Source organism: Enterobacter sp. DSM 30060 (genome assembly GCF_013375955.1).
GTDB classification, from domain to species: domain Bacteria; phylum Pseudomonadota; class Gammaproteobacteria; order Enterobacterales; family Enterobacteriaceae; genus Enterobacter; species Enterobacter intestinihominis.
In genome coordinates, this window is sequence record NZ_CP056118.1 from 972,593 (window position 1) to 1,029,198 (window position 56,606).

52 protein-coding genes, 1 tRNA gene and 1 riboswitch (2 of these 54 running past the window's edge) are annotated in these 56,606 nt (G+C 57.3%); of the genes, 32 read left to right on the forward strand and 21 right to left on the reverse strand.

The window, feature by feature from the left end:
- Window positions 1-149: the 3' portion of a molecular chaperone gene (locus HWQ15_RS04590; protein ID WP_022649433.1), read on the forward strand. It extends 613 nt beyond the left edge of the window; the window shows 149 of its 762 coding nt (coding positions 614-762); the start codon falls outside the window, past its left edge; the stop codon is at window positions 147-149.
- On the forward strand, window positions 133-1,194 hold the full coding sequence (locus HWQ15_RS04595) for a type 1 fimbrial protein (protein ID WP_063149088.1): 1,062 nt from the start codon (window positions 133-135) through the stop codon (window positions 1,192-1,194). The genes HWQ15_RS04590 and HWQ15_RS04595 overlap by 17 nt, the downstream gene beginning before the upstream one ends.
- 44 nt (window positions 1,195-1,238) lie before the next feature.
- On the opposite strand, the gene ribB is transcribed toward HWQ15_RS04595, so the two are convergent.
- The gene (gene ribB / locus HWQ15_RS04600; protein WP_003862538.1) at window positions 1,239-1,892 is read right to left on the reverse strand and encodes a 3,4-dihydroxy-2-butanone-4-phosphate synthase; all 654 of its coding nucleotides are present in this window, start codon (window positions 1,890-1,892) and stop codon (window positions 1,239-1,241) included.
- A gap of 105 nt (window positions 1,893-1,997) precedes the next feature.
- Window positions 1,998-2,148: riboswitch (FMN riboswitch) on the reverse strand.
- Between the two features lie 120 nt (window positions 2,149-2,268).
- Between ribB and ubiK the strand changes: the two genes are divergently transcribed.
- Window positions 2,269-2,565 (forward strand): ubiquinone biosynthesis accessory factor UbiK, encoded by a 297-nt coding sequence (gene ubiK, locus HWQ15_RS04605; RefSeq protein ID WP_000566823.1) that lies wholly within the window; start codon window positions 2,269-2,271, stop codon window positions 2,563-2,565.
- 114 nt (window positions 2,566-2,679) lie between these two features.
- Here the strand turns inward: ubiK and hldE are convergent, their stop codons facing one another.
- From hldE to HWQ15_RS04620, 3 genes are read right to left on the reverse strand one after another with little or no spacing between them, the layout of a single operon-like run.
- Window positions 2,680-4,110, reverse strand: a complete 1,431-nt coding sequence (hldE, locus tag HWQ15_RS04610) for a bifunctional D-glycero-beta-D-manno-heptose-7-phosphate kinase/D-glycero-beta-D-manno-heptose 1-phosphate adenylyltransferase HldE (RefSeq protein WP_063149087.1) — start codon at window positions 4,108-4,110, stop codon at window positions 2,680-2,682.
- Between the two features lie 40 nt (window positions 4,111-4,150).
- Window positions 4,151-7,006, reverse strand: a complete 2,856-nt coding sequence (gene glnE, locus HWQ15_RS04615; protein WP_063149086.1) for a bifunctional [glutamate--ammonia ligase]-adenylyl-L-tyrosine phosphorylase/[glutamate--ammonia-ligase] adenylyltransferase — start codon at window positions 7,004-7,006, stop codon at window positions 4,151-4,153.
- A gap of 21 nt (window positions 7,007-7,027) precedes the next feature.
- Window positions 7,028-8,329, reverse strand: coding sequence for an inorganic triphosphatase (locus HWQ15_RS04620; RefSeq protein ID WP_058646836.1), 1,302 nt, complete (start codon window positions 8,327-8,329; stop codon window positions 7,028-7,030).
- 237 nt (window positions 8,330-8,566) lie between these two features.
- Between HWQ15_RS04620 and HWQ15_RS04625 the strand changes: the two genes are divergently transcribed.
- Both HWQ15_RS04625 and HWQ15_RS04630 read left to right on the forward strand, forming a co-directional pair.
- Complete coding sequence (locus tag HWQ15_RS04625) at window positions 8,567-9,187, forward strand: TIGR04211 family SH3 domain-containing protein (protein ID WP_001303390.1); 621 nt, start codon at window positions 8,567-8,569, stop codon at window positions 9,185-9,187.
- Window positions 9,188-9,247: 60 nt separating this feature from the next.
- Window positions 9,248-10,489, forward strand: a complete 1,242-nt coding sequence (locus HWQ15_RS04630) for a multifunctional CCA addition/repair protein (RefSeq protein ID WP_023298627.1) — start codon at window positions 9,248-9,250, stop codon at window positions 10,487-10,489.
- Between the two features lie 13 nt (window positions 10,490-10,502).
- Here the strand turns inward: HWQ15_RS04630 and bacA are convergent, their stop codons facing one another.
- A complete protein-coding gene (gene bacA / locus HWQ15_RS04635; RefSeq protein WP_003862545.1) occupies window positions 10,503-11,324 on the reverse strand; it encodes an undecaprenyl-diphosphate phosphatase in 822 nt (273 codons plus the stop codon).
- A 106-nt stretch (window positions 11,325-11,430) separates the two neighbouring features.
- Window positions 11,431-11,799 (reverse strand): bifunctional dihydroneopterin aldolase/7,8-dihydroneopterin epimerase, encoded by a 369-nt coding sequence (gene folB / locus HWQ15_RS04640; protein WP_063149085.1) that lies wholly within the window; start codon window positions 11,797-11,799, stop codon window positions 11,431-11,433.
- Window positions 11,800-11,906: 107 nt separating this feature from the next.
- Here folB and plsY point away from each other — a divergent pair, with 107 nt between their 5' ends.
- From plsY to ureG, 10 genes are all read left to right on the forward strand, one after another.
- Window positions 11,907-12,521: a glycerol-3-phosphate 1-O-acyltransferase PlsY gene (gene plsY / locus HWQ15_RS04645; protein ID WP_022649440.1), complete on the forward strand. Its 615-nt coding sequence runs from the start codon at window positions 11,907-11,909 to the stop codon at window positions 12,519-12,521.
- Window positions 12,522-12,612: 91 nt separating this feature from the next.
- Window positions 12,613-14,079 carry an MFS transporter gene (locus tag HWQ15_RS04650; protein ID WP_023306976.1) on the forward strand — a complete coding sequence of 489 codons (1,467 nt, stop codon included), beginning with the start codon at window positions 12,613-12,615 and terminating at the stop codon, window positions 14,077-14,079.
- Window positions 14,080-14,234: 155 nt separating this feature from the next.
- Entirely contained in the window at window positions 14,235-15,062 is an 828-nt protein-coding gene (locus tag HWQ15_RS04655) for an urease accessory protein UreD (protein ID WP_063149084.1), read from the forward strand.
- 10 nt (window positions 15,063-15,072) lie between these two features.
- Window positions 15,073-15,375, forward strand: a complete 303-nt coding sequence (locus tag HWQ15_RS04660; protein ID WP_003862556.1) for an urease subunit gamma — start codon at window positions 15,073-15,075, stop codon at window positions 15,373-15,375.
- Window positions 15,376-15,385: 10 nt separating this feature from the next.
- Entirely contained in the window at window positions 15,386-15,700 is a 315-nt protein-coding gene (locus tag HWQ15_RS04665) for an urease subunit beta (protein ID WP_022649443.1), read from the forward strand.
- Window positions 15,693-17,396 carry an urease subunit alpha gene (ureC, locus tag HWQ15_RS04670; RefSeq protein ID WP_023306978.1) on the forward strand — a complete coding sequence of 568 codons (1,704 nt, stop codon included), beginning with the start codon at window positions 15,693-15,695 and terminating at the stop codon, window positions 17,394-17,396. The genes HWQ15_RS04665 and ureC overlap by 8 nt, the downstream gene beginning before the upstream one ends.
- Before the next feature lie 9 nt (window positions 17,397-17,405).
- A complete protein-coding gene (gene ureE / locus HWQ15_RS04675) occupies window positions 17,406-17,870 on the forward strand; it encodes an urease accessory protein UreE (protein ID WP_023306979.1) in 465 nt (154 codons plus the stop codon).
- Window positions 17,871-17,879: 9 nt separating this feature from the next.
- Complete coding sequence (locus tag HWQ15_RS04680; RefSeq protein WP_003862561.1) at window positions 17,880-18,419, forward strand: HupE/UreJ family protein; 540 nt, start codon at window positions 17,880-17,882, stop codon at window positions 18,417-18,419.
- Entirely contained in the window at window positions 18,419-19,093 is a 675-nt protein-coding gene (locus tag HWQ15_RS04685) for an urease accessory protein UreF (RefSeq protein ID WP_046620811.1), read from the forward strand. The genes HWQ15_RS04680 and HWQ15_RS04685 overlap by 1 nt, the downstream gene beginning before the upstream one ends.
- A gap of 9 nt (window positions 19,094-19,102) precedes the next feature.
- The gene (gene ureG, locus HWQ15_RS04690; RefSeq protein ID WP_023298635.1) at window positions 19,103-19,720 is read left to right on the forward strand and encodes an urease accessory protein UreG; all 618 of its coding nucleotides are present in this window, start codon (window positions 19,103-19,105) and stop codon (window positions 19,718-19,720) included.
- An 87-nt stretch (window positions 19,721-19,807) separates the two neighbouring features.
- Here the strand turns inward: ureG and tsaD are convergent, their stop codons facing one another.
- Window positions 19,808-20,821 (reverse strand): tRNA (adenosine(37)-N6)-threonylcarbamoyltransferase complex transferase subunit TsaD, encoded by a 1,014-nt coding sequence (gene tsaD / locus HWQ15_RS04695; RefSeq protein ID WP_048966111.1) that lies wholly within the window; start codon window positions 20,819-20,821, stop codon window positions 19,808-19,810.
- 236 nt (window positions 20,822-21,057) lie between these two features.
- Here tsaD and rpsU point away from each other — a divergent pair, with 236 nt between their 5' ends.
- The 3 genes from rpsU to rpoD all read left to right on the forward strand — a co-directional run bounded on the left by rpsU (window position 21,058) and on the right by rpoD (window position 25,131).
- Window positions 21,058-21,273 (forward strand): 30S ribosomal protein S21, encoded by a 216-nt coding sequence (gene rpsU, locus HWQ15_RS04700; RefSeq protein ID WP_001144069.1) that lies wholly within the window; start codon window positions 21,058-21,060, stop codon window positions 21,271-21,273.
- Window positions 21,274-21,388: 115 nt separating this feature from the next.
- Window positions 21,389-23,134 carry a DNA primase gene (gene dnaG / locus HWQ15_RS04705; RefSeq protein WP_003862574.1) on the forward strand — a complete coding sequence of 582 codons (1,746 nt, stop codon included), beginning with the start codon at window positions 21,389-21,391 and terminating at the stop codon, window positions 23,132-23,134.
- Between the two features lie 152 nt (window positions 23,135-23,286).
- Entirely contained in the window at window positions 23,287-25,131 is a 1,845-nt protein-coding gene (gene rpoD / locus HWQ15_RS04710; RefSeq protein ID WP_006812010.1) for an RNA polymerase sigma factor RpoD, read from the forward strand.
- Between the two features lie 102 nt (window positions 25,132-25,233).
- On the opposite strand, the gene mug is transcribed toward rpoD, so the two are convergent.
- Entirely contained in the window at window positions 25,234-25,740 is a 507-nt protein-coding gene (mug, locus tag HWQ15_RS04715) for a G/U mismatch-specific DNA glycosylase (RefSeq protein ID WP_023298636.1), read from the reverse strand.
- A gap of 124 nt (window positions 25,741-25,864) precedes the next feature.
- Between mug and HWQ15_RS04720 the strand changes: the two genes are divergently transcribed.
- From HWQ15_RS04720 to HWQ15_RS04730, 3 genes are all read left to right on the forward strand, one after another.
- Window positions 25,865-25,940 (forward strand) — tRNA-Ile (locus tag HWQ15_RS04720).
- Between the two features lie 628 nt (window positions 25,941-26,568).
- Window positions 26,569-27,375 (forward strand): hypothetical protein, encoded by an 807-nt coding sequence (locus HWQ15_RS04725; RefSeq protein WP_063215995.1) that lies wholly within the window; start codon window positions 26,569-26,571, stop codon window positions 27,373-27,375.
- A gap of 103 nt (window positions 27,376-27,478) precedes the next feature.
- The gene (locus HWQ15_RS04730; RefSeq protein WP_023298673.1) at window positions 27,479-27,874 is read left to right on the forward strand and encodes a hypothetical protein; all 396 of its coding nucleotides are present in this window, start codon (window positions 27,479-27,481) and stop codon (window positions 27,872-27,874) included.
- A gap of 50 nt (window positions 27,875-27,924) precedes the next feature.
- On the opposite strand, the gene HWQ15_RS04735 is transcribed toward HWQ15_RS04730, so the two are convergent.
- The gene (locus HWQ15_RS04735) at window positions 27,925-28,086 is read right to left on the reverse strand and encodes a hypothetical protein (RefSeq protein WP_154815981.1); all 162 of its coding nucleotides are present in this window, start codon (window positions 28,084-28,086) and stop codon (window positions 27,925-27,927) included.
- A 481-nt stretch (window positions 28,087-28,567) separates the two neighbouring features.
- Here HWQ15_RS04735 and HWQ15_RS04740 point away from each other — a divergent pair, with 481 nt between their 5' ends.
- Together HWQ15_RS04740 and HWQ15_RS04745 are read left to right on the forward strand one after the other, a co-directional pair.
- Entirely contained in the window at window positions 28,568-29,518 is a 951-nt protein-coding gene (locus tag HWQ15_RS04740) for a hypothetical protein (protein ID WP_063149082.1), read from the forward strand.
- A 112-nt stretch (window positions 29,519-29,630) separates the two neighbouring features.
- Window positions 29,631-30,800 carry a DNA repair protein gene (locus HWQ15_RS04745; protein ID WP_063215993.1) on the forward strand — a complete coding sequence of 390 codons (1,170 nt, stop codon included), beginning with the start codon at window positions 29,631-29,633 and terminating at the stop codon, window positions 30,798-30,800.
- Here HWQ15_RS04745 and HWQ15_RS04750 read toward each other — a convergent pair whose 3' ends face one another.
- Window positions 30,801-31,565, reverse strand: a complete 765-nt coding sequence (locus HWQ15_RS04750; protein ID WP_063149080.1) for a siderophore-interacting protein — start codon at window positions 31,563-31,565, stop codon at window positions 30,801-30,803.
- A 145-nt stretch (window positions 31,566-31,710) separates the two neighbouring features.
- Between HWQ15_RS04750 and HWQ15_RS04755 the strand changes: the two genes are divergently transcribed.
- Window positions 31,711-32,205: a PadR family transcriptional regulator gene (locus tag HWQ15_RS04755; RefSeq protein ID WP_017382401.1), complete on the forward strand. Its 495-nt coding sequence runs from the start codon at window positions 31,711-31,713 to the stop codon at window positions 32,203-32,205.
- Here the strand turns inward: HWQ15_RS04755 and HWQ15_RS04760 are convergent.
- Complete coding sequence (locus tag HWQ15_RS04760) at window positions 32,202-33,761, reverse strand: methyl-accepting chemotaxis protein (RefSeq protein WP_032626345.1); 1,560 nt, start codon at window positions 33,759-33,761, stop codon at window positions 32,202-32,204. The two genes, HWQ15_RS04755 and HWQ15_RS04760, sit on opposite strands and share 4 nt — an antisense overlap.
- Before the next feature lie 239 nt (window positions 33,762-34,000).
- Window positions 34,001-35,521: a PAS domain-containing methyl-accepting chemotaxis protein gene (locus HWQ15_RS04765; protein WP_063149079.1), complete on the reverse strand. Its 1,521-nt coding sequence runs from the start codon at window positions 35,519-35,521 to the stop codon at window positions 34,001-34,003.
- 422 nt (window positions 35,522-35,943) lie between these two features.
- On the opposite strand from HWQ15_RS04765, the gene ygjG reads away from it, so the two are divergent.
- Window positions 35,944-37,323, forward strand: a complete 1,380-nt coding sequence (ygjG, locus tag HWQ15_RS04770) for a putrescine aminotransferase (RefSeq protein WP_022649457.1) — start codon at window positions 35,944-35,946, stop codon at window positions 37,321-37,323.
- A 186-nt stretch (window positions 37,324-37,509) separates the two neighbouring features.
- Here ygjG and lsrG read toward each other — a convergent pair whose 3' ends face one another.
- From lsrG to lsrA, 6 genes are read right to left on the reverse strand one after another with little or no spacing between them, the layout of a single operon-like run.
- Window positions 37,510-37,803, reverse strand: coding sequence for a (4S)-4-hydroxy-5-phosphonooxypentane-2,3-dione isomerase (gene lsrG / locus HWQ15_RS04775; RefSeq protein WP_022649458.1), 294 nt, complete (start codon window positions 37,801-37,803; stop codon window positions 37,510-37,512).
- Window positions 37,800-38,687 (reverse strand): 3-hydroxy-5-phosphonooxypentane-2,4-dione thiolase, encoded by an 888-nt coding sequence (lsrF, locus tag HWQ15_RS04780; protein ID WP_022649459.1) that lies wholly within the window; start codon window positions 38,685-38,687, stop codon window positions 37,800-37,802. Before lsrF ends, lsrG begins: the two co-directional genes overlap by 4 nt.
- A gap of 11 nt (window positions 38,688-38,698) precedes the next feature.
- A complete protein-coding gene (gene lsrB, locus HWQ15_RS04785; RefSeq protein ID WP_032626349.1) occupies window positions 38,699-39,700 on the reverse strand; it encodes an autoinducer 2 ABC transporter substrate-binding protein LsrB in 1,002 nt (333 codons plus the stop codon).
- 1 nt (window position 39,701) lies between these two features.
- Window positions 39,702-40,679: an autoinducer 2 ABC transporter permease LsrD gene (lsrD, locus tag HWQ15_RS04790; protein ID WP_058646848.1), complete on the reverse strand. Its 978-nt coding sequence runs from the start codon at window positions 40,677-40,679 to the stop codon at window positions 39,702-39,704.
- Window positions 40,680-41,711, reverse strand: a complete 1,032-nt coding sequence (lsrC, locus tag HWQ15_RS04795) for an autoinducer 2 ABC transporter permease LsrC (protein WP_058646849.1) — start codon at window positions 41,709-41,711, stop codon at window positions 40,680-40,682.
- Window positions 41,708-43,195: an autoinducer 2 ABC transporter ATP-binding protein LsrA gene (gene lsrA / locus HWQ15_RS04800; RefSeq protein WP_058646850.1), complete on the reverse strand. Its 1,488-nt coding sequence runs from the start codon at window positions 43,193-43,195 to the stop codon at window positions 41,708-41,710. Before lsrA ends, lsrC begins: the two co-directional genes overlap by 4 nt.
- A gap of 215 nt (window positions 43,196-43,410) precedes the next feature.
- Between lsrA and lsrR the strand changes: the two genes are divergently transcribed.
- The 3 genes from lsrR to HWQ15_RS04815 all read left to right on the forward strand — a co-directional run bounded on the left by lsrR (window position 43,411) and on the right by HWQ15_RS04815 (window position 48,221).
- Window positions 43,411-44,382, forward strand: a complete 972-nt coding sequence (gene lsrR / locus HWQ15_RS04805) for a transcriptional regulator LsrR (protein ID WP_022649464.1) — start codon at window positions 43,411-43,413, stop codon at window positions 44,380-44,382.
- A gap of 33 nt (window positions 44,383-44,415) precedes the next feature.
- Entirely contained in the window at window positions 44,416-46,002 is a 1,587-nt protein-coding gene (gene lsrK, locus HWQ15_RS04810; protein ID WP_058646851.1) for an autoinducer-2 kinase, read from the forward strand.
- Window positions 46,003-46,199: 197 nt separating this feature from the next.
- Complete coding sequence (locus HWQ15_RS04815) at window positions 46,200-48,221, forward strand: NADPH-dependent 2,4-dienoyl-CoA reductase (protein WP_063149078.1); 2,022 nt, start codon at window positions 46,200-46,202, stop codon at window positions 48,219-48,221.
- Window positions 48,222-48,353: 132 nt separating this feature from the next.
- On the opposite strand, the gene rlmG is transcribed toward HWQ15_RS04815, so the two are convergent.
- Complete coding sequence (rlmG, locus tag HWQ15_RS04820) at window positions 48,354-49,490, reverse strand: 23S rRNA (guanine(1835)-N(2))-methyltransferase RlmG (RefSeq protein ID WP_023298689.1); 1,137 nt, start codon at window positions 49,488-49,490, stop codon at window positions 48,354-48,356.
- Between the two features lie 83 nt (window positions 49,491-49,573).
- Between rlmG and HWQ15_RS04825 the strand changes: the two genes are divergently transcribed.
- From HWQ15_RS04825 to sstT, 4 genes are all read left to right on the forward strand, one after another.
- Window positions 49,574-50,077: a M48 family metallopeptidase gene (locus tag HWQ15_RS04825; protein WP_023298690.1), complete on the forward strand. Its 504-nt coding sequence runs from the start codon at window positions 49,574-49,576 to the stop codon at window positions 50,075-50,077.
- A 70-nt stretch (window positions 50,078-50,147) separates the two neighbouring features.
- Window positions 50,148-51,146 (forward strand): Gfo/Idh/MocA family protein, encoded by a 999-nt coding sequence (locus tag HWQ15_RS04830; RefSeq protein ID WP_022649469.1) that lies wholly within the window; start codon window positions 50,148-50,150, stop codon window positions 51,144-51,146.
- Between the two features lie 252 nt (window positions 51,147-51,398).
- On the forward strand, window positions 51,399-52,364 hold the full coding sequence (locus tag HWQ15_RS04835) for a TerC family protein (RefSeq protein WP_022649470.1): 966 nt from the start codon (window positions 51,399-51,401) through the stop codon (window positions 52,362-52,364).
- A 275-nt stretch (window positions 52,365-52,639) separates the two neighbouring features.
- Complete coding sequence (gene sstT, locus HWQ15_RS04840) at window positions 52,640-53,881, forward strand: serine/threonine transporter SstT (protein WP_023298692.1); 1,242 nt, start codon at window positions 52,640-52,642, stop codon at window positions 53,879-53,881.
- 139 nt (window positions 53,882-54,020) lie between these two features.
- Here sstT and HWQ15_RS04845 read toward each other — a convergent pair whose 3' ends face one another.
- Window positions 54,021-55,508 (reverse strand): UxaA family hydrolase, encoded by a 1,488-nt coding sequence (locus tag HWQ15_RS04845; RefSeq protein WP_063149076.1) that lies wholly within the window; start codon window positions 55,506-55,508, stop codon window positions 54,021-54,023.
- A 17-nt stretch (window positions 55,509-55,525) separates the two neighbouring features.
- Window positions 55,526-56,606, reverse strand: the 3' portion of a protein-coding gene (gene uxaC, locus HWQ15_RS04850; protein WP_063146532.1) for a glucuronate isomerase. Its footprint extends 332 nt past the window's final position; the window shows 1,081 of its 1,413 coding nt (coding positions 333-1,413); its start codon lies off the right edge, out of view — the gene reads right to left on this strand; its stop codon occupies window positions 55,526-55,528.

Here is a 56,606-nt window from a genome sequence, read left to right on the forward strand (position 1 = left end):
CGTCTACCGGCGATTACCACGGTAGTTATTACAGCATCGGCTATATCGACGATTACGGTGCCCTGAAAAAAGTCGACGTGCAGTGCACCGGAACGGCGCAATGTAAACTTACCGAACGGAAAATCGATAAAGATGCGAAAGCTCGCTAGTGTCCTGCTTACATTGCTGCTTTCAGCGCTACCTTTGGAAGATGCGATGGCGCTTAACTGTTATCTGGGTGGCTCTGGCGGTTCCGTCGAGGAGACAAAAACGATCTCCCCCTTTGCCATACCCAGCAACGCCCAAATTGGCCAAAAAATATGGGAGTCTGATGACATTAAGATTCCGGTGACGTGTGATAACAACGTCTCGAGCAATTTTAAGCCGGAAGATGTCTTTGCCTGGGTAAATCCTTATCCTGCCGCAACCGATCCCTATTATGAGCTGGGCGTCACCTATGAAGGTATAGATTACGATGCTACAGGTCAGCCCAACGGCGTGGATACCCGCCAGTGTCTGGACAACAATAACATCACTATTTACACCCCTGCTCAAATCCGCCAGATGGGGTGGGAGAATCGCATTTGCTCTGGTAATCCGGATGATATCCATATTTCGCGCACGTTCGTCGCCCGATTACGACTTTTCGTGAGAATAAAGGCTGTGCCGCCGCATGGCTATGTCAGTTCGCTCAGCGATTACATCGTTGTGCAATTTGACGGTAAGGGTGGCGTTAATCAGATGGCCGACGCGAAGAACCTGAAGTATCACATCAACGGGCTGCAAAACATTACGGTCCTTGATTGCGGGGCGACGTTTAGCATTTACCCTGAGAATCAGGAGATCGACTTCGGCACCTTCAGTGCGCGCGACATTGTGAATCAGCAGAAGCGTATTCGCACGTTTTCAATTCGAACCACCAAAGTGCAGGATGCCCAGTGCTCGGACGGATTTAAGATGGACTCGTCATTTTACACAACCGAAACGCTCAGCGCAGACGACACCGCGGTACTGATAGGGAATGGGTTAAAGCTGCGTATTCTTAACGGAACGGAGCCTTACACATTCAACCAGTACAAGGAATACGCCGATTTTACGGGCGATATGATGAATCTTGAGCAAAACTACACGGCTGAACTTTCGCGGGATGAAGGAAAAGCGATTCAGTCCGGGCCGTTTGAAACCGTGGTACTGTTCAAAATTAACTACCACTAGAAACAAAAAAGCCGGGTTTCCCCGGCTTTTTCACATCAGCATGTTCAGCTGGCTTTACGCTCATGCGCCCGGCGGTATTCAACCAGGTCTTCAATCGTCACCACTGGCATATTGTGCAGACGCGCAAAGGTGATGCACTCCGGCGCGCGCGCCATGGTGCCATCATCGTTGGTCAGTTCGCACAGCACGCCTGCGGGTTTGAAGCCAGCCAGCGTCACCAGATCGATGGTCGCTTCGGTATGACCACCACGGGTCAGCACGCCGCCCGGCTGCGCGCGCAGCGGGAAGACATGACCAGGGCGGTGCAGATCGGAGGGTTTTGCACCATCAGCAATCGCTGCACGCACGGTAGTCAGGCGGTCAGCCGCCGACACCCCGGTGGTGACGCCATGTGCCGCTTCAATGGTCACGGTGAAGCCGGTACCAAAGGCGCTAGTGTTGTTTTCAACCATCATCGGCAGATCAAGCTGCTGGCGACGGTCTTCGGTGATGCACAGGCATACGATGCCGCTACCGTGACGGATGGTCAGCGCCATCTGCTCAACGGTCATGTTCTCGGCGGCAAAAATCATGTCGCCTTCGTTTTCACGGTTTTCATCGTCAAGCACCATCACACCGCGGCCTTCGCGCAGTGCATCCAGTGCATGTTCAACACGTTGAGTTGAAGTGCCAAAAGAGGAAAGTAGCGTCTGATTCATGGTAAAAAAACCTCATTAACTTTATGGTTACCAGAATCAGGGCAGTCTTAGGAGCGCCGTACAAGCGGCAAAAAAATAACGTGAGCGGGCCTTGCCCGACTGGATCGTTACTCTCTCCCATCCGGACTCTAACCGTCGGCCCCGGAATTACACCGGATCTGCTGACCTTTGAGAATTCACCCAAAGCGCTCGCGGGCTTTCAGCGTTAAGCTGATTTACCGCCGGTGGGGAATTTCGCCCCGCCCTGAGAATAAGCGAGATAACTATAACGCTATTGATTACCCTGGGCAATGCATAAGCTTCAAACAATTTTGTTTAACCCGCGGCATGACGCGCTACAATAGGCACTAACACCTTTTCATCAAGGGAAACGACAATGATTGACCCAAAAAAAATTGAGCAGATCGCGCGTCAGGTTCATGAGTCCATGCCGAAAGGTATTCGTGAGTTTGGTGATGACGTTGAGAAGAAAATCCGCCAGACGTTGCAGGCACAGTTGGTTCGCCTTGATTTAGTCAGCCGCGAAGAGTTTGACGTGCAGACGCAGGTGCTGCTGCGCACCCGCGAGAAGCTGGCGCTGCTGGAACAGCGTCTGAGCGAGCTGGAGAGCCGCAATGCGCCGGAAGAGGTGAAGCCAGCGCCAGCTATTCCACCGGTGGATGACCAGGCATAGTGCGGCCTGTTGTGCCCGGTGGCGGCTACGCCTTACCGGGCCTACATGAACGCGTAGGTCGGGTAAGGCGCAGCCGCCACCCGACATAAAAAAACGGGCCAACTGGCCCGTTTTTTACTGACTGTCTTTCTGGATCTTCTTAATGATGTTAGTGGTTGAACACCCGTCCTCAAAGTTGAGCACCATCACTTCACCGCCATTCGCCCAGACCTCTTCGCTACCTGCGATTTGCTCTGGCTTGTAATCACCGCCCTTCACCAGCAGGTCAGGCAGAATTCCGGCAATCAGGCGCTGCGGGGTGTCTTCTTCAAATGAGACCACCCAGTCCACCGCTTCCAGCGCGCCGAGCACTATCATGCGCTGCTCCAGCGGGTTCACCGGACGCGTTTCACCCTTCAGACGTTTGGTTGAGGCATCGCTGTTGACCGCCACAATCAGGCGGTCGCCCAGCTTGCGCGCATTCGCCAGATACGAGACATGACCCGCATGCAGGATGTCGAACACGCCGTTCGTCATCACCACTTTTTCACCGCGTTTGCGCGCGGCGGCAACGGCCACTTTCAGCTCGTCTTCGGTCATGACGCCAAAGCCGGTATCCGCACGCCCACGCACCGCATTTTCCAGCTCGATTGGCGAAACGGTGGAGGTTCCGAGTTTACCGACGACCACGCCCGCCGCGGCGTTCGCGAAGTAGCACGCTTCTTCCAGAGTGTTACCCGCCGCCAGCGTCGCCGCCAGCACGCCGATCACCGTATCACCGGCACCGGTCACGTCGTACACTTCCTGCGCCTGGGTTGGCATATGCAGCGGCGCCTTGCCCGGTTGCAGCAGCGTCATGCCCTGTTCTGAACGGGTCACCAGCAGCGCAGACAGCTCGAAATCAGCGATGATTTTCATGCCGCGCTCAACCAGCTCTTCTTCAGTTTTGCACTTGCCCGCCACCGCTTCAAACTCAGAGAGGTTGGGCGTCAGGAGGGTTGCGCCGCGATAGCGCTCAAAATCGGTGCCTTTCGGGTCGATCAGCACCGGAACGCTGGCTTTGCGCGCCAGCTGGATCATGGTCTGCACGCTCGCCAGCGCACCTTTGGCATAATCAGACAGCACCAGCGCGCCGATATTGCCCAGCGCCTGGCTAATGCGCTCGTGCAGCGGCTCAGGATCAACGCCTTCGAACCCTTCCTCAAAGTCGAGGCGGATCAGCTGCTGGTTACGCGACAGCACGCGCAGCTTGGTGATGGTTGGGTGGGTCGGAACAGAAACGAAGTCGCACTTCACGTTCACGTCCGCCAGCGACTGGCTCAGCGCACGCGCCGCATCGTCAATGCCGGTCAGGCCCACCAGACGCGAATGCGCGCCCAGCGAGGCTATGTTCATCGCCACGTTTGCCGCGCCGCCTGGACGTTCTTCAATGGTGTCGACCTTAACTACCGGCACCGGCGCTTCCGGAGAGATACGGCTGGTCGGCCCATACCAGTAGCGATCCAGCATCACATCCCCGACAACCATAACTCCAGCACGTTCAAACTCTGGCAGTGTTACTTTCATTCCTGACTCCAGAAAGATTCACAATTTGCGCGCGATAATATCACACTTGTTTTGTTACGCACGGTTCCACCAGCCACTTCTGCCAGCTTGCGGTCACCTGCGCGCGTTCATCGGTGAAACCGTCCTGCGCCACATGGCCCGGCTGTTCCTGTAAGGCCAGATGGTGCAACTCATCACGCAGCGTGGTGTAGGCGCGGGTTAATGCCTGCGCCTCCTGCTCATCCATAATGTCGTTCTGCGCCAGCAGTTCCAGTATGCGCACGTTATCCGACCAGCGGGTCAGCTTCGGCTTATCGTGCGCGTGCAGCAGCACCAGGTACTGAGTGATAAACTCGATATCGGTAATGCCGCCTTCATCGGCTTTAATATCAAAGCGATCGCGATGTTTGTTGCCAAGGTGCGCGCGCATCTTCTCCCGCATTTCCCGCACTTCGGTTTGCAGCGTACTGCCCTCGCGCGGGGTCGTCATGACCGCCTTGCGGATCGCATCGAACTGCGTTTTGAGCTGCGGATCGCCGTATACCACGCGGGCGCGCACCAGCGCCTGATGCTCCCACGTCCAGGCTTCGTTCTTCTGATAGTCGGCGAAAGCCTCCGTCGAGGTAACCAGCATGCCTGCCGCGCCGGACGGGCGCAGACGCGCATCCACTTCATACAGAATGCCGGATGAGGTGCGAGTGCTGAACAGGTGCATGATGCGCTGGGCCAGGCGCAGGTAGAACTGCCGCCCGTCGATTTCGCGCTCGCCGTCGGTCATCACGTCAACCGGACAGTCGTGGAGGAAAATCAGATCCAGATCGGAGCTGTAGCCCAGCTCCCAGCCGCCCAGCTTGCCGTAACCCACCACCGCAAAACCGCGGCCTTCACGGTCAGCAAGGTGCTTCGGCTGCCCGTAGCGGGCCACCATCTGCACCCACGCCTGGTGGACCACCGCGTCGATGATCGCTTCCGCCAGCCAGGTTAAGTGATCGCTCACTTTCATTACCGGCAGGGTACCGGCGATATCTGCCGCCGCCACGCGCAACATCTGTGCCTGCTTAAACTGACGCAGCGCCTCAAGCTGTTGCTCTTCGTCCTCTTCCGGCACGCGCAGCAGATACTGACGCAGCTCGTCGCGGTAAGCATCCGTCGCCGTCGGCTGATAGAGCGTATTCGGGTCGAGCAGTTCGTCGAGCAGCAGCGGATAACGCGCCAGCTTGTTCGCCACCATCGGGGAGGCGGCGCAAAGGGAAATCAGATGCTTCAGCGCGCCGGGAAACTCACTTAACAGTTCAAGGTAGGTGGTACGCGTGACGATCCCGCTCAGGAGCGGCATCATGCGCGACAGCGGCACCGGCGCATCCTCGCGGGAGCAGACATCGCTCAGCAGATGCGGCATCAGATGATCCAGCACCTGACGACCGCGCGGGCCAATGGCGCGTTTGTTCAGTTCGAGGCGGAAGTCGGCGATTAACGCCACCACGCGATGGCGGGCATCGTCGCTTAAGTGCGCCAGCACCGGCGTGGTGTCATCTTCCTGAAGCGCGTCCTGCCACAGTTCGCGCCAGTGCTCGGAGAGCGCATCGTCCTGCGATTCACTTTCGTCGTCGCCGATCAGATCGTTAAAGATGCGGCGCACGCCCGCCATATGCGCTTCCAGCCGTTCCGTCAGCGCCGCCCAGTCATCCACCCGCATCCCCCAGGCCAGACGCGCCCGGTTCAGCTCATCGCCCGGTAACGTCTGGGTCTGTTCGTCGTTGATACTTTGCAGCAGATTTTCCAGACGACGCAGGAAGAGATAAGCGTCACGCAGCGTTTGCGCGTCGCCTTCCGGCAGCAGATGCAGCTGATCGATAGCGCTGAGCGTCGGCAACAGCGAGCGGGATTGCAGAGAAGGTTCACGCCCGCCGCGTATCAGCTGGAAGACCTGGACGATAAATTCGATCTCACGAATACCGCCCGCGCCGAGCTTGATGTTGTCCTTCAGGCCACGGCGACGCACCTCGCGGGCAATCATCCCTTTCATATTTCGCAGGGACTGGATCACGCTGAAGTCAATGTAGCGGCGGAACACGAACGGGCGCAGCATGGCGCGCAGCTCGTTGGCGTAGGCATCGTCACTGTCGCCCATGATCCGCGCTTTGACCATCGCGTAACGCTCCCAGTCGCGACCCTGCTCCTGGTAATAATCTTCCAGCGCAGCAAAGCTCAGCACCAGTGGCCCGCTGTCGCCAAACGGACGCAGACGCATATCCACGCGGTAGACAAAACCATCCTGGGTGGGCTGATCCAGCGCCTTAATCAGCCGTTGCCCCAGGCGGGTAAAGAACTGGGCGTTGTCCAGCTCGCGACGACCGCCGCGCGTGGAGCCGTTTTCCGGCCAGGCAAAAATCAGATCGATGTCTGAGGAGAAATTGAGCTCGCAGCCGCCCAGCTTGCCCATCCCCAGTATCAACAGCGGTTGCGGAACCCCGTCTTCGCTGCACGGCGTGCCCCACTCTTTACAGCAGGCGGCGTAGAGCCAGTCCCGAGCGGCGACGATCAGCGTCTGCGCCAGCTCGCTCAACTGCTGCAAGGTGCTCTCTTCACTCACCAGCTCCAGCGCCTGCGCCCAGGCAATGCGTACCATCACCCGGCGGCGGAACTGACGCAGAACGCGCATCAGCGTGGGTTCATCTGCCACCTCTGCCAGCGCGGTTTGCAGCCAGCCAGCATAATGCCGCCACTCGTCAGCCTGCGGCGGCGCGCTTTCCAGCGCTGCCAGCCAGTCCGGGTTAGCGCTGACGCTCTCCTGCACAAAATCACTGAACGTGAGCACGCTTTTCGCCTGCTCGCTTAACGATGACGCGGGTAACGACTCAGGCAGGCGTTCACAAACGGTCTGCCAGTGCTGCTGTAACTGCGAAGAAAGCGGCATATCAGGGGTTCCTTGCCAGAATTAACGTTTTCCGCTGTGCAGCCAGTACGGATCCTGCGAAATGGCCTCGTTGCGGAAATGCTCGATCTCAATCTGCTGACGGGTCTCGATGGCATGCTTAAGCCCCTGCCAGTTCTCCAGCCAGGCCTGCGCCTTCACGCCCTCATACGCACCTGACAGCAGCAACATGCTGTCGATGTTACGCGCCAGGCGGGGAAGCTGATCGCCATACTGGTCGCCCAGCGGATGCGCGAAGGTGGTTCGCAGCTCGGCCGCGTGACGGGAGAGGTGGATATCCGCAAAACGTTTGAAGTTTTCCGCGATTTTAGTCTGCCCTTTCGCATCGAGGAAAATGCGCCAGCCGCGCGTCACCAGAAATTCGGTCAACGCCAGTTTCGCGCTGGCGTTTTGCGGGCTGTAGATCGCCGTTTGTGCCGACACGTCAGAAAGCATCAGCGTTTCGGTTTGAGTGAGCAGATCACGTAAGTGAGCGCTGGCTTTACGCGGTACAATACCGCCGAACAACGCCAGGGTGTGACGCACCAGACCCATAGCAGCGAGCACCTGTTTTTTGGCATTTTTCACGTTACGCGCCCACAGCTCCTCGTGGTACTGCCACTGAGAGAGCGCCAGCTCCAGCGCCGCTTCCATGCCCTGCTCAACGGAGGCTTTCGGCACAACGCGCAGAATCGGGGTTTCTCGCAGCACGCGTGGCGCATTCCCGGCGGCCAGGTGATAGCCGCGCGCCGCTTTACTCAGGCTGCCCTGACGCAGGCCAGGCTGGTTCACCAGCTTGTGCGCCAGCTTCAGCACGTCGCTCGCGTCGCCTTCCAGCAGTTCAAGCTCCAGCTCGCAGATCGGCTCCTGCTCTTCACCAGCCTTAATTTCACCCCGATCAAACGCGATCTCAATACGGCTCTTGCCTTCCGTCACCAGCCATTTCTCGCGCCAGAAATCGGTGCTGAACAGCGGTTGCGCCTCTGCCGACAGCGTTGCGGGCAGCGTCCCTTCCGGCCACACTTCCGCCGGAAAACGATCCAGCTCAAGTTCTGGCTTACTGATGTCGATATTGTATTCCGGACGCTGGTGCAAACCGCCCACCACGCGACCGGCGATTTTCATCGTCATCTCGTAGCGCCCGTTCGCACCACGGATGCGCAGGCCCATATCGTGGTTGCGCAGCCAGTTGTCCGGCGTTTCGTAATAGATGTTGAGCAGCTGTACGGGTTCATGGTGCTCGCCGGACAGCGTATTCAGATGCTGGCGGAGCGCGTCAGCGCTGTCTTTTTCGACGATAAACTTTAATTCGATCTCTTGTGCCATAGCCTTGTACTTTTGCGTGCGTCACAGACGCGTCGATGAAGGCGAACTTCCTCGCCATTTGTTTGTCAGTACATAGTATTTTGCGCCAAATTGCCACGCAATGAGCAATTTGACGGGCGTAAAAGTTTAAAGCGGTGGAAATCATGACACAGATGATTCCGATTGATGATGAATCCTTTGCGTAGCGACACTGATACCACTACTATCGTTCCACTTTTTATGAAAATAACGACTGATATGCTTAAATTACGCCTGATTGGACTTACTTTACTCGCTTTTAGCGCCGCAACCGCGGTCCACGCTGAAGAGAAACGTTACGTTTCTGATGAACTGAATACCTGGGTACGCAGCGGCCCTGGAGACAATTATCGCCTCGTGGGTACGGTAAATGCCGGCGAGGAAGTGACTCTGCTGCAAACTAACGCAGACACCAATTACGGTCAGGTTCGTGACAGCTCTGGCCGCACCTCATGGATCCCGCTGAAAGAGCTAAGCACAGTGCCAAGCCTGCGCACCCGCGTGCCGGATCTGGAAAATCAGGTGAAAACCCTGACCGATAAGCTGAACAACATTGACGGTACCTGGAACCAGCGCACCGCAGAGATGCAGCAGAAAGTGGCGCAAAGCGACAGCGTGATCGCCGGTCTGAAAGACGAAAATCAGAAGCTGAAAAACGAGCTGATCGTCGCACAGAAGAAAGTAAACGCCGCTAATCTACAGCTGGATGACAAACAACGCACCATCATCATGCAGTGGTTTATGTATGGCGGCGGCGTACTGGGCGTCGGTCTGGTGCTGGGTCTGGTGCTTCCTCACCTTATCCCAAGCCGTAAACGTAAAGACCGCTGGATGAACTAACTCGTCTTCTCTGCCACACTTACGTATCATCTTGCGAAAAGAGAAAACGGGAGTGTTGGCGTGAAGAGTTATCTGGTCGGTGGTGCGGTACGTGATGCGTTATTAGGTCTGCCGGTCAAAGATAAAGATTGGGTCGTGGTCGGTGCCACGCCCGAAGCGATGATTGACGCGGGCTACCAGCAGGTAGGCCGCGATTTTCCTGTGTTCCTCCATCCGAAAAGCCGCGAAGAGTACGCCCTGGCGCGTACCGAACGGAAATCGGGTTCCGGTTATACCGGCTTCACCTGCTATGCCGCGCCGGATGTCACGCTGGAGCAGGACTTACTGCGCCGCGATCTCACCATTAACGCCCTGGCGCAGGACGAAAACGGACATATCATCGACGCCTACGGCGGCCAGAACGATCTGCGCGATCGTCTTTTACGCCATATTTCCCCCGCCTTTTCTGAAGATCCGCTTCGCGTACTGCGCGTGGCGCGTTTTGCCGCCCGTTATGCCCATCTGAGCTTCCGTATCGCCGACGAGACGATGGCGCTGATGACGGCCATGACCGACGCGGGCGAGCTGGAACACCTGACGCCAGAACGCGTCTGGAAAGAGACCGAAAACGCCCTGACCACCCGCAACCCACAGGTCTTTTTCCAGGTTCTGCGCGACTGCGGGGCGCTGAAAGTGCTGTTCCCGGAAATAGACGCGCTGTTTGGCGTGCCCGCCCCGGCGAAATGGCACCCGGAAATTGATACCGGCATTCACACCCTGATGACGCTGAGCATGGCCGCTATGCTCAGCCCTGAAGTGGACGTGCGCTTTTCCACCCTCTGCCATGACCTCGGCAAGGGGTTAACGCCAAAGGAGTTGTGGCCACGCCACCACGGGCACGGTCCGGCTGGCGTAAAGCTGGTTGAAGGGCTTTGCCAGCGCCTGCGCGTGCCGAATGACATTCGCGATCTGGCAAAACTGGTCGCCGAGTTCCACGACCTGATCCACACCTTCCCGATCCTGAAACCCGCCACCATCGTCAGGCTGTTCGATAACATCGACGCCTGGCGCAAGCCGCAGCGCGTGGAGCAAATTGCGCTGACCAGCGAAGCGGACGTGCGCGGCCGTACCGGGTTTGAAGCGTCCGATTATCCGCAGGGTCGTTTGCTGCGCGAGGCGTGGGAAATCGCAAAAGCGGTGCCAACGAAAGAGGTGGTGGAGGCAGGGTTTAAAGGCCCGGAGATCCGCGAAGAGCTGACGAAACGGCGGATTGATGCGGTTGCGGCGTGGAAGGAAAAACGTTGCCCTCAGCCGAAAGACTGAGGGCGGTCGGTCATCAGAAGAAGACCACGTACACGGCAGCCGCGACGATAAAGCGGTAGATCGCGAACGGAATAAACGAGATACGCTTAATCAGTTGCAGGAAGGTTTTGATGGCAATCAGCGCCACGATAAAGGCGGTGATAAAGCCCACGGCGAACATCGGAATGTCGCCTACGGTCAGGAAGCCGATGCTTTTGTAGAGATCCAGTGCGGTGGCGCCCATCATCATCGGTACCGCCAGCAGGAACGAGAACTCAGACGCCGCGTAACGGCTCACGCCCATCAGCATCCCGCCGGAAATGGTTGCCCCTGAACGGGAGAAGCCCGGCCACAGCGCCAGACACTGGAAGCAGCCAATCATAAACGCCTGGCGATACGTCATATCGTCCAGACCTTCTGCACGCGGGGTTTTTGGCTTCAGCACTTCGGCGGCAATCAGCAGGAAGCCGCCGACAACCAGCGCGTACATCACGTTAATCGGGTTGAAAAGCGATTTTATGGTGTCGTGGAACACCAGCCCCAGCACCACCGCCGGGATCATCCCCAGCAGAATATGAATCAGCGTCAGGCGCCCCTTGCCCTCTCCTTCACGCTGCGGTAAACGCCCGAAGTGGATGCCGATCAGACCAAACAGACGACGCCAGAACATGACGACCACCGCCAGAATAGAGCCCAGCTGAATCACCACCTCAAACGTCTTTGCGGTATCGCCTTCAAAGCCCAGGAGATGGCCAACGATAATCATATGGCCCGTACTGGACACCGGCAAAAACTCCGTCAATCCTTCGACCACACCCAGAATTGCCGCCACCAGCAGCGAGTGCATATCGCTCATCTATAAACCCCTAAAAAGATATAAAAAAACGGTGTCCCACGCGGACAACCGTGAAAGATACAGCTTTAAGACCGATATAACCTAAAATGGTTTAGCAATTATGACGTTAAATCTTTCCTTTCAGATTTGTGCCACGCTCGATAATCACGCCCACATTGGCGGCGCGCGCCACCGCTCCCGGCTTGCTTAGTTTGATGCGCACCCACGGGGAGTTAAATTTGCTCAGTAGCAGGTCCGCTACCTCTTCCGCCACGCGTTCCACCAGCGCAAAACGTTGTCCTTCCACGTGGCCGATGACCGCTTCACTGATGTCGGCGTAGCTCAGACAGTCATTCACATCATCGCTTTTTGCTGACTTGCGGTTATCCCAGCCCATTTCGATATCGAACACCAGTTTCTGCTCGATGGTCTGTTCCCAGTCGTAAACACCAATTGTGGTGATTACCGAAAGTTGCTCTATAAATACAATATCCATCACGACCTGCCTGCTTTTTGGCTAAACCGGATACCACTTCCGGCGAATTATGCGTATTATCCACAGATGCTGAGAATACAGATACATTTTCAAAACGGAACAGCGTTATGAGTGCAATCGCGCCTGGAATGATTATCCTCGCCTACCTTTGCGGCTCAATCTCCAGCGCCATTCTGGTCTGCCGCATCGCCGGGTTGCCTGACCCGCGTGAAAGTGGTTCCGGGAATCCGGGGGCGACCAATGTACTACGAATTGGCGGCAAGGGAGCAGCCGTAGCGGTTTTGATTTTTGATGTTCTGAAAGGAATGCTCCCCGTCTGGGGTGCGTATGCGCTGGGCGTCACACCCTTCTGGCTGGGTCTGATTGCTATCGCCGCCTGCGTCGGCCATATCTGGCCCGTTTTCTTTGGTTTTAAAGGCGGTAAAGGCGTTGCAACCGCGTTTGGCGCGATTGCGCCGATCGGCTGGGATCTCACTGGCGTGATGGCGGGCACCTGGCTGCTGACCATCCTGCTGAGCGGCTATTCATCGCTGGGCGCCATCGTCAGCGCGCTGATCGCTCCGTTTTATGTCTGGTGGTTCAAACCGCAGTTTACCTTCCCGGTATCGATGCTCTCGTGCCTGATCCTGCTGCGTCATCATGACAACATTCAGCGCCTGTGGCGTCGCCAGGAAACCAAAATCTGGACGAAGCTCAAGCGTAAAAAGAAAGACGCTCAGTAAACCGTTCGTTATGCCTTATAACCAAATGTGATTTTTGTCCCCTTCTGCCTGTGGTAACTGTTAGGTACACAACACAACCACATAAAAGAAAATGGCAGAAATCACAGACACAACTCCCCTCCCAACGGCAGGAAACACCCCGGATGGCGACATCAAGTGGGTACGCAGCGCATCGGACGTTTCACGTCTCGTTAATGACGGCTCTCAGGGCCGGGCCAATGCCCGCATCGTGGTCGGTATCGCGCTCGGGGGAATTTTTCTCGATGCCTACGATCTCGGCGCGCTGGCATTCGGCATCAAAGACATCACCCGCGAATTTAACCTGACGCCCGCTGGTACCGGCATGGTGGCTTCAGCCATTACCTTTGGTGCCATTGTCGGGGCGCTGCTCGGCGGCTATCTTACGGATAAAATCGGGCGCTACCGCGTCTTTATGGCCGACATGGTGTTCTTTGTCGTCGCCGCCATCGCCTGTGCGCTGGCTCCGAACGAATATGTGCTGGCGGGCGCACGCTTTGTGATGGGTCTTGGCGTCGGGATCGACCTTCCCGTGGCGATGGCGTTTCTCAGCGAGTTCGCCAGGCTGAAAGGCCCGGGGAATAAAGCCTCCAGCGTGGCAATGTGGTGCCCCACCTGGTATGCGGCCATCAGCATCTCTTATCTTCTGGTGCTCTTCTTCTACGCCGTGCTGCCGGAAGGCCACAGCGACTGGCTCTGGCGTCTGATCCTTGGCTTCGGCGCGGTGCCCGCGCTGGTGATTATCGCCATCCGCAGCCGCTATATGAGCGAATCCCCGGTCTGGGCGGCGAATCAGGGCAATCTGAAGGAGGCGGCGTCCATCCTGCGGCAGTCGTACAACATTAATGCCCACGTGCCGCAGGATGCGCTTGACCAGCCCGCGCCGGTGGTCAATAAGGCAAAATGGTCGAACTACCTGAATCTGTTCCGCGGTATCTACCTGCGGCGTACCACGCTCGCCACGCTGCTGTCGGTTGTCTCCTCGTTCGCCTATAACGCCGTAGCCTTTGGCCTGCCGGTGATCATTTCCAGCTTCTTTGTGCAGTCGATGCTGACCACCATTCTGATCTCGCTGGCGCTTAACCTGCTGTTTGCGTTTGTCGGCGGGCTGCTGGCAGTGCGCTATGTTCCGCGCTTCGGCGCGTGGCGAATGTCACTGGCGGGTTACGCCTGCCAGCTGGTGGCGCTGCTCGGTCTGGCGCTGATTGGCCGCCCTGACGGGGCCACGGAAGGCGTGGTCGCCGTCGCGATGCTGGCGCTGTTCCTGTTTGGCCAGGGTTTTGGTCCGGGTGCGCATACCATGACGTTTGCCTCCTTGAGCTACCCGACCTCGCTGCGCGGCGTGGGCGTGGGGCTTAACCAGACGCTGATGCGCAGCAGTTCAACGCTGTCACTGTTTCTGTTCCCGCTACTGGTCGCGTCGCTGGATACCGCCGTGTTCTGGGTGATTGCGCTGGCGCCGTTTATCGGCCTGGTATCGCTGCTGGCGATCCGCTGGGAGCCGTCGGGGTATGATGTGGATGCAGAGGATTATCGCTAGCCTTTCTTGCCGGGTGACGCTGCGCTTACCCGGCCTACATTACTGAAACCGGCTCACATGAGCCGGTTTTTTATCCATAAGCGACTCATATGACAGCCTTCATTTCCGCCAGGGCATACTGAAACGTACCCCGATAGTGTGGAAATGGAAGCACCATGTTAGCAACTCAGGTCACTGATAATTCATACAAAGGCTGGCAGGCCACGCTTGCCCTCCAGTTTTGTTATACCCCTGAGAAAACCCTCCTCCATTCCGCGCGTCACACCGGGCCGCTCACCGTTCAGCGCCCGTTTTATCCCGAAGGGGAAACCTGTCACCTTTACCTGCTGCATCCACCAGGCGGGATTGTGGGCGGGGATACGCTGGATATTTCCGTGCGGCTCGACGCCAAAAGCCATGCCCTCATCACCATGCCCGGCGCCAGCAAGTTCTATCGCAGCAGCGGCCCGCTGGCCTGTCTGAATCAGCATTTTTACCTCGACGAAGAGGCCACGCTGGAGTGGCTGCCGCAGGACACCATAATTTTCCCCGGCGCTAACGCCGCGCTGCGTTCCGTCTTCCACCTTAAGGCCACCAGCACGCTGCTGGCGTGGGAGCTGTACTGTCTGGGCCGTCCGGTGATAAACGAAACCTTCAGCCACGGCACGCTGGAGAGCCGCCTTGAGGTGTGGGTGGATGGCGAGCCGCGTTTGATTGAGCGACTGCATCTTAACGATGGCGATCTGTCGCCCGTCGCAGGCCATCCGTGGGTCGGCACGCTGCTGTTCTACCCGGCCCGGGAAGCTCATCTTGATACAGTGCGCGAGCGGCTCGCCCCGCTGGAAAACTTTGGCGGGGCGACGCTCACCGACGACCTGCTGTCGGTGCGTTTTCTCTCCCACGACAACCTCATTTGCCAGCGGGTGATGCGCGATATCTGGCAGTCGCTTCGCCCGCTTTTAACCCCCAAAACCGCCTGTTCGCCGCGTATCTGGCAGACATAAGAGAAACGCTATGGAACTGACTCCCAGAGAAAAAGACAAGCTGTTGCTGTTCACCGCCGCGCTGGTTGCCGAACGCCGCCTCGCGCGCGGGGTAAAGCTCAACTACCCGGAATCGGTCGCGCTGATCAGCGCCTTTATTATGGAAGGCGCGCGCGATGGCGAAACCGTCGCCTCGCTGATGGAAGCCGGCCGCCACGTCCTGACGCGCGATCAGGTGATGGAGGGCGTGCCGGAGATGATCCCGGATATCCAGGTGGAAGCCACCTTCCCGGACGGATCCAAGCTCGTCACCGTCCACAATCCGATCGTGTAAGGAGCGCGTGATGATCCCAGGCGAATACCGGATCCAGTCCGGCAACATTGCACTCAACGTCGGGCGCGAAACCCGAAGTGTGATCGTGGAAAACCACGGCGACAGGCCGATCCAGGTCGGCTCGCATTACCACTTTTACGAGGTCAACCCGGCGTTGAAATTCGATCGCGAAGCCACCCGAGGCTACCGACTCAACATCCCTGCCGGCACTGCCGTGCGCTTCGAGCCCGGCCAGAAGCGGGAAGTGGCGCTGGTGCAGGTGACGGGCGCGCAGCGCATTTTTGGTTTTCGCGGCGAGGTCATGGGCGAGGTGAAACATGGCTGAGATTTCACGCCAGGCGTATGCCGATATGTTCGGCCCCACTACCGGGGATAAAGTGCGGCTGGCCGACAGCGAGCTGTGGATCGAAGTGGAAGACGATCTCACGATCTACGGCGAAGAGGTTAAATTCGGCGGCGGAAAAGTGATCCGCGACGGCATGGGACAGGGGCAGATGACCGCCGACGACTGCGTGGATCTGGTGCTCACCAACGCGCTGATTGTCGATCACTGGGGGATTGTGAAAGCGGATATCGGCATAAAAGATGGGCGGATCTTCGCCGTCGGCAAAGCCGGAAACCCGGACATTCAGCCCGGCGTGACGATCCCGATTGGCGCGGCAACGGAAGTGATCGCCGCCGAAGGGAAGATCGTCACCCCTGGCGGGATCGACACCCACATCCACTGGATCTGTCCGCAGCAGGCGGAAGAGGCGCTGGTCTCTGGCGTCACCACCATGATCGGCGGCGGCACCGGCCCTGCGGCAGGTACAAACGCCACCACCTGCACGCCGGGGCCGTGGTATATCGCCCGCATGTTGCAGGCCGCCGATACGCTGCCGGTGAATATTGGCCTGCTGGGCAAAGGGAACGGTTCAAACCCGGACGCGCTGCGCGAGCAGATCGCGGCTGGCGCCATCGGGCTTAAGATCCACGAAGACTGGGGCGCGACGCCTGCGGCAATCAACTGCTCGCTGGAGGTCGCTGAAGAGATGGATATTCAGGTGGCGCTGCACAGCGACACACTGAACGAGTCCGGTTTTGTCGAAGACACGCTGGCTGCCATCGCCGGGCGCACCATCCACACCTTCCACACCGAAGGGGCGGGCGGCGGCCATGCGCCGGATATCATCACCGCCTGCGCGCACCCGAATATTTTGCCCTCCTCCACCAACCCGACGCTGCCCTACACGGTGAATACCATCGACGAGCACCTGGACATGCTGATGGTCTGTCACCATCTCGACCCGGATATCGCCGAGGACGTGGCGTTTGCAGAATCCCGTATTCGTCGGGAAACCATCGCCGCCGAAGACGTGCTGCACGATATCGGCGCGTTCTCGCTCACCTCGTCAGATTCACAGGCCATGGGCCGCGTGGGGGAAGTGATTATCCGCACCTGGCAGGTGGCGCACCGCATGAAGGTGCAGCGCGGCGCACTGCCGGAAGAGACAGGCGAGAACGACAACTTCCGCGTGAAGCGCTATGTCGCCAAATACACCATTAATCCGGCTCTTACCCACGGCATCGCCCATGAGGTCGGTTCTATTGAGGCGGGCAAGCTGGCGGATCTGGTGGTCTGGTCCCCCGCTTTCTTTGGCGTCAAACCGGCCACCATCGTCAAAGGCGGGATGATCGCCTGCGCGCCGATGGGCGACATCAACGCCTCGATCCCCACGCCGCAGCCGGTGCATTACCGCCCGATGTTTGGTGCACTTGGTGCCGCACGCCACGCCACGCGGCTGACGTTTGTCTCGCAGGCCGCTGATGCCAGCGGCATTCCGCAGCGGCTCGGATTGCAAAGCGCCACTGCGGTGGTGAAAGGCTGCCGGACGGTGAAAAAGGCCGACATGATCCACAACGATTTACAGCCGAATATCACCGTTGACTCGCAAACCTATGAGGTTCGCGTCGACGGCGAATTGATCACCAGCGAACCGGCAGAAGTTTTGCCGATGGCGCAACGCTATTTTCTGTTTTGAGGAGTGATGATGATTTATTTAACCCAACGCCTGGACCACGCGCACCCGATTACCGCCAGCGTCACGCTGCCGATTGACGTGCGGGTGAAAAGCCGCGCCCGCGTGGCGCTGAACGACGGTCGCGAAGCCGGGCTAATGCTGCCGCGCGGCCTGTTGCTGCGCGGGGGCGACCTGCTGACTACCGACGACGGCAGCGAAGTGATCGAAGTGATCGCCGCCCCGGAGTCGGTTTCCGTGGTGCGCTGCGCCGACCCTTTCCTGCTCGCCCGCGCCTGTTATCACCTGGGCAACCGCCACGTACCGCTGCAAATCATGCCCGGCGAACTGCGCTACCACCACGATCACGTTCTCGACGACATGCTACGTCAGTTCGGGCTGGAGGTGACCTTCGCCAGCCTGCCCTTTGAACCGGAAGCGGGCGCTTACACCAGCGATGCCCACAGCCATGGCCACTCCCACGCTCATTCACATTAAGGACTCATCATGCGTAAGTATTTACCGCTGTTTCTGCTGGCCTTTTCCGTTCCGGCGCTTGCCCATCCCGGGCACGGAACCGACAGCTTTCAGGCAGGTTTTCTCCATCCGCTGACCGGGCTGGATCACCTGCTGATGCTGACGGGGGCTGGCGTGCTGTCCGCCCTGAGCGGCCGCAAGCTGCTGCTGCCGTTAGCAACGCTCGGCATGATGCTTGCTGGCGCCGTTGCGGGCAGCCTGCTCGGCGGCTTTAGCGGCATGGAGATGCTGATTATCGCCTCGCTGGCGGTCTGCGGCGTGATGATGTTTAAGACTGAAAATCGCCTGCTGCTGGCGGTTCCAGCCCTGGCGATGTTCCATGGCTGGGCGCACGGCGTGGAGATGTCCGGCCACAGCTTCTGGCTCTTTACCAGCGGATTTATGTTAGCCAGTGCCACGGTGCTGTGCGCCAGCTTCGCGGCAGGGCTGCTGCTGCGCCGTCACGACGGCCTGCGTAAAACCTTCGGCGGCGGGCTGATCGTCTCTGCCCTGCTGGCGTTGATGAGCTGATGGAGCACGCCCGCCAGCGGCTGCGCCTGATGCAGCTCTCCAGCAGTAGCCTGCCGGTCGGATCGTTTACCTGGTCACAGGGGCTGGAGTGGGCTGTCGAGGCCGGGTGGATCACGGACGCTGAGGCCTTCAGGCGCTGGCAGATCCAGCAGATGGAGCAGAGCTTTTTCTGCGTCGACCTGCCGCTGTTTATCCGCCTGTACTGTGCCTGCGAGCAGCAGGACGTCGCGGCAGCAAAACGCTGGACGGCATACCTGCTCGCCTGTCGGGAAACGCGCGAACTGCGCGAGGAAGAACGCAACCGCGGCGCAGCCTTTACGCGCCTGGTTAAAAGCTGGGAACCCGCCTGCCCGGCAGAATGGCTGCCGCTGTTGATGCAGAGCCAGCTCGGCGGTATGGCGTGGCTCGGCGTGCGCTGGGGCATTAGCGCGCGCGAGCTGGCGCTGAGCCTCGGCTACAGCTGGATTGAGAGCGCGGTGATGGCGGGCGTCAAGCTGGTGCCGTTTGGGCAGCAGGCCGCACAACAGCTGATTATCGACCTGAGCGACCATTTTGCCGCTGGGTTTGAACAGGCATTTTTACGTGGCGACGACGCGCTGGGGGCAGCTACGCCGCTGTCCGCCATCGCCTCCGCGCGCCACGAAACCCAATATTCACGACTATTCCGTTCCTGAGGAGTCAATATGGCTGATTACAAACATCCCCTGCGCGTTGGCGTGGGCGGCCCGGTAGGGTCGGGCAAAACCGCCCTGCTGGAAGCGCTCTGCAAGGCGATGCGCGACACCTATCATCTTGCGGTGGTGACTAACGATATCTACACCAAAGAGGATCAGCGCATCCTGACCGAGGCGGGTGCGCTTGAGCCAGAGCGCATCGTAGGGGTGGAAACGGGCGGCTGTCCGCACACCGCCATCCGCGAAGATGCCTCAATGAACCTGGCAGCGGTGGAAGCCTTGAGCGAGAAGTTCGGCAATCTGGATCTGATCTTCGTCGAAAGCGGCGGGGATAACCTGAGCGCGACCTTCAGCCCGGAGCTGGCGGACCTCACCATCTACGTGATCGACGTGGCCGAAGGGGAAAAAATCCCGCGCAAGGGCGGGCCGGGGATCACCAAATCCGATTTTCTGGTGATCAATAAAACCGACCTCGCGCCGTACGTGGGGGCGTCGCTGGAGGTAATGGAGCGCGACACTAATCGCATGCGCGGCGAGCGTCCGTGGACCTTTACCAACCTGAAGGCGGGTGACGGGCTGGCGACGATTATTGCGTTTCTGGAAGAGAAAGGGATGCTGCGGATGTAGTGCGGTTTATTGCCGGGTGGCGGCTTCGCCTGACCCGGCCTACGATTTTTGCAGACCCGGTAAGCGCAGCGCCACCGGGCAAAAGACTTACGCCTCAGGCAGCTCCGCCAGCGGCCAGCGCGGACGCACGGACACGCTCAGGTCAGCCGTGGCGCCAGCGTTCAGGCGCACCATCCCGGCGTAGGCGATCATCGCCCCGTTATCGGTACAAAATTCCGGACGCGCGTAGAACACTTCCCCACGACGCTTTTGCATCATTTCGGCAAGCTTCGCGCGCAGCGTACGGTTGGCGCTCACGCCACCGGCCATCACCAGGCGCTTAAAGCCCGTCTGATCCAGCGCACGCTTGCACTTGATCATCAGCGTATCCACCACCGCATCTTCGAACGCGCGGGCGATGTCGGCACGCGTCTGCTCGCTGTCGTCGTTATTGCGAATGGTGTTCGCCGCGAAGGTTTTCAGACCGGAGAAACTAAAATCCAGCCCCGGACGATCGGTCATCGGACGCGGGAAGACAAAGCGCCCTTCCGTTCCCTGCGCGGCCATTTTCGACAGCATCGGGCCGCCAGGATAATCCAGGCCAAGCAGCTTGGCAGTTTTGTCGAAGGCTTCACCGGCCGCGTCGTCGATCGATTCGCCCAGCAGCTCATACTTGCCAATGCCCGTTACGCTAATCAGCTGCGTATGACCGCCGGAGACCAGCAGCGCCACAAACGGGAACGCTGGCGGATTGGCTTCCAGCATCGGAGCCAGAAGATGTCCTTCCATATGGTGAACCGGAATGGCCGGAACGTCCCACGCGAAGGCCAGCGAACGCCCTACCGTTGCGCCGACCAGCAGCGCGCCAACCAGGCCCGGTCCTGCAGTATAGGCCACGGCATCAATATCTTTTGCACTTAACCCGGCCTCTTTCAGTGCCGCCTTAATCAGGGGAACCGTTTTACGCACGTGGTCACGAGAGGCCAGTTCAGGCACGACGCCGCCGTAGTCAGCGTGCAATTTCACCTGACTATACAGTTGGTTGGCCAGAAGCCCTTTTTCGTCGTCGTAAATCGCGATGCCGGTTTCATCGCAGGATGTTTCAATACCCAGTACACGCATGACTTGTTTTACCTCGTTTCAATACCGCGCAGTGTAGAGCCTGGGCGGGTTGATGTAAAACTTTGTTCGCCCCAGGAAGAAGCCTCGTGTATACTCTTCCCCCTTATAAAAGTCCCTTTCAAAATCGCATCGGTGCTTTACAAAGCAGCAGCATTTGCAGTAAAATTCCGCACCATTTTGAAATAAGCTGGCGTTGATGCCAGCGGCAAACCGAATTTATTAAAGGTGAGAGTTACATGCCGGTAATTAAAGTACGTGAAAACGAGCCGTTCGACGTAGCACTGCGTCGCTTCAAACGTTCATGCGAGAAAGCAGGTGTTCTGGCTGAAGTTCGTCGTCGTGAGTTTTATGAAAAACCAACGACCGAACGTAAGCGCGCTAAAGCTTCCGCTGTGAAACGTCACGCGAAGAAACTGGCTCGCGAAAACGCACGCCGTACTCGTCTGTACTAATCTGTTGAGGGCCACAGCCCTCAATTGACAGACAGAGTTGTAGTCGTAAGGCCGTGCTTCCGGAAGGAATGCGCGGCTTGTTTTCGTTTATAAGTCGCTTAAATTTTTGGGGCATATGGCCGGAAGAATCCCACGCGTTTTCATCAATGACCTGCTTGCCAGAACCGACATCGTCGATCTCATCGACGCGCGGGTGAAGCTAAAAAAGCAGGGCAAGAACTACCATGCGTGCTGTCCGTTCCATAACGAAAAAACCCCCTCTTTCACCGTAAACGGTGAAAAGCAGTTCTACCATTGCTTCGGCTGTGGCGCACACGGTAATGCCGTCGATTTTTTGATGAACTACGATAAGCTCGAGTTCGTTGAAACCGTCGAAGAGCTGGCGGCGATGCATAACCTTGAAGTGCCGTATGAAGCAGGCAGTGGGCCAAGTCAGATCGAGCGCCATCAGCGGCAAACGCTATATCAGTTGATGGATGGCCTGAATTCGTTTTACCAACAGTCTCTTAAGCACTCTGCGGCTGAGCCTGCGCGTCAGTATCTGAACAAGCGCGGACTGAGCGACGATGTGATTGCGCGTTTCGCTATTGGTTACGCCCCGCCCGGCTGGGACAACGTGTTAAAGCGTTTTGGCGGCAATAGCGAAGATCGTAAATCCCTCATCGACGCAGGCATGCTGGTCACCAACGACCAGGGACGAAGCTACGACCGCTTCCGTGAACGGGTGATGTTCCCGATCCGCGACAAGCGTGGCCGGGTGATAGGCTTTGGTGGTCGCGTGCTGGGTGATGCCCTGCCGAAATACCTTAACTCCCCGGAAACCGATATTTTCCATAAGGGCCGCCAGCTTTACGGTCTTTATGAGGCACAGCAGGATAATGCGGAACCTCCGCGTCTTCTGGTCGTCGAAGGCTATATGGATGTTGTTGCGCTGGCGCAGTACGACATTAACTATGCCGTTGCGTCGCTGGGAACGTCCACCACGGCGGACCATATCCAGTTGCTGTTCCGCGTCACCAACAACGTGATTTGCTGTTACGACGGTGACCGCGCAGGACGCGACGCCGCCTGGCGAGCGCTGGAAACCGCGTTGCCGTATATGACCGACGGGCGTCAGCTACGCTTTATGTTCCTGCCCGACGGTGAAGACCCGGATACGCTGGTGCGTAAAGAGGGCAAAGCGGCATTTGAAGCGCGGATGGAGCAGGCTCAGCCGCTCTCCACGTTCCTGTTTAACAGCCTGATGCCGCAGGTTGATTTGAGTACCCCTGACGGGCGCGCGCAGCTCAGCACGCTGGCGCTGCCGTTAATCAGCCAGGTGCCCGGCGAAACGCTGCGCATCTATCTGCGTCAGGAGTTAGGCAACAAGCTCGGCATTCTGGATGACAGCCAGCTTGAACGTTTAATGCCTAAACAGGCTGAAAACGGCACGGTACGCCCCGCGCCTCAGCTAAAACGCACAACCATGCGTATACTGATAGGGTTGCTGGTGCAAAACCCTGAACTTGCTCCGCAAGTGCCGTCACTGGCGGGTTTGAACCACGAAAAATTGCCCGGACTTGGCTTATTTTCAGAATTGGTCAACACTTGTTTGTCGCAGCCAGGTCTGACCACCGGACAACTTTTAGAGCATTATCGCGGCACAAAAGAGGCCGCTACCCTTGAAAAACTGTCGATGTGGGACGATATAGCAGATAAGGATATCGCAGAAAAAACGTTCACCGACTCACTCAACCATATGTTTGATTCGATGCTTGAGTTGCGCCAGGAAGAGTTGATAGCTCGCGAGCGCACCCATGGCTTAAGCAGCGAAGAACGCCGGGAGCTCTGGATGATTAACCAGGAACTGGCGAAGAAATAAAAAATTTAACGGCTTAAGTGCCGAATATCGATCGGGAAGCCCCGGCAGCCGCACTGAGAGGCAGCGGCAAAAATATAAGTACGCCCTCGCTTTAAAGGTTGGCAGCCCTATCGCCGACACCAATCAAACGAATTAAGTGTGGATACCGTCTTATGGAGCAAAACCCGCAGTCACAGCTGAAACTTCTTGTCCAACGCGGTAAGGAGCAAGGCTATCTGACCTATGCCGAGGTCAATGACCATCTGCCGGAAGATATCGTCGATTCAGATCAGATCGAAGATATCATCCAAATGATCAATGACATGGGCATTCAGGTGATGGAAGAAGCACCGGATGCCGATGATCTGTTGCTGGCTGAAACCTCCAACAACACTGATGAAGATGCGGAAGAAGCTGCTGCACAGGTACTGTCCAGCGTGGAATCTGAAATCGGGCGTACCACTGACCCGGTCCGCATGTACATGCGTGAAATGGGTACCGTTGAACTGTTGACCCGCGAAGGCGAAATTGACATCGCAAAACGCATCGAAGACGGGATCAACCAGGTTCAGTGCTCTGTTGCCGAATACCCGGAAGCGATTACCTATCTGCTGGAGCAGTACGATCGCGTTGAAGCGGAAGAAGCGCGTCTGTCCGATCTGATCACTGGCTTTGTCGACCCGAACGCTGAAGAAGATATGGCGCCAACCGCCACTCACGTCGGTTCTGAGCTGTCTCAGGAAGAGATGGATGACGACGAAGACGAAGATGAAGAAGAAGACGACGACAGCAGCGACGACGACAACAGCATCGACCCTGAACTGGCGCGCGAGAAGTTTGCCGAGCTGCGTACTCAGTACGAAGTGACGCGTGACACCATCAAAGCGAAAGGCCGCAGCCATGCTGCCGCTCAGGAAGAGATCCTGAAGCTGTCGGAAGTGTTCAAACAGTTCCGCCTGGTGCCAAAACAGTTCGACTACCTGGTGAACAGCATGCGCGTGATGATGGATCGCGTACGTACCCAGGAACGTATCATCATGAAGCTGTGTGTTGAACAGTGCAAAATGCCGAAGAAGAATTTCATCACCCTCTTCACCGGCAATGAAACCAGCGAAACCTGGTTCAACGCCGCTATCGCGATGAACAAGCCGTGGTCTGAAAAGCTGCACGACGTGAAAGAAGACGTACAGCGCGGCCTGCAAAAGCTGCATCAGATTGAAGAAGAGACCGGCCTGACCATCGAGCAGGTGAAAGACATCAACCGTCGTATGTCTATCGGTGAAGCGAAAGCCCGCCGTGCTAAGAAAGAGATGGTTGAAGCGAACTTACGTCTGGTTATCTCTATCGCCAAGAAATACACCAACCGTGGCCTGCAGTTCCTGGATCTGATTCAGGAAGGCAACATCGGTCTGATGAAAGCGGTAGATAAGTTTGAATACCGTCGTGGTTACAAGTTCTCCACCTATGCTACCTGGTGGATCCGTCAGGCGATCACCCGCTCTATCGCAGACCAGGCGCGCACCATCCGTATTCCGGTGCATATGATTGAGACCATCAACAAACTCAACCGTATCTCTCGCCAGATGTTGCAGGAGATGGGCCGCGAGCCGACGCCGGAAGAGCTGGCTGAACGCATGCTGATGCCGGAAGACAAGATCCGTAAAGTGCTGAAAATCGCTAAAGAGCCAATCTCCATGGAAACACCAATTGGTGATGATGAAGATTCGCATCTGGGTGATTTCATCGAGGATACTACCCTCGAGCTGCCGCTGGACTCTGCCACCACCGAGAGCCTGCGTGCCGCTACGCACGACGTGCTGGCTGGCCTGACCGCCCGTGAAGCGAAAGTGCTGCGTATGCGTTTCGGTATCGACATGAACACCGACCACACGCTGGAAGAAGTGGGTAAACAGTTTGACGTGACCCGCGAACGTATCCGTCAGATCGAAGCGAAGGCGCTGCGTAAGCTGCGCCATCCGAGCCGCTCTGAAGTACTGCGTAGCTTCCTGGACGACTAACCCATGTAAACCGCAAAAAGCTCCCAATCGGGAGCTTTTTTTTTGTTTATTCCCTCTCCCTGTAGGAGAGGACCAGGGTGAGGGCATCAGGCCGCAGAGGAGCTAAAGCCCCCTCACCACCAGCGCCTCATCAAGTTCCCGATACGCCTCCACCAGCTTGTCCAGCGTCGCCCTGTTCAGCCCGCTCGGATTCGGCAACACCCAAACCTGCGTTACGCCAATGGTAATGTTCTGCTTACCCCACTTCGCACCGCGCTGGCTGAACGCCTGCTCGTAGGCCTGCTTGCCGAGGATCGCCAGCGCCGCGGGCTGGTAGTCTTCAATCTTCTTCACCAGTTCCCGCCCGCCAGTACGCAGCTCATGCAGATTTACTTCGCTCGCCTGCACCGTTGGACGCTCGACCAGCATGGTGATGCCACAGCGCGTATCCAGCAGTTGCTGCTCTTCTTCCGGCTTAAGCTGTTTGTCGGTAAAACCGGCCTGGTGGATCACCTTCCAGAAGCGATTTCCCGGATGAGCAAAGTGAAAACCGGTGTGCGCCGAGGACTTGCCCGGGTTGATTCCGCAGAACACCACCCGCAGGCCAGGGGCCAGAATATCGTTGATCATCTCTACTCCTGTCTATGCATCTTAAGATAAGTATAAAGGATTGATTATGCGTTGTTTATAAAAACAGCAGGCAGGTGTGAATGGCTGGATTGATGAGGGGAGTTACTTTATAATTCACCGCCACGGCCCCTTAGCTCAGTGGTTAGAGCAGGCGACTCATAATCGCTTGGTCGCTGGTTCAAGTCCAGCAGGGGCCACCAAATTTTAGCTTTAGAATCATCCCGTTAAGCCACTCAATTGAGTGGCTTTTTTGTTACTCAATACATGAGTGTCGCACGAAAGTAAGAGCGTCTCCCGCTCATCAAGGTTTTGATAAAGCCCTGTCCCGGGCAAAGAGGGGTTTACTCATTACTCCGGAGGTTCGTTCCGCTTGATAAGAAGGAGCTAATGGTGGAGTATCGGAAAGCAGCCCACCAGCGTGGGGCAATTAACATCATTACGAATAATGGTGCGCCCAGCTTATACGAGCTCTACCGCGATAATGGCTTTACGGTGCATGAGTTCGATAACCAGCAAAAAATATCATGTAAGGATGATAATCGAAATCGCGTCAACAATATTATTGCTGTGCTTTAGCGCTCAAAAAGTAATAAAAAAGATCATTGAAAGTTATAAACCCAGAGAGTTATATTCACCAAGCCAATTAATCACCAAGAATTGATCTGTTTTTGTGATAATTGAGTCATTTTTAAGACCCCCATCACATTCTAAGACATTTCTAACGAGCATATTAATATCCGTAGGCAGGGGCTTAAAAAAATAGAAGCTATAAGTAGATCTATTTAATCTTATGCCCTCACTCGTCCCACCTGATATAAGGATATATGTATGAACATCGTAGAAGAAGCGGTTAAAAGCATCAATACAATGTACGAAGGCGGCTCAGCACCTCTCTCTGAATATAAATTCCAATCTCATGAACTTGCCCAAAAACAAGCGCAAATGTTATTCACCAATGATCGGGGTGATATCGAAAAAGACGCTCAATTCAGAATGAATCAGACGGGTAACATTTTCTATGTTTCAACTTCACCAGAACTAATCGAAAAAACAAAAAAACTATTCGATAGTGTAACGGTTTTATTCGCGGCAATGACGGCAGGGTTAAACGCATGTGAAAAATCACTGTTTGACTATGACACCTGGCGCTCGGTCATTGGCAAATCAGGCTTCTTTGTTGAAGTACAGAAAACTAGAAATATGATGACGATTAAAAATAGCGGCGTTACTGTAAATACCCAGATTGTTCAGCAGTTGCTGCCAGGGCTGACTTCTGGCAGCGCAATGGAAATTGCCAAAGGCGTTCTGAGTGCAGTTAATGGTGAGTTTCAGGCGTCTGAACGTGCGGAAGAAGCTAAGATCGGACATCTCCTTTTCATCTGTGAAGAGCTTTTTGGTGCCCCAAGCGTCACAGTGCGCTTGTTCTTTGCGTCTAAAAAATCGCATAGCACCTTTACGAACTCTCCATGCCACAAGTCAGTTTCGACTACTTTTGAACAACTGCAAGAAGCGAATACATACCTGTTCGTATCTCCTGAAAGTATCGCTGAATATGCGAAGCGATTCACTGAGCAACCGGAAGAGTATTTAAATCTCATTGAGCGTTTCAAAGAAATGATCAACCCGCGTAAATAATTTTGGTTACAAAGTATAGGCTGCACATTGCAGCCTATATAAGTAACTCTTAGTGATTTCAGCTTACACTATTACCCATACAACTTACTGGAGGTGATTTCGTATGGTTAATCCATTCAAAATCATATTAGTTTCTCTGGCAATCGTAATTATTTTTGCGAATCAGTCCATTGCAAACATATATGTGTGTGACCAAGATCCATGCACTACCTGGAAACCAATAACAGATGCACAACGGGCAATGGAGTCTTTCGATGAGTTAAAAACAAGGGTTGATGTGGCTTTAATAAATTCATCAAATGATCGTATTAAAAAAGGTGTCTCCGATGCGAATTTGAATCTTTATCTAAAGTCGAATTTGTGGCATAAGGGTGGTAGTGCGCCTAAATCATACGAGCATCTGACAGCTTATGTCTATGAAGATAATGTACATGTAGAGACCTGCCATATCCATTCCTACAAGACGAAACTATTCGGACCTTACGTCACCACTTGTTAAAAATAACAGGATCAAAGGAGACAGGGCCGCAAGCGGCCCTGTCGGTATTTTTACTGCTTGGTGTGCGGCATCACGCCTTGCAGGTTAAACTCAACACCTTGAGCCTCGAAGGTTTTGTACTTAAGACTATCAGCCTTAAATTGAACTCCCCCGAACACCAGCGCAACAATGATGACAACAGACAGAAGTAGATCACGAAGATTTACGTTCATTATGCCTCCTTGCGGAGCCGCACCCTTTTTCCCTTAGTTAATCCGGGCGTTCACAATGGGTGCAATCAAAATTTGTGAACTTGGATTGCTAGGGTCGGCGTGGTTGTAAGGCTTTCATACCCGGCGGGGGCTAACCCGCTGAAAGGCCTAAGGCAAGAGCTATCTCGCCAATTTAGTGGCTCTCTTTCGAAAGCATCTAAGGGGCGAGAATGCCCATTGCCAACACTACACATCCAGCACTCGGTTCACGGGTGACATTGTGCCAAAAAATGCCACTATATCAACTGCTTTTTTGAAGCATGTACTATCATCATCAAGGACTTAAAGTTTACAAAAAGTGAATAAAATACTTGATAGGAAGTGACAAAAAGGTAGACTGTCCTTGTGAACTTGGATTGCTAGGGATAACGCAAAGTGAAACGCTAGCTACGTTTTACTTCGAAGGGCCGCTAACCCTTCCAGCGTATCGAATTACCTGTATATGCAGGCGATGAAAGCCACCTTTTGGTGGCTTTTTTCGTTTCTGGCACCCAGCTCTTTGACCAGTGGAGTCTTGTTAGCCTCTTTTCTGACTCAACCACCAAATCTCATCACTATGTCCATCATCATAATTCAAGGCGCGATCTGTTCAGGCCATGAAGGCTTCCCGCCCCCCCCTGCCGTCGCAGGGGAGACGTTCTTTACAGTTAACGGTATACCTGCGCAGGTGAATGGCATGCCATTTGACAAGCACAGCGACAAAAACAGCTCCCTTGATGGCGTCGCTATATCTACTCACCCCTGGTACACCTCAACCTCATGGGAGTTGTGTGCATGGGCGATCCGGTCTCCTGCGGTTCTGTGGTTGCATCCGGCGATCCGCTTATCTTCATTCTCAGAGGCCTTCATGCTTGAACAACAGTACCAGATCGACGCTTTCAATGCGCAATGCGTACGCAAAGCTGGTGGGCTTACCCCGCCCGATTCTGCTACGCTGTACCGCTCAGCAGTAAAGCGTATAAATCAGCTCGTTTCTGAACTCAGCGCACTTTTACCCGAAACGATCACTTACCCGCCCAGCCTCGCTGGGGTCATTTCGACGCTCGACGGTATTACTGAAGACCTCACTGATGCCGCAACCCTTTTTGAGGCAGTGATTGAGCTTATCGAAAGCAATGCAGATGTCGCCACGCCGCAAGCTGTACTCTCCCTCGTTAATAGCGTGTCAACTTCGGATCCGAAATTCGCATTCACCATTCTGAACCACATTTTGATAGCCGTGGGCACGGCGCACCCAGCAGATCCTGGGGCACCGGTCGTTATCCCAGAGGATTTACTGGATGACGTTTCAGATGCCGTTGAAGCCTTTGCGGAAGATACCGGGCCATATAGCAAGCACATACGGAGCCCACCACACGTAGCCCGGCCTGTCGCTTCCCCTCACAAACCCTAAAAACTAAAGAAATCCCCCATCGCGCCGATCATCATCCGTGTGTATTATTTCCAGTAGCTTTTACAACAACTAACCTTAACTCAAATACTTAAGCGCCAGAGCGAAAGGCATCATGAGCACACCGATCAAACGGCTAGAAATCATTAAAAATGCCATTGAGCTGGAAGATGACGACATCATCCGGAGCCAGTTGAAACGTCTCAAAGAGGAAGCCTTTGACGATAATCTCCTGTCCATCGTCGCGGCGCTTGAGCAGAAAAATTACACCGCAGCCCTTCGCGCTATCACCGCCTGGCTGCAAAGCCAGCGCGCCGTTACCCCGTGGCGTGACCCGCAACTGGCGGCCAGCAAGCTGGAGCTGAAAGCTCTGGAAGAGCGCTTGCGCGATCTGATTGATCGCCGTAACGCCCGGGTACAGCAGCTTGATGAGTTCAACGATCTCTATTTCTCCCGCCTCGGGCCGTTGATGCAGCAGATCCTCGCCCTGCGTAAAACGCTGGCGGAGCTTAACCTGCGTCGTCAGCAGGCGGAGACGCGTCGTCGGGAAGAGGATTACCGCCGCTGCCAGCGCTATATGGCGCAGGCCGTAGAGGATCTGACAACGCTCACCCGGCGCTGGCGAGATCTGCCTGCGGATTCCGTTCAGGCGGCAGAGGCGCGCAAGCATCTTCAGCAGCAAAGTAATCTGATTGCCAACCTGCTGGCCGAAGCGATGGAGCTGGAGACCGGTTTAACGCGTGAAGAAGAACCAGCACGTCAGGCGCGCGATGAGGCCAACGAAGAGTACAAAAAGTATCGCGAACAGCATCATGATGCCGAAATGCGCCTGCGTAAAGGCAAGGCTCTCTCTGAAGAGGATCGGAACGAGCTGAAGCGGCTCTGGCGTCAGGCGAGCAAGCTATGCCACCCGGATCTGGTTGCCGATGATTTAAAAGAGGAAGCCAACAGGATGATGGTGCAACTCAACCAGGCCAAACAGCGCGGCGACGTGAAGGCCATTCGCTCGCTGGTCGCCCGTCTGCAACAAGGGTTTGAACCGATGATGGCGAGCGACAGGCTGAACGACCTGGAACGTATTCGCAAAAAAATGGCGCAGGTGCGTGAGCAAATCGACACCCTGGTGAACGAGCTGGCAGAGCTGGAGAAGGAAGAGTCCTGGCTGCTCGTCTCGTCGCTCAGCAATATGGAAGCCTACTTTGCCCAGCAGGAGAAAGCGCTGAGAGAGGTATGCGCCTCGCTCGAACATCAGGTGAGCGAAGCGCAGCTGGATCCCGCAGCCTGATTATTTGGCGTGCCAGTACGCACTGGCACGTACCAGTTGTGGGTCAATTGCGTCGGTTTCAAACTGACGGCTCAGGCGTTTCACCACCTTCCCCTCTCCGGTCAGCCAGATAAAGTAATCCTCTTCCGGCACGGCCAGCGCTGCAAGATGGTCGGCTACCGCCTGCTCGTTGTGGCCGATAACCCAGGTGATGTTGAACCCGCTCAGGTGCGCCAGATAGTCCTGGTACGCCGCATCGCCCACGGTGACGATGGCGTGGATCGCCGGGGGAACAGGCAGTTTTGCGATGCTTTCTAAACGGCGGCGCAGCGCGGGCATACCCGACTCGTCGCACACGTACAACTGCCAGGCGTAATCTTCCGGCACCACCAGCGAACCACGCGGACCGCCGATGGTCAGCTTGTCGCCCACCTTCGCCTCTACCGCCCAGTTGCTGGCAATGCCGCCATCATGCACGAAAAAATCGAGCGCCAGCTCGTGTTTTTCGTCATCGTACAGCGGGGTGTAGTCACGCGCCTGCGGACGCACCCCGTCGCCCCAGTCGATGCCTTCATCGGTCACCACAGGCGGCACGAAAGGGGTGCCCGGTGCCGGGAAAAAGACTTTGGTATGGTCGTCAAAGCCGCGAGAGCTAAAGCCCTCCAGCGCCTCGCCGCCTAGTACAATGTGCTGAAATCCTGCGCTGACTCGCTCAGTGCGCATCACGTTCAGCTCACGAAAACGCAGGTCATTGCGGACACGTTGAGGGTAACGGGTAGATGCCATGTTGATGCCCTTCTCAGGTGAATACGATATATCGGAATGAATTTTTAATGATAATGATTGCTATTAACTCAGAAATCAAGATCTTTTAGATTGCATCTGAATATATCTTAGATATAGTTTAGATATATCAAATTGAGGAAGAAACATGCGACACGAACACGACGGCGGCGGACGCCGGCCACGATTTTTTGGCCATGGTGATTTGCGGCTGGTGATCCTGGATATCCTGACCCGCAACGCGAGCCATGGTTATGAGCTGATTAAAGAGATCGAGAACCTGACGCAGGGACATTACACGCCAAGCCCTGGCGTGATCTACCCGACGCTGGATTACTTGCAGGATCAGGCGCTGATCACCATTACCGAAGAAGAGAACGGCCGTAAGCGGATTGCGATTAACGCCGCCGGGCAGCAATGGCTGGATGACAATCGGGAACAGCTGGAGCAGATCCAGACGCGTATCAAGGCGCGCTCCGTCGGGTTCCAGCTGCGCAAAAACCCACAGATGAAGCGGGCGCTGGATAACTTCAAAGCGGTTCTGGATCTGAAGGTTAATCAGGGAGAACTCAGCGACGCGCAGTTAAAACAGATTATCGGCGTGATTGACCGCGCGGCACTGGAGATCTCCCAGCTGGATTAAGCCAGCACGCCGTCGCTCACGCGGAACACGCGGACCAACTCTTTCAGGTGCATCGCCTGTTCGTTAAGGGATGCCGCCGCCGCAACGGACTCCTCCACCAGCGCGGAGTTCTGCTGGGTGGTGGCGTCTATCAGGCCAATCGCGCTGTTGATCTGCGAGATACCTTCCGTCTGTTCATGGCTGGCCTGGCGAATTTCACGCAGGATGACGTCCATCTCTTCCACGTTGCCGACCATGCCGTTGATAAGCCCGCTGGCTTTCTCCACAAGGTTCATGCCGTCCTGCGTCTGGCTTGTGGAGCTTTCAATCAGCTGGCGGATCTCACTCGCTGATGTTGCACTTTTCTGCGCGAGCTGGCGTACCTCGCCCGCCACCACCGCAAAGCCGCGACCATGCTCACCTGCGCGCGCCGCTTCGACCGCCGCGTTCAGCGCCAGAATGTTGGTCTGGAAGGCAATGGCGTCGATCAGGTCGATAATGTCGGACATCCTGTTCGATGTTTCGTTAATCAGGCGCATTTTGCTGGTGACCTGCTTCATCATCTCGCCGTTGTTTTTTACCACGGCAGCCGCATCGGCAGACAGGTTCGTCGCTTCTCCGGTGTGGGACGCGGTGTTCTTCACCGTGGCGGTAATCTGCTCCATCGACGCGGCCGTCTGCTCAACGGAACTGGCCTGCTCCTCCGTGCGGGCAGCCAGATCCTGGTTGCCTGCGACAATCTGCGCGGCGGCGCTGGAGATGTTTTCCGATCCGGTTTGCACCTGCTGCACAATCTCCAGCAGGCGCGTTTTCATCTCCATCAATGCGGTGAGGAGCAGTCCGGTTTCATCTTTACCGTGCGAGGTAATACTGCCGGTGAGATCGCCATCGGCGATGGCCTCCGCAAAATTCACCGCGTCGTTCAGCGGGCGGGTAATGGATCGCACAATGAACCAGCCAGTCAGGCTGGCTGCCGCGACGCTGAAAAGCGTAATCAGGATCAGCAGCAGACGATTAGTGCGGAAATCGCCTTCCACCTGCTCGCCCGCACTCTGCATTTCATGATCCTGGATCGCAATCAGCGCCTGCACTTTCGCTTTATAAGACTGTTGCAGGTCCAGGGTGTTGGTCATCATCTCGTTTATCGCGCCCGCACGGTCGTTATTCTGCACGGCCTGCAAAATGCGGTAGCGCGAGTCAAGATATTGCTGGCGTACGCCGTGGATGTCCGCCAGCACCTGTTGGGATTTTTTATCCTTGAGAGCGTTGTCCAGCTCGCTCAGGATTGCGGTGATGCGCTCGCTTATCGCCTTCAGACGCTGTTCTGATTGCGTCGTGTACGTTCCCTGTTCGTCCAGCAGCATGAGCTGCTGCGTGCTGATAAATTCCTGGAAGTTGTCGATTAACTGGTTCGCTTTTACCGTAGTTGGATAGTCGCTGGTAAGAATGGTTTGCATTCCATTGTTTGCCCGATTCAGGCTCATCAGAGACAAGCTTGCGCTGACGACCATCAGGACAATAAATAATCCAAACGCCAGAAATAATTTCGTGCCGATCTTTACGTCATGTATGAACATATTTACCCCATCGATGTGATTATTTCTCAGACGATCGCTGTTATCGGTAGGAAACTCGCTAACTTTATGACTTTGATCGTTTTTTTATTTCTCACTTTCAATGAATCCGGGGCATAGCAATTAAAAATCGGGTACTTTTTTTAGTTACTTAATATTTCATTAACAACATAACTTATTCTGAAAAACAAAAAAGCCGTTTACCCCGGAGGAATAAACGGCTTTATCGAAGCATGCATTTCTTAATGCAGCACGGTAACCGCATCTTCAAGACGTCCGGCCCGGTGCTTAACCATCGCGGAAATCTGCGCGCTCTCTTCGACCAGGTCAGCATTTTTCTGCGTAATGCTGTCCAGTTCTGCCACGGCACGGGTCAGCTCTGTCAGGCCTGTCGCCTGCTCGGAGGTGGAGTGGCTGATCTGCGCGATAAGCTGCGTGACGTTTTTCACCTGCTCGACAATATCATCCATGGTACGTCCCGCGGCGTGGACCTGATCGGCGCCCGACTGCACTTTGCTGGCGCTGGCGTCGATCAGCTTGCGAATATCGTTAGCCGCGTTCGCGCTGCGGCTGGCAAGATGACGCACTTCGCCCGCCACCACCGCAAAGCCTTTCCCCTGTTCGCCCGCGCGTGCCGCCTCAACCGCGGCGTTCAGCGCCAGAATATTGGTCTGGAAGGCGATGTCATTGATAAGCGAGGTAATAGAGCCAATGCGCTGGGTACTGTCGGCAATGTCATCCATGGTTTTCACCACGGTCTGCATCACGGTGCCGCCCTGCGTGGCCGCGCTGCTGGCAGCCATCGACAGCTTGTCGACTTCGGCTGCGGTCTCGGAGTTACTTTGTACCGACGCCGCCATCTGGTTCATTGTTGCCACAGTCTGCTGCACGTTAGCCACGGTCTGGCGCGTGCGGTCGTTGAGATCTTCATTGCCCTGCGCCAGCCTGTCGCTGCCGTCGCGCACGCTCACCACCTGGCTGGAGACGTCGTTGATAAGCCAGCGGCACATCAGCCCCAGTTGTCCGACGGCCCGCAGCGTCAGCCCCAGTTCATCGCTGCGGTTAAGATGCTGCACGCTGTTACGCTCGCCGGTAGCGACCCTGAGCGCCTGCCGTGCGACGTTTTCCACCGGGCGGACAATCTGTTGCTCAAACACCAGGGTGCCAAGCAGCATCACCACGGCTGCCGCCGCCAGCGAAGCCCAGCCCGCGGCACTGGCAACCAGCGTTGCGGCCATCACCGCGAAAAGTACCGCCATTACGCTACGCACGCGCCAGCGCAGCGGCATCGCCGGTAATTTGCCGAGCCAGCCTTTGCGTACCACCAGCCCTTTATGAATGCGTTTTTTGCTACGTCCTTCATTGAGCGCCTTATAAAGCGGCTCCACCGCGGCGACCTCGTCCTCGGTGGCGCGGGTACGAATGGACATATAGCCCGTCATCTGACCGTTACGCACCATTGGTACCGCATTGGCGCGTACCCAATAGTGATCGCCATTTTTACGTCGGTTTTTGACAATCCCGCTCCAGGGCTCGCCCTTTTGCAGCGTGTACCACATGTCGGCAAAAGCCGCTTTCGGCATATCGGGGTGGCGCACAATGTTGTGCGGCTGCCCGAGCAACTCCTGAAGCGTAAAGCCACTCACTTGCACAAAGGTGTCGTTAGTGTGGGTCATGTAGCTGTGGAGGTCGGTGGTCGACATAAGCGTGGTGTCATCGTCCAGCGGATATTCATTCTGGGTGACATAGTCAGGAGAGGACATAGTGAGCATCCCTTGCAGGTTATTTGAATGTTAATTTTGTGGCTTATGTTTTTTCGGCGATAAAAAATTTATCTTTAGTTGTTAAATATGATTGAGATCGCAAATCTCGGTTAAACCGCACTTTTCGTACGCTTTTCTAATTAATTGATTTAAAATACTTTCGACACGAAACTACCTACAAAGCATGATCCCCCGGCGCACACTTAAGGCGCATTTCCTGCCCTGGAGCAGTGCAATTGACGAAACCCCATCCCCGGCTCGTTATCCCTTATCCCGTGCGGCGCGCGATGGCATGATTAAATATTGTGCAACTTTGATTTCACCTGGCGTTTATCCCGATTTTTGTTAAGGCATCTGAGGTGGCGTAATCCCTGCAATACTTAACTCAGTATCATGTGATACGCGATCCCCGGGAGCATATTTTGAACAGGTTACCTTCCAGCGCCTCGGCTCTTGCCTGTACCGCGCACGCACTGAATCTCATTGAAAAGCGAACGCTTGATCATGAGGAGATGAAACAACTTAACCGTGAGGTCATTGATTACTTTAAAGAGCATGTGAATCCTGGTTTTCTGGAGTATCGCAAATCTGTTACCGCCGGCGGGGATTACGGAGCCGTAGAGTGGCAAGCGGGGAGTCTGAATACGCTTGTCGACACCCAGGGACAGGAGTTTATCGATTGCCTGGGTGGTTTTGGTATTTTCAACGTGGGGCACCGTAATCCAGTTGTGGTTTCCGCCGTACAGAATCAACTTGCGAAACAACCTCTCCATAGCCAGGAACTGCTCGATCCGCTTCGCGCCATGCTCGCGAAAACGCTGGCAGCCTTAACGCCCGGTAAGCTGAAATACAGCTTCTTCAGCAACAGCGGCACCGAATCGGTCGAAGCGGCGATTAAACTCGCCAAAGCGTACCAGTCGCCGCGCGGGAAATTCACCTTTATCGCCACCAGCGGCGCGTTCCACGGGAAATCCCTGGGCGCACTGTCGGCGACCGCCAAATCCACCTTCCGCAAACCGTTTATGCCGCTGCTGCCGGGCTTCCGCCACGTGCCGTTTGGCGACATCAACGCCATGCGCACCATGCTGAGTGAATGCCGTAAAACCGGCGACGACGTGGCGGCGGTGATCCTGGAGCCGATTCAGGGCGAAGGCGGGGTGATCCTCCCGCCGCAGGGCTATCTGCCCGCCGTGCGTCAGCTGTGCGATGAGTTTGGCGCGCTGCTGATCTTCGACGAAGTGCAGACCGGGATGGGGCGTACCGGCAGGATGTTCGCCTGCGAGCATGAGAACGTTCAGCCAGACATTTTATGCCTGGCGAAAGCGCTCGGCGGCGGCGTGATGCCGATTGGCGCAACGGTCGCCACTGAGGAGGTCTTCTCGGTGCTATTCGACAACCCGTTCTTACATACCACCACCTTTGGCGGTAACCCACTGGCCTGTGCGGCAGCGCTGGCCACCATCAACGTGCTGCTGGAGCAAAACCTGCCTGCGCAGGCGGAGCAGAAAGGCGACATGCTGCTGGACGGCTTCCGTCAGCTGGGCCGGGAATACCCGGATTTGGTACAGGATGCGCGCGGGAAAGGGATGCTGATGGCGATTGAGTTCGTTGATAACGAAACCGGTTATAGCTTCGCAAGCGAGATGTTCCGCCAGCGGGTACTGGTGGCGGGAACGCTTAACAACTCGAAAACCATCCGCATTGAGCCACCGTTGACGCTCACCATTGAGCAGTGTGAGCAGGTGCTGAAGGCGGCGCGTAAGGCGCTGGCGGCGCTGCGGGTGAGCGTGGAAGAGGCATAAAAAACGCCGGGTGGCGCTACGCTTACCCGGCCTACAACATACTGCAGATGTCGGCCCGGTAAGCGTTAGCGCCACCGGGCAAACACCGCACCATCCTCCCGTATGCCCGGTAAGCGCAGCGCCACCGGGCAAACACCGCACCATCCCCCCGTAGGCCCGGTAAGCGCAGCGCCACCGGGCAAAACGCTACTCCGGCAACAACCCCACAAAGCAGCGTTTTTTGCGCGGCTCTGACATCAACTCTTCGAGCTTGTCCACGCACGCCAGATAGTGTGGCGTTTGCTTATGCGCCAACACCGCCTCTTCGTCTTTATAGGCCTCATAGATAAAGAACCGGGTTTTCACCCTCGGGTCCTGCAAGACGTCAAAGCGCAGGTTTCCCGGCTCCTGGATCGCCCCCTCGTGGTTGGCGCGAAATACCTCCAGAAACTCATCCACCCGCTCGGGTTTGATGTTGATTTCCACCAGCGTCACGTTTATTTTGCTTCTCCCTGTTTCTCTTCCTGCCAGAACTGGAACGCCTCACGGGCGCTCATGTTCTCGTGAACCACTTTCTTCACCGCCTTCAGCATGGCGAGCGGCGCGCTGGACTGGAAGATGTTGCGCCCCATATCCACGCCGGACGCGCCCTGGTCAATCGCCCGCCAGCACATCTCAAGCGCCTCATGCTCCGGCAGCTTTTTGCCGCCCGCGATAACAATCGGCACCGGACAGCTGGCGGTCACTTTTTCAAAGCCCTCGTCCACGTAGTAGGTTTTGACGAACTGGGCCCCCATTTCGGCAGCGATGCGGCTGGCGAGCGAGAAATAGCGCGCGTCGCGCGCCATCTCTTTACCCACGCCCGTCACCGCCAGCGTCGGCATGCCGTAACGCGCCCCCGCATCCACCAGCTTGATGATGTTGTTGATTGACTGATGTTCAAACGGGCTTCCGATATAGACCTGCGCCGCCACCGCGCAGACGTTCAGGCGCAGCGCGTCTTCCATCGCAACCGCCACGCACTCGTTAGACAGCTCGCCCAGAATCGAGTTACCGCCGGAGGCGCGCAGCACCACCGGTTTGTTCGTCGCGGCAGGTACCTGGCTCCTGAGGATGCCGCGGGTACACATCAGCACGTCGGTTTCGCCAAACAGCGGCGCGATGGAGAGATCGATACGCTCAAGGCCGGTGGTCGGTCCCTGAAAGTAACCGTGGTCAAAGGCTAGCATCACCGTGCGGTTGCTCTGCGGATTGAAGATGCGCGAAAGCCGGGACTGCATGCCCCAGTCGAGCGAACCGCAGCCCTTCAGGGTGTACGGCACATTCTGCTGCGGCGTACCGATGCCAAAATCCTTGCCGTCTTTGATGTCGTCTAAATCAGCCATTTGCTCCCCCGTCAGAAATCGTATTTGCTGATGTTCTCTTTGGTGAACACCACCCGCTCCGGCAGCAGCACGATGCCGTTGCCCTTCGCCTCATACTGGTAGCCCTGCACACTGTTCGGCTCGACCTTCAGCGTCCCGATATCTTTCACCTCCACGCTGTCGCCAGGGTTAAGATCGCCCTTTTTCAGCAAACGATCGGCGACATTGACTGCAATTTTGCCCTGCTGCACCACGTCCCACAGGCCGAAGGCTTTCACCGTGCCGCGCTCAACGTACGGACGCATCACGTTTGGCGTGCTGAAGCCGACAATCGCCACCCCTTCCCGCTTCAGGTTTTCCGCCGCCTGTGCCGCCGCCGGCAGGGCGTTGGCGTCCGGGGCGATGATCGCATCCAGATCCGGATAGGCTTTTAAGATCCCCTCGGCGGTTTGCAGGGATTTAGTGGCGTCGTTATAGCCAAACTGCGTGGTGACGACCTGCCACTGGGGATGGTCTTTCTCGATTTTGGCCTTCGCCTCTTTCACCCACTGGTTCTGGTCGGTGACGGTGGGGCTGGAGTAGAAGAACGCCACTTTCGCGTTCGGTTTGGTGACCTGCTTGCCTGCCATCTCCACCAGCAGGCCGCCCAGCTGTTCCGGCGTGCCCTGGTTGATGTAAATGCTGCGGCACTCCGGTTTGGTGTCGGAATCCCAGGTCAGGACCTTCACGCCGCGCTGCATCGCGCGCTTCAGCGCCGGGCAGAGACCGTCCGGCGACACGGCAGAGACGATGATGGCGTTATAGCCCTGGTTGACGAAGTTATTGATCAGTTGCACCTGGCCGGAGACGCTCGGCTCGGTCGGGCCGTCGTAAGTCACGTCCACGCCAAGTTCTTTCCCCGCCTCTTTCGCGCCGTTGCCGCCGCTGGTGAAGAATCCCACACCCACCAGTTTTGGGATAAAGGCAATGCGGTCCGCCGCCTGCGCCGAAGCGAAGCTGAGGGCCATTGCCAGGACGAGCAGTTTTGTTTTCATCTTACGCTCCGGATAGTTTTCTGAAGAGAGAACGCACCCATTCACGGTGCAGACTCAGCGAACGCCCCATCACCACCACAACCAGCAGCGCCCCTGACAGCGCGCTCGACACCTGGTTGGGGATACCAACCATCTGTAAACCCTGTTGCAGGTACCCCACCAGCAGCGCCGCCAGCGCCGTACCGACAACCGAACCTGAGCCGCCGTAGATATTCGCTCCGCCGAGCACGGCGGCGGTGAGCGCAGGCATCAGTAAATCGCGCCCCAGATCCGAACGCGCGGAGCCGAAATAGGAGACCATCACCAGCGCGGCAATCGCCGAGGCCACGCCCACCAGGCCGTACAGCGCATACGGCATACCGTTCACCGACAGCGCCGCATAGCGCGCCGCGCGCGGATTCTGGCCAATTAAAAACAGATGCCGACCAAAGCGCCCGCGATGGGTAATCAGCCAGAAGAAAGCGGTAATCACCGCGAACAGCACCAGCGGGATCGGCAGGCCCAACACCGTCAGGTTAGCGAACGCCGTGAAGCTGTCCGGGAAGCCGCCGATCCCCTCGTAGCCCGTCGCACCCGCTATGCCGGAGAGCAGCAGCGCCCCGCCGCCGTACAGGTAAAGCGTGCCGAGGGTGATCACTAAAGGGCTGATGCCGGTGTAGTGGATCAGCGCCGCATTCAACAGTCCGCACAGCAGGCCGAGCAGCAGCGTCAGCGGGATGGCGACCGCCATCGGCCACCCCGCCTGCATCATCACCCCCAGCGCGATAGCGCACAGGCCGATGGTTGAGCCGAGGGAGATGTCGATCCCGCCGCTGATAATCACCAGCGTGAGCGGTAGCGCCACGATACCAATGCAGATAAAGTCGCTGGTGCTGAACAGCAGCATATTGATGTCGAGCATGCGCGGGTTGATGGCGCCGAAGAGCAGGATCTCCAGCACCAGTAAAATCAGCAGCGCGCTTTCCCAGTTAAGCCTCATTTACGCCACCTCTTTGTTGCGTTTGGGAAGCGGGGTGACGTGCTTTCCCCCTCTGTTACCCGGCTGGAAACGGCTGTATTTCAGCGCCCGCTGATGCCGTGAGAGCGCCTGACGCAGCCGCCCGTCGAGCACCAGCACGCCCAGCAGCACCAGCCCGGCGATAAAGTCATTCCACCAGGCCGGCAGCCTGAACAGCACCAGCACGGTGTCGATTTGGGTGAGGAAGAACGCGCCGAGGAAGGCGCCGATCAGCGTGCCGGTGCCGCCCAGCAGCGAGATGCCGCCGAGCACGCAGGCGGCGATGGCCTTCATCTCCAGCCCGCTGCCGGTCTGGTTGGGCACAAAGCCAATCTGCGCGGCAAAGACGATCCCGGCGCAGGCCGCGAGTATGCCGTTGAGGGTAAAGGCGATCATGCGGGTGCGGTTGACCGCCACGCCCAGCTGACGCGCGGCGGCGAGGTTATCCCCCACGGCGTAGAAATCACGGCCAAAGGCGGTGCGCGACAGTATCCACGCGCCTGTGACCACGATTATCAACACCACAATGCCGAGCGGCGAAATGCCGACGGCGGCAGGCTCAGAGAGGGATTTCAGCCCCGGCGGCAGCCCTTCAATCCACTTCCCGCCGGTCCACAGCAGCATCGCTCCGCGATACAGCCCCAGCGTGCCGAGGGTGGCGACAATCGCTGGAATGCGCAGCCCCACCACCAGAAAACCGTTGAACGCCCCCGCCAGCGCGCCAATCGTCAGCGCGAAGAGAATGGAAACGGGCAGACTGTAGCCGCTGTTGAGCGCTACGCCGACGGCAATGGCGGACAGCCCGACAGTGGAGCCGACGGAGACGTCGATATTACGGGTCAGCATCACCAGCGCCGCGCCGATGGCCAGCAGGATCAGGATCTGCGAGCTGGCGAAGATCATCCCCAGCGTCTGTAAGCTCAGGTAGGACGGGTTCAGCGCCACCAGCACGGCGAACAGGGCCAGAATGGCGAGAAACGCGCTCAGCTCGCGGTTTTTCAGTAAGATCTTCATGATTGCCCTCCAAACGCCAGCGCCATCATCCGGTCGAGGCTGACGGCCTGGCGCGGCAGTTCGCCGCTGAGCACGCCCTGATGCATTACCAGCATCCGATCCGCGAGGCCGGGAAACTCATCAAGATCGCTTGAGATCATCAGCACTGCCACGTTCTGCGCCGCCACGCTTTTCAGCAGCTGGTAGATATCGGCGCGCGCCGATACGTCCACGCCGCGCGTCGGTTCATCGACGATCAGCAATAAAGGATTAGCCTCCAGGCAGCGCGCCAGCAGCACCTTCTGCTGATTACCACCGGAGAGCGTGCGCACGGTTTGATCCGCATGGTTGAGCTTGATCCCCAGCGCCCGGTGGTAACGCTCCACTACCGCAGACTCCCGCTTTCGCTGCTGCCAGAGCGACGGCTCGTTCAGCGTCACGGTGTTCCAGCGGACAGGCGCGTCGAGAAACAGGCCGGACACCTGCCTGTCTTCCGGCAGATAAACCAGCCCTTTTTTCAGACGGGAACTGACCGGATCGGCGGTGATCTCCTGGTTCTCCAGCCACACTCGCCCGCCGCGTACCGGACGCAGGCCGTAAAGCGTTTCGGCAAACTCGGTACGCCCGGACCCCACCAGCCCGGCCAGACCGACGATCTCCCCGGCATAAATCTCAAGGCTGAGATCGATAAACCCTTCCCCGGTGAGATCCTCCACCCGCAGCACCGGGAAATCCTGCGCCTGGGTTCGGCGGTTGCCCGGCAGCGCCAGCCACAGCTTTTGCGTATCGCTTAGCGACTTTTCCCGGCTGACCGGCGTCATGGCGGCGATCAGGGCGTTATCGTCAAAGTGCGCGGTTTCGCCGCTCAGCACCACCGCGCCGTCGCGCATCACCGAGACGTGGCTCGAAATCATGCGAATTTCCGGCAGCTTGTGCGAGATAAAAACAATGCCAACGCCGAGATCCTGCAGCGCGCGGATCTGGCGAAACAGGCGTTCGGTCTCGCCCGGCGTGAGCGATGCCGTGGGTTCGTCGAGGATCAGAATTCTGGCGTTGCGCATCAGCCCGCGCAGGATCTCCACCATCTGCTGATCCGCGACTTCCAGAGTGCTGGCAGCGGCATCGAGATTAAGCTGACATTGCAGCTGCTGGAGTTTCTCCGCCAGCCGCTTTTCCCGATCTCGTTCGCGCGGCAGACGAAACAGGATGTTTTCCCGCACCGTCAGGTTGGGGAAAAGCAGCGGCTCCTGTGGCACCAGATAAATGCCTAACCGGTGCGCCTGCGACGGGGTAAGCCGTGCAAAAGACTCGCCCGCAACCGAAAGCTCACCGCGATCCGGCGTTTCAACCCCGGCGATGATTTTCATCAACGTCGATTTTCCCGCGCCGTTACCGCCCATCAGCGCATGCACCTGCCCAGCAAGCAGCGTGAAATCAATGCCTTTTAACACAGGCACGCCAGAGAACTGTTTGCAGATGTCACGTGCCTCGAGAAGTGGTGTCATCATCGCTCCGCTATTGAACAAATGATTTTTAGATTTAATAATGTTCAAAAGCGTAGACGGTGAACTATATTTACAACCGTGCAGGGATCACAGTTTTATCGATTGAGATTCAGATAAACCGGAAAGGATCGAAAAGATCCGTTTTGTCGCGTGGCTCACATTTTCACGCCGCACCATCACGAACATATGATCTAAATTTTTATAAGAGTTCAACTATGAGCGATAAACGCACTGCGGAAGAAGGACGGTTTGCCGGGCTGGCACTGGCGGAAGAGGAGCTGGTGGCGCGAGTGGCCTGGTGCTACTACCACGACGGGCTGACCCAGAACGACATCGGCGAGCGGCTCGGGCTGCCGCGCCTGAAGATCTCCCGCCTGCTGGAGAAAGGCCGTCAGTCCGGGGTGATCCGCGTGCAGATAAACTCCCGCTACGAGGGCTGCCTGGCGCTGGAAACCGAGTTGCAACAACGATTTGGCCTGAAGCTGGTGCGCGTGATGCCCGCCCTGAATACGCCGCCGATGAACGTGCGGTTAGGCATTGGCGCGGCCCAGTCGCTGATGGGCGTGCTGGAGCCCGGCCAGCTGTTAGCGGTGGGCTTCGGTGAAACCACCATGAGCAGCCTGCAACACCTGAGCGGCTTTATTAGCTCACAGCAGATCCGCTTGGTGACGCTCTCCGGCGGCGTGGGGCCGTATATGACCGGTATCGGCCAGCTGGATGCGGCCTGTAGCGTCAGCATGATCCCTGCCCCGCTTCGCGTGTCATCCGCTGAAGTCGCCGGGATCTTAAAGCGCGAAACCAGCGTGCGGGACGTGATCCTCGCCGCCACCGCCGCTGACGTGGCGGTGGTCGGCATTGGCTCGGTGAACCAGCGCCGTGACGCGACGATACTGCGCTCCGGCTATATCAGCGAAGGTGAACAGTTGATGTACGCCCGTAAAGGCGCGGTGGGCGATATCCTTGGCTATTTCCTCAATGCCGAAGGGGAATGCGTCGAGGAGCTGGAGATCCACAAAGAACTACTGGGCGTCACGCTCGATGAACTGGCACAGCTGCCCACCATCGTAGGCGTGGCCGGGGGGGAAGAGAAAGCCGATGCGATTTATGCCGCACTTAAGGGCCGCCGTATTAATGGCCTGGTGACGGAAGAGACGACAGCCCGCGCGGTGCTGGCTCTGGCCATTTAAGAGCCCTCCCTGCGCTAACAATGAGGCATGCTCATGAGTTACCTTTTAGCGTTAGATGCAGGGACAGGCAGCGTTCGCGCCGTTATTTTCGATTTGCAGGGCAACCAGATTGCCGTTGGCCAGGCCGAGTGGAAACACCTTAGCGTCGAGAACGTGCCGGGCTCGATGGAGTTCGACCTCGACACCAACTGGCAGCTGGCCTGCCGGTGTATTCATCAGGCGCTGGAGCGCGCGCGCCTGAGCGCGGCGGATATTCAGTCCGTCGCCTGCTGTTCGATGCGCGAAGGGATTGTGCTGTACGACCGCAACGGCGAGGCTATCTGGGCCTGCGCCAACGTCGACGCCCGCGCCAGCCGAGAGGTAGCTGAACTCAAAGAGATCCACGACTACCGGTTTGAATCCGAAGTGTATGACGTTTCCGGCCAGACGCTTGCCCTCAGCGCCATGCCGCGCCTGCTGTGGCTGGCGCACCATCGTCCGGATATTTATCGTAAAGCCGCCACCATCACCATGATCAGCGACTGGCTGGCGGCGAAGCTCTCCGGCGAGCTGGCGGTGGACCCGTCCAATGCGGGCACGACGGGCATGCTGGATCTCTTCTCCCGCGACTGGCGTCCCGCGCTGCTCGACATGGCCGGGCTGCGCGCCGATATCCTCTCCCCGGTAAAAGAGACCGGCACCGTACTGGGGGCCATCACCAAAGCAGCCGCACAACAGAGCGGCCTGCGCGAGGGCACCCCGGTGGTGATGGGCGGCGGCGACGTGCAGCTGGGCAGTCTGGGGCTGGGCGTGGTGCGCGCCGGACAAACGGCGGTGCTGGGCGGCACCTTCTGGCAACAGGTGGTGAACCTGCCGCAGGTGCGCACCGACCCTGAGATGAACATCCGCGTAAACCCGCACGTTATCACCGGCATGGCGCAGGCAGAGTCGATCAGCTTCTTTACCGGGCTGACCATGCGCTGGTTCCGCGACGCCTTCTGCGCCGAAGAGAAGCTGATTGCCGAACGCATGGGAATGGACCCCTACTCCCTGCTCGAAGAGATGGCGAGCCGCGTCCCGCCGGGCTCCCACGGGGTGATGCCGATCTTCTCCGACGCGATGCATTTCAAACAGTGGTACCACGCCGCGCCGTCGTTTATTAACCTCTCCATCGACCCGGAAAAGTGCAACAAAGCGACGCTGTTCCGCGCGCTGGAGGAGAACGCGGCGATCGTCTCGGCCTGTAACCTGGCGCAGATTTCGCGCTTCTCCGGCGTGACGTTTGAGAGCCTGGTGTTTGCCGGCGGCGGCGCAAAGGGCGCCCTGTGGAGCCAGATTTTAAGCGACGTCACCGGCCTGCCGGTGCGCGTGCCAGAAGTCAAAGAGGCAACGGCGCTCGGCTGCGCCATTGCCGCAGGAGCTGGCGCGGGGCTGTTCGCGGATATGGCCTCGACGGGCGAGCGGCTGGTGAAGTGGAGCCGCGAGTTCACGCCAAACCCGCAGCACCGGGAGCTGTACGACGGCATGATGCAGAAATGGCAGGCGGTGTACGCGGACCAGCTCGGGCTGGTGGACAGCGGGCTGACAACCTCGATGTGGCAGGCGCCGGGCCTGATGCGCGACACACGCCCCTCACCCTAACCCTCTCCCCAGAGGGGAGAGGGGACTGCTCCGTGCGGCCTTTCACCCTCTCCCCTCTGGGGAGAGGGCCGGGGTGAGGGGTGAAGTTCTTTGAGATCTATCACAATCATTCGATCCCGCTTTTACCTTTCTGCCGCCGCTGGCTAAATTAGTAACTCATCCGACCACATAACAATAATTTTACACTGGAAGAGACTATGAGCCGTTACCCGTCGTTATTCGCCCCTCTCGATCTGGGGTTCACTACCCTCAAAAACCGCGTGTTAATGGGCTCAATGCACACCGGGCTGGAGGAGCGTCCGGACGGGGCTGAACGTCTGGCAGCCTTCTATGCCGAGCGCGCGCGCCACGGGGTGGCGCTGATTGTCACCGGCGGCGTAGCCCCTGCCCCTTCCGGGGTAACAATGGAGGGCGGCGCGGTGTTGAACGATGCGACACAGCTGCCGCACCACCGCATTGTGACCGATGCGGTTCACAACGAGGGCGGCAAAATCGCCCTGCAAATTCTGCATACCGGGCGCTACAGCTATCAGCCGAACCTGGTTGCCCCCTCGGCTATTCAGGCACCGATTAACCGCTTTACTCCCCATGCCCTCAGCCATGACGAGATCCTGGCGCTGATAGATGACTTTGCTCGCTGCGCCGCGCTGGCGCGGGAAGCGGGTTACGACGGCGTGGAGGTGATGGGCTCAGAAGGCTACCTGATCAACGAATTCCTTGCCGCACGCACCAACCAGCGCGACGACGAATGGGGTGGTGACTATGCCCGCCGCATGCGTTTTGCCGTGGAGGTGGTGCGTGCGGTGCGTGAACGTGCGGGTGCGGATTTTATTATCATCTTCCGCCTGTCGATGCTCGACCTGGTGGAAGGCGGCGGCACCTTCGACGAAACCGTGCAGCTGGCGCAGGCGATTGAAGCCGCTGGTGCCACCATTATCAACACCGGGATTGGCTGGCACGAAGCGCGCATCCCCACCATCGCCACGCCGGTGCCGCGTGCGGCGTTCAGCTGGGTTACGCGCAAGCTGAAAGGCAAAGTCTCCGTTCCGCTGGTGACCACTAACCGCATTAACGATCCGCAGGTGGCGGACGATGTGATCTCCCGCGGCGACGCCGATATGGTGTCGATGGCGCGTCCGTTCCTCGCGGATGCCGAACTGCTCTCCAAAGCGCAAAGCGGCCGTGCGGATGAGATCAACACCTGTATCGGCTGTAACCAGGCGTGTCTGGATCAGATCTTCGTCGGCAAGGTCACCTCCTGCCTGGTGAATCCCCGCGCCTGCCATGAAACCAAAATGCCGATCGTTCCTGCGACCAACAAGAAGCGTCTGGCCGTGGTGGGCGCAGGACCCGCTGGCCTGGCGTTTGCGGTCAATGCCGCCTCGCGTGGGCACAGCGTGACGCTGTTTGATGCGCTGGCGGAAATCGGCGGGCAGTTTACTATCGCCAGACAGATCCCCGGCAAAGAGGAGTTCTATGAAACGCTGCGCTATTACCGCCGGATGATCGAGGTGACGGGCGTCGATCTGCGGCTCAATCAGGTTGTCAGCGCGGCGGATCTGATCGGTTTCGACGAGGTGATCCTCGCGAGTGGGATCGCCCCGCGCACCCCTGCGATCGAGGGTATCGATCATCCGAAGGTATTGAGCTATCTGGACGTGCTGCGCGACAAAGCGCCGGTTGGCGAGAAGGTGGCGATCATCGGCTGCGGCGGGATCGGTTTTGATACCGCAATGTATTTAAGCCAGCCGGGCGAAGCCACCAGCCAGAACATCGCTGAGTTCTGCGTGGAATGGGGCATTGATACCAGTCTCAGTCAGTCCGGCGGTTTACGCCCGGAAGGTCCGCAGCTGCCGAAAAGCCCGCGTCAGATCGTGATGCTCCAGCGTAAAGCCAGCAAGCCGGGTGAAGGGCTGGGGAAAACCACAGGCTGGATCCACCGCGCCACCCTGCTCTCGCGCGGGGTAAAGATGATCCCGGGGGTGAGCTATCAGAAGATCGACGACGACGGGCTACACGTTCTGATCGGCGGTGAGCCGCAGCTGCTGGACGTGGATCATGTGATTTTGTGCGCCGGGCAGGAGCCGAAGCGCGATCTGGCCGATCCGCTGCGTGAGGCAGGGAAAACGGTACATTTGATTGGCGGGTGCGACGTGGCGATGGAGCTGGATGCGCGGCGGGCGATTGCGCAGGGGACAAAACTGGCGCTGAGTATTTAACGGCATCGCCCGGTGGCGCTTCGCTTACCGGGCCTACGGGTCCGAGGCCATTGTAGGCCCGGTAAGCGAAGCGCCACCGGGCATTTGAAACCGTAGGCCTGTGCAAGCGAAGCGCCGCCAGGCAAAGCGATCTTACCGACGACGCCCCAGCTTCACCGATTTCAGCACCACGAATTTGTTATTGGTGGCAATGGTGACGCAGTTGCCGAAAATTTTCTTCAGCTTGTGGAAGTAGTCCAGGTGGCGGTTCGCCACGATATACAGCTCGCCGTTGATTTTCAGGCAGCGGCGCGCGTGGTGGAACATCTCCCACGCGACGTTATCCGTCAGGGCGTGCTTCTGGTGGAACGGAGGATTGCAAAACACCGCGTTGAAGCGGAAAGGCTCTACGCCGGACAGCGCGTTATTGATCATAAACTCGCAGCGATCCAGCGCCTCCGGCAGATTGGTTTCCACGTTCAGACGGCTTGAAGCCACCGCCATTGGCGATTCGTCGCTGAACACCACGCTGGCCTCCGGGTTCTTCGCCAGCAGCGTCAGGCCAATCACGCCGTTACCGCAGCCGAGATCGACAATCTCCCCTTCCAGGTTTTCCGGCAGATGTTCCATAAAGAAGCGTGCGCCGATATCCAGACCGGTACGGGAGAAGACGTTCGCGTGGTTGTGAATGGTCCAGTCGGTCCCTTCCAGCTTCCAGCTCAGGGTCTCTGGCGCGTCGGCCAGTTCCGGCGCGCTGAAGGTACAGTTGATCAGGCGCGCTTTTTTCCAGGCCAGCGTCGTAGTGGTCGGGCCGAGCACTTTCTCGAACAGTTCCAGCGTCGAGGTGTGAATATCACGCGCCTTGGCGCCCGCGATGATGCGCGTTTCTGGCGTCACGACTTTACGCAGCGCGCGCAGTTGCTGCTCCAGCAGCGCCATGGTTTTGGGCACTTTAATCAGAACCACGCCTGGCGCCTGCGGGTAGTCCGCGGTGCTGTCGAGGAACTTCACGCTGGATTCGTCGATATCGTTGTGACGCAGGTTTTCACGCGTCGCCAGCTCGCTTAAGTAAGAATCGCCGATACTGTAAGGCGCATGTTCCGCGAGCGCACAGCCCAGCGCGCCAAACGCGTCATTCAGGATCAGTACCGGGCCGCGGATTTCAGTCTCATCCAACTGCTGCAGCAGATATTCATCCGCCGCTTCCCACGCCTGAAGCGGGTTCACGTCGTCCGTTTCCGGGAAACGTTTAAGGTTGAGTGAACGGAAACCGTTGTCTAAGTGGCTCATCGGCCCTCCTGAATGGTAAAATTTGGCGTATCCCTGAAAAGGGTGCGTGAGTATACCCGTTTTCACACTATTTTGGGGTTTTGATGAACCAGCTGACTTATCTCCAGGGCTACCCGGAGCAATTACTATCCCAGGTTCGCGACCTGATCGCCGCGGGAAAGCTCGGCGCGGTGCTGGAAAAACGCTACCCGGGCACGCATGATTTCGCGACTGACAAAGCCCTCTGGCAGTATACGCAGGATCTGAAAAGCCAGTATCTGAAGAGCGCCCCGCCGATCAACAAGGTGATGTACGACAACAAGATCCACGTGCTGAAAAACGCGCTCGGCCTGCATACCGCCATCTCCCGCGTGCAGGGCGGCAAGCTGAAGGCTAAGGCGGAGATCCGCGTCGCGACCGTCTTTCGCAATGCACCGGAAGCCTTTCTGCGGATGATCGTGGTGCACGAGCTGGCGCACCTGAAAGAGAAAGATCACGACAAAGCGTTCTATTCCCTGTGCTGCCATATGGAGCCGCAGTACCACCAGCTGGAGTTTGATACCCGTTTGTGGCTGACGCATTTATCGTTAAAGAGTAATGCGCAGTAGCGCACGCGAAATGTCATGAGGACGTGCTACAGTGGCTTTAGGTTCCCTGCTACGGAGTACGTAAACGTTTATGATACGTTTCGCAGTCATCGGTACGAACTGGATCACGCGCCAGTTCGTCGACGCCGCCCACGAAACCGGCAAATATAAGCTCACCGCAGTCTATTCCCGCAGCCTTGAGCAGGCGCAAAGTTTTGCGAATGACTACCTGGTTGAACATCTGTTCACCTCACTCGATGAGATGGCGCAAAGCGACGCCATTGACGCGGTCTATATCGCCAGCCCGAATGCTCTGCACTTCCCGCAAACGAAGCTGTTCCTCAGCCATAAAAAGCATGTGATCTGCGAGAAGCCGCTGGCGTCGAATATCCACGAAGTGGAAGCCGCCATTGCGCTTGCCCGCGAAAACCAGGTGGTGCTGTTTGAAGCGTTCAAAACCGCCAGCCTGCCCAACTTCCTGCTGTTGCAGCAGTCCCTGCCGAAAATTGGCAAAGTGCGTAAAGCCTTTATCAACTACTGCCAGTATTCCTCGCGCTACCAGCGCTATCTGGACGGCGAAAACCCGAACACCTTTAACCCGGCCTTCTCGAATGGCTCGATTATGGATATCGGTTTTTACTGCCTGGCCTCTGCGGTTGCGCTGTGGGGGGAACCACACGGCGTGACGGCCACCGCCAGCCTGCTGGAGAGCGGCGTGGATGCACACGGCGTTGTGGTGCTGGACTACGGTGATTTCAGCGTGACGTTGCAGCACTCGAAGGTCAGCGACTCCGTGCTGCCAAGCGAAATTCAGGGCGAAGACGGCTCGCTGGTGATCGAAAAAATCTCCGAATGCCAGAAGCTCAGCATCGTTCCGCGCGGCGGAAAAGCGCAGGAGCTGACGCAGCCTCAGCATATTAACACTATGCTTTATGAGGCAGAGGTCTTCGCCCGTCTGGTAGAAGACAACGAAGTGAACCACCCGGGACTGGCGATCAGCCGCACCACGGCGAAGCTGCAAACGGAGATCCGCCGACAGACCGGCGTAATCTTCCCGGCAGACGGCGTGAATGTGGAAGCCGTCGCGTAAAGCTGTGTAATGAAATCGTGCAGACCATTGACGAAATCGATGGTCTGACATAATTTGTTACCTGCAAAGGGGAGTAACTTCTTCGCCGGTGGATCGTCATTACGATGCGTGCAAAACCGCATCCGGTCGCCGGGCAACCTTCGTGGTTGTAAGTGAGACCTTGCCGGAAGGCGAGGTCTATGCATAAAAAGCTAACGGCTATCGTCTTCTGACCATAGCCGTTTTTGTTTTTTTATGTGTAAGGAAAATAGTATGCATTCTGTCGGCACTCCAATGCTGTGGGGCGGATTCGCGGTTGTCGTGCTCATCATGCTGGCGATCGACCTCTTTTTGCAGGGTCGTCGCGGCGAACACGGCATGAGCGTTAAGCAAGCCGCCGTCTGGTCGCTGGTATGGGTTACCCTCTCACTTCTTTTCTGCGCCGCCTTCTGGTGGTATCTGGCCTCAACCGAAGGTCGCGCGGTGGCCGATCCTCAGGCACTCGCCTTCCTCACCGGCTATCTGATTGAAAAAGCGCTGGCGGTTGATAACGTCTTCGTCTGGCTGATGCTGTTCAGTTACTTCGCCGTGCCTGCGGCCCTGCAACGCCGCGTGCTGGTATACGGCGTGCTGGGCGCCATCATTTTGCGTACCATCATGATCTTCGCCGGTAGCTGGCTGATTACCCAGTTCGAATGGCTGCTGTACGTGTTTGGTGCGTTCCTGCTGTTCACCGGGGTCAAAATGGCGCTGGCGAAAGAAGACGATACCGGTATCGGTGATAAGCCGCTGGTGAAGTGGATCCGGGGTCATCTGCGCATGACGGACAAGATCGAGAGCGAGCATTTCTTCGTGCGTAAGAACGGCCTGCTGTTCGCCACCCCGCTGCTGCTGGTGCTGATTCTGGTCGAGCTGAGCGACGTGATTTTCGCGGTGGACAGTATCCCGGCTATCTTCGCGGTCACTACCGACCCGTTCATCGTCCTGACCTCGAACCTGTTCGCCATCCTCGGCCTGCGTGCGATGTACTTCCTGCTGGCGGGCGCGGCAGAGCGCTTCTCAATGCTGAAGTACGGTCTGTCAGTGATTCTGGTCTTTATCGGTATCAAGATGCTGATTGTTGATTTCTACCATATCCCGATCGCCATTTCGCTCGGCGTGGTGTTTGGCATTCTGCTGGTGACGCTGATTATCAATACCTGGGTTAACCGCCAGCACGATAAGAAGCAGCAGGCTTAGTGCAACGTTCGGTGCGGGCTGATGCCCTCACCCCACCCCTCTCCCACGGGGAGAGGGGGAAATGCAATGCAGGCCGGGTAAGCGCAGCGCCACCCGGCACTTTCGTTAACCAATAGTTAAAAAACATGACGCAACACGTAAAATCCAGCATTTTACGCTTCCGCCTTTCGCTGCTTTCCCTGATACTCAACCAGGCAAACAAATACTTACATCCGGATACAAATGTGACTTAGAGCACATCCAGGATGGAACGCAATTTCACTCAGGAATAACGTATGAGCACACAATCTAAGGGCCTGCTTGCGCGCCTGGCGCAGGGCAGTCTTGTAAAACAAATTCTGGTCGGGTTGGTACTGGGTATTCTGCTGGCGATGGTGTCAAAACCTGCGGCGGAAGCGACGGGACTGCTCGGCACCCTTTTCGTTGGCGCACTGAAGGCCGTCGCCCCGGTACTGGTGCTAATGCTGGTGATGGCGTCGATTGCCAACCACCAGCACGGACAAAAAACCAACATTCGCCCTATTCTGTTCCTGTATCTGCTGGGAACCTTCTCTGCTGCCTTAACGGCCGTTGTGTTTAGCTTCCTGTTCCCGTCCACGCTGCACCTGACCAGCGCGGCCGGTGATATCACCCCGCCGTCCGGGATTGTGGAAGTCCTTCGCGGCCTGCTGATGAGCATGGTCTCTAACCCCATCACCGCACTGATGAACGGAAACTACATTGGCATCCTGGTCTGGGCGATTGGTCTGGGCTTCGCGCTGCGTCATGGCAACGAGACCACGAAAAACCTGGTTAACGATTTGTCCAATGCAGTGACCTTCATGGTGAAGCTGGTGATTCGCTTTGCACCAGTCGGTATCTTTGGTCTGGTTTCTTCGACGCTGGCCACCACCGGTTTCGACGCACTGTGGGGCTACGCGCAGCTGCTGGTCGTCCTGGTCGGCTGTATGCTGCTGGTGGCGCTGGTGATCAACCCGCTGCTGGTGTTCTGGCAGATCCGCCGCAACCCGTATCCGCTGGTGCTGACCTGCCTGCGCGAGAGCGGCGTGTATGCCTTCTTCACCCGCAGCTCAGCGGCGAACATACCGGTGAACATGGCGCTGGCGGAGAAGCTGAACCTGGACCGCGATACCTATTCGGTGTCGATTCCCCTGGGTGCAACCGTGAACATGGCCGGTGCGGCGATTACCATCACCGTGCTGACGCTGGCGGCGGTGCATACGCTGGGTATTCCGGTAGATCTGCCAACCGCGCTGCTGCTGAGCGTCGTTGCATCACTGTGTGCCTGTGGCGCATCCGGCGTGGCGGGCGGCTCTCTGCTGCTGATCCCGCTGGCCTGTAACATGTTCGGTATTCCGAACGAGATTGCCATGCAGGTTGTCGCGGTCGGTTTCATTATCGGCGTATTGCAGGATTCCTGCGAAACCGCGCTGAACTCCTCTACCGACGTGCTGTTTACCGCCGCAGCCTGTCAGGCGGAAGATGCGCGTTTAGCGAAGAACGCCCTGCGCAGTTAAAAAGAAAAGCCCGGTGGCGGCTACGCCTTACCGGGCCTACAAGGTAAATGCAAAACGGCAACATGTGTTGCCGTTTTTAGTGTTTGCACCCTCTCGCTGTGGGAGAGGGCCGGGGTGAGGGCACCAGCCCGCACCCGACTTATAGCGTCACACCACTCTTAAAGATCGCCAGCTCGCGGAAGTCGTTCTTCTCGTTGCAGGTCTGCCTGCCGCTGGCAAATTCCACAATCGTGTCCACGAATTCGCTCAGCAGCTGCGGCATCGCTTTGCCGTGGATCAGTTGGCCCGCATCAAAGTCGATCCAGTGCTTTTTCTTCGCCGCCAGTTCGCTGTTAGTGGCGATTTTCACCGTCGGCACAAACCCGCCGTACGGCGTACCGCGACCGGTACTGAACAGCACCATATGACAGCCCGCTCCCGCCAGCGCGCTGGTGGCGACCGCATCGTTGCCCGGTGCGCTGAGCAGGTTCAGGCCGTGCGTTTTCAGCCGCTCACCGTAGCGCAGCACGTCCACCACCTGGCTGGCGCCCGCTTTTTGAGTGCAGCCCAGGGATTTCTCTTCAAGCGTGGTGATCCCGCCCGCTTTGTTACCCGGCGAGGGGTTCTCGTATATCGGCTGGTTATGGGCGATGAAGTACTGTTTGAAGTCGTTGACCATGGTGACGGTCTTCTCAAAGATCTCTTCGTCGCGGCAGTGGCTCATCAGAATGCGCTCTGCGCCGAACATCTCCGGCACTTCGGTCAGCACCGTAGTGCCGCCGTTGGCAATCACGTAATCCGAGAAGCGACCCAGCATTGGGTTAGCGGTAATGCCGGAAAGGCCATCAGATCCGCCGCACTCCAGGCCAAACTTCAGTTCGCTCAGCGTGCCCGGCTCGCGCTTGTCGTGACGCATCACCTCGTACAGCTGATGCAGCTGTTCAACGCCCGCTTCCACTTCGTCGTCCTGGTGCTGACACACCATAAAGTGCACGCGCTCAGGGTCAAATTCGCCCAGCGTGTCGCGGAAGGCGTCAACCTGATTGTTCTCGCAGCCGAGGCCGATCACCAGCACCGCGCCCGCGTTCGGGTGGCGCACCATGTTTTGCAGCATGGTGCGGGTATTGATGTGGTCGTCGCCCAGCTGGGAACAACCGTAGGTGTGGCTGAACAGATGCACGCCGTCGGTGCCTTCAGCATCATTAGTCTCTTTCAGGAAACGCGTCTGAATTTGACGCGCGATCCCGTTCACGCAGCCGACAGTCGGGAGGATCCACAGCTCATTGCGGATCCCCACCTCGCCGCTGGCGCGGCGGTAGATCTGTACCTCACGATCGGCCGCCTGTCCTTCTTCTGGCTGGAAGTCAGGTTGATAGCTGTACTCGTCCAGATCGCTGAGATTGGTGCGGGTATTGTGGGAATGAATGTATTCACCCGGCGCAATATCCGCCAGCGCATGACCGATGGGCAAACCGTACTTCACCACGTTCTCCCCTTTCGCGATGGGGATCAGGGCAAACTTATGTCCACGTCCAATGGCCTGGCGTAACGTCACCGACTGGTTGTCGAAGGTCACTTCCGTCCCTTCGGCTAAATCGGCCAGCGCGACGGCAACGTTATCCAGCGAATGGATTTTGATGTATTGCATATCAACCTCAAACGGCCTTAGTTCAGTTCAATGGCGAAGTAGTCACGCGCATTGTTAAAGCAGATGTTTCTCACCATTTCGCCCAGCAGCTGGATATCCGCTGGCGCTTCACCCGCGTGCACCCAGCGGCCAATCATCTGGCACAGAATGCGGCGGAAATATTCATGGCGGGTATAGGAGAGGAAACTGCGGCTGTCGGTCAGCATGCCAACGAAGCGGCTCAACAGGCCGAGCTGCGCCAGCTGCGTCATCTGACGCTCCATGCCGTCTTTTTGATCGTTAAACCACCAGCCGGAACCGAACTGCATCTTGCCCGGCATCCCTTCGCCCTGGAAGTTGCCGATCATGGTGCCCAGTACTTCGTTATCGCGCGGGTTCAGGCAGTAGAGAATGGTTTTTGGCAGCAGGTTTTGCTCGTTCTGTTTGCTCAGCAGTTTTGACAGCTCTTCCGCCAGAGGGCGGTCGTTGATGGAGTCGAAGCCCACGTCCGCGCCCAGCAGTTTGAACTGACGCTGGTTGTTATTACGCAGCGCGCCGATATGGTACTGCTGAACCCAGCCGCGACGGGCATATTCCGCACCGAGGAACACCAGCACCGCGGTTTTGAACTGGGCGACTTCATGCTCGCTCAGGGCTTCGCCGGAGAGACGACGCGCCAGGATGCTGTCCAGCTCGGCTTCGCTGGAATCCGCGAACAGCACCACGTCCAGCGCGTGGTCAGACACTTTACAGCCGTGTGCGGCAAAGTGATCCAGACGTTTGGTCAGCGCGGTTTGCAGATCGTCAAAGCGACGAATGTCGGTATCCGAAACTTCCGCCAGCTTCGCCATGTAGTCGTTAAAGGTCGGCAGCTCGATGTTGAAGGCTTTATCCGGGCGCCAGCTTGGCAGCACTTTGATGTCAAACGTGCTGTCCTTCGCGACAACCGCGTGGTGCTCCAGGGAGTCGATCGGATCGTCGGTTGTGCCCACCATCTTCACGTTCATCTGCTGCATGATGCCGCGCGCCGAGAAGCTATCCTGCGCCAGCAGTTCGTTGCACTGATCCCAGATTTCATCCGCCGTGGCGGGAGAGAGCAGCTTGCCGGTGATACCAAAC

Excerpts from the sequence above, each read along its gene's own strand:
- HWQ15_RS04655 (WP_063149084.1), top strand. The coding sequence starts at position 14,235 with ATGTTAGCAACTCAGGTCACTGATAATTCATACAAAGGCTGGCAGGCC.
- glnE (WP_063149086.1), bottom strand. The coding sequence starts at position 7,006 with ATGCCGCTTTCTTCGCAGTTACAGCAGCACTGGCAGACCGTTTGTGAA.
- lsrC (WP_058646849.1), bottom strand. The coding sequence starts at position 41,711 with ATGAAGATCTTACTGAAAAACCGCGAGCTGAGCGCGTTTCTCGCCATT.
- HWQ15_RS04735 (WP_154815981.1), bottom strand. The coding sequence starts at position 28,086 with ATGAACGTAAATCTTCGTGATCTACTTCTGTCTGTTGTCATCATTGTT.
- HWQ15_RS04830 (WP_022649469.1), top strand. The coding sequence starts at position 50,148 with ATGATACGTTTCGCAGTCATCGGTACGAACTGGATCACGCGCCAGTTC.
- rlmG (WP_023298689.1), bottom strand. The coding sequence starts at position 49,490 with ATGAGCCACTTAGACAACGGTTTCCGTTCACTCAACCTTAAACGTTTC.
- dnaG (WP_003862574.1), top strand. The coding sequence starts at position 21,389 with ATGGCCGGAAGAATCCCACGCGTTTTCATCAATGACCTGCTTGCCAGA.
- HWQ15_RS04825 (WP_023298690.1), top strand. The coding sequence starts at position 49,574 with ATGAACCAGCTGACTTATCTCCAGGGCTACCCGGAGCAATTACTATCC.
- HWQ15_RS04650 (WP_023306976.1), top strand. The coding sequence starts at position 12,613 with ATGGCAGAAATCACAGACACAACTCCCCTCCCAACGGCAGGAAACACC.
- ureE (WP_023306979.1), top strand. The coding sequence starts at position 17,406 with ATGATTTATTTAACCCAACGCCTGGACCACGCGCACCCGATTACCGCC.
- HWQ15_RS04845 (WP_063149076.1), bottom strand. The coding sequence starts at position 55,508 with ATGCAATACATCAAAATCCATTCGCTGGATAACGTTGCCGTCGCGCTG.
- lsrF (WP_022649459.1), bottom strand. The coding sequence starts at position 38,687 with ATGGCTGATTTAGACGACATCAAAGACGGCAAGGATTTTGGCATCGGT.
- HWQ15_RS04625 (WP_001303390.1), top strand. The coding sequence starts at position 8,567 with ATGCTTAAATTACGCCTGATTGGACTTACTTTACTCGCTTTTAGCGCC.
- HWQ15_RS04815 (WP_063149078.1), top strand. The coding sequence starts at position 46,200 with ATGAGCCGTTACCCGTCGTTATTCGCCCCTCTCGATCTGGGGTTCACT.
- HWQ15_RS04595 (WP_063149088.1), top strand. The coding sequence starts at position 133 with ATGCGAAAGCTCGCTAGTGTCCTGCTTACATTGCTGCTTTCAGCGCTA.
- HWQ15_RS04760 (WP_032626345.1), bottom strand. The coding sequence starts at position 33,761 with ATGTTCATACATGACGTAAAGATCGGCACGAAATTATTTCTGGCGTTT.
- lsrK (WP_058646851.1), top strand. The coding sequence starts at position 44,416 with ATGAGTTACCTTTTAGCGTTAGATGCAGGGACAGGCAGCGTTCGCGCC.
- ureG (WP_023298635.1), top strand. The coding sequence starts at position 19,103 with ATGGCTGATTACAAACATCCCCTGCGCGTTGGCGTGGGCGGCCCGGTA.
- HWQ15_RS04755 (WP_017382401.1), top strand. The coding sequence starts at position 31,711 with ATGCGACACGAACACGACGGCGGCGGACGCCGGCCACGATTTTTTGGC.
- lsrD (WP_058646848.1), bottom strand. The coding sequence starts at position 40,679 with ATGAGGCTTAACTGGGAAAGCGCGCTGCTGATTTTACTGGTGCTGGAG.
- HWQ15_RS04835 (WP_022649470.1), top strand. The coding sequence starts at position 51,399 with ATGCATTCTGTCGGCACTCCAATGCTGTGGGGCGGATTCGCGGTTGTC.
- HWQ15_RS04620 (WP_058646836.1), bottom strand. The coding sequence starts at position 8,329 with ATGGCACAAGAGATCGAATTAAAGTTTATCGTCGAAAAAGACAGCGCT.
- HWQ15_RS04685 (WP_046620811.1), top strand. The coding sequence starts at position 18,419 with ATGGAGCACGCCCGCCAGCGGCTGCGCCTGATGCAGCTCTCCAGCAGT.
- HWQ15_RS04750 (WP_063149080.1), bottom strand. The coding sequence starts at position 31,565 with ATGGCATCTACCCGTTACCCTCAACGTGTCCGCAATGACCTGCGTTTT.
- HWQ15_RS04765 (WP_063149079.1), bottom strand. The coding sequence starts at position 35,521 with ATGTCCTCTCCTGACTATGTCACCCAGAATGAATATCCGCTGGACGAT.
- rpsU (WP_001144069.1), top strand. The coding sequence starts at position 21,058 with ATGCCGGTAATTAAAGTACGTGAAAACGAGCCGTTCGACGTAGCACTG.
- HWQ15_RS04730 (WP_023298673.1), top strand. The coding sequence starts at position 27,479 with ATGGTTAATCCATTCAAAATCATATTAGTTTCTCTGGCAATCGTAATT.
- HWQ15_RS04725 (WP_063215995.1), top strand. The coding sequence starts at position 26,569 with ATGAACATCGTAGAAGAAGCGGTTAAAAGCATCAATACAATGTACGAA.
- HWQ15_RS04660 (WP_003862556.1), top strand. The coding sequence starts at position 15,073 with ATGGAACTGACTCCCAGAGAAAAAGACAAGCTGTTGCTGTTCACCGCC.
- ureC (WP_023306978.1), top strand. The coding sequence starts at position 15,693 with ATGGCTGAGATTTCACGCCAGGCGTATGCCGATATGTTCGGCCCCACT.
- HWQ15_RS04745 (WP_063215993.1), top strand. The coding sequence starts at position 29,631 with ATGAGCACACCGATCAAACGGCTAGAAATCATTAAAAATGCCATTGAG.
- mug (WP_023298636.1), bottom strand. The coding sequence starts at position 25,740 with ATGATCAACGATATTCTGGCCCCTGGCCTGCGGGTGGTGTTCTGCGGA.
- HWQ15_RS04665 (WP_022649443.1), top strand. The coding sequence starts at position 15,386 with ATGATCCCAGGCGAATACCGGATCCAGTCCGGCAACATTGCACTCAAC.
- tsaD (WP_048966111.1), bottom strand. The coding sequence starts at position 20,821 with ATGCGTGTACTGGGTATTGAAACATCCTGCGATGAAACCGGCATCGCG.
- sstT (WP_023298692.1), top strand. The coding sequence starts at position 52,640 with ATGAGCACACAATCTAAGGGCCTGCTTGCGCGCCTGGCGCAGGGCAGT.
- rpoD (WP_006812010.1), top strand. The coding sequence starts at position 23,287 with ATGGAGCAAAACCCGCAGTCACAGCTGAAACTTCTTGTCCAACGCGGT.
- folB (WP_063149085.1), bottom strand. The coding sequence starts at position 11,799 with ATGGATATTGTATTTATAGAGCAACTTTCGGTAATCACCACAATTGGT.
- lsrB (WP_032626349.1), bottom strand. The coding sequence starts at position 39,700 with ATGAAAACAAAACTGCTCGTCCTGGCAATGGCCCTCAGCTTCGCTTCG.
- HWQ15_RS04680 (WP_003862561.1), top strand. The coding sequence starts at position 17,880 with ATGCGTAAGTATTTACCGCTGTTTCTGCTGGCCTTTTCCGTTCCGGCG.
- HWQ15_RS04740 (WP_063149082.1), top strand. The coding sequence starts at position 28,568 with ATGCAGGCGATGAAAGCCACCTTTTGGTGGCTTTTTTCGTTTCTGGCA.
- lsrA (WP_058646850.1), bottom strand. The coding sequence starts at position 43,195 with ATGACACCACTTCTCGAGGCACGTGACATCTGCAAACAGTTCTCTGGC.
- hldE (WP_063149087.1), bottom strand. The coding sequence starts at position 4,110 with ATGAAAGTAACACTGCCAGAGTTTGAACGTGCTGGAGTTATGGTTGTC.
- lsrR (WP_022649464.1), top strand. The coding sequence starts at position 43,411 with ATGAGCGATAAACGCACTGCGGAAGAAGGACGGTTTGCCGGGCTGGCA.
- bacA (WP_003862545.1), bottom strand. The coding sequence starts at position 11,324 with ATGAGCGATATGCACTCGCTGCTGGTGGCGGCAATTCTGGGTGTGGTC.
- ubiK (WP_000566823.1), top strand. The coding sequence starts at position 2,269 with ATGATTGACCCAAAAAAAATTGAGCAGATCGCGCGTCAGGTTCATGAG.
- plsY (WP_022649440.1), top strand. The coding sequence starts at position 11,907 with ATGAGTGCAATCGCGCCTGGAATGATTATCCTCGCCTACCTTTGCGGC.
- ribB (WP_003862538.1), bottom strand. The coding sequence starts at position 1,892 with ATGAATCAGACGCTACTTTCCTCTTTTGGCACTTCAACTCAACGTGTT.